The sequence below is a fragment of the Nonomuraea sp. B10E15 genome, from assembly GCF_039871615.1.
Classification (GTDB): domain Bacteria; phylum Actinomycetota; class Actinomycetes; order Streptosporangiales; family Streptosporangiaceae; genus Nonomuraea.
Map to the genome: position 1 here is coordinate 1 of NZ_JBDPMB010000038.1, position 53,370 is coordinate 53,370.

General features: G+C 69.8%; 63 protein-coding genes, 1 tRNA gene and 1 pseudogene (1 of these 65 only partly in view). 24 read left to right on the top strand and 41 right to left on the bottom strand.

Annotation, left to right across the window (positions count from 1 at the left end; all coding sequences use genetic code 11):
* The 5 genes and pseudogenes from ABGB14_RS47610 to ABGB14_RS47630 form a co-directional block, all read right to left on the bottom strand.
* Positions 1 to 643: pseudogene (locus ABGB14_RS47610) on the bottom strand (DNA-directed RNA polymerase subunit beta); the annotation flags it as partial.
* A gap of 435 nt (positions 644 to 1,078) precedes the next feature.
* Complete coding sequence (locus ABGB14_RS47615) at positions 1,079 to 1,576, bottom strand: hypothetical protein (RefSeq protein ID WP_347650501.1); 498 nt, start codon at positions 1,574 to 1,576, stop codon at positions 1,079 to 1,081.
* Positions 1,573 to 2,073, bottom strand: a complete 501-nt coding sequence (locus ABGB14_RS47620) for a hypothetical protein (RefSeq protein WP_347650502.1) — start codon at positions 2,071 to 2,073, stop codon at positions 1,573 to 1,575. Before ABGB14_RS47620 ends, ABGB14_RS47615 begins: the two co-directional genes overlap by 4 nt.
* A gap of 207 nt (positions 2,074 to 2,280) precedes the next feature.
* Positions 2,281 to 3,282 (bottom strand): ABC transporter ATP-binding protein, encoded by a 1,002-nt coding sequence (locus tag ABGB14_RS47625; protein WP_347650503.1) that lies wholly within the window; start codon positions 3,280 to 3,282, stop codon positions 2,281 to 2,283.
* 89 nt (positions 3,283 to 3,371) lie between these two features.
* Positions 3,372 to 3,962: a TetR family transcriptional regulator gene (locus ABGB14_RS47630; protein ID WP_347650504.1), complete on the bottom strand. Its 591-nt coding sequence runs from the start codon at positions 3,960 to 3,962 to the stop codon at positions 3,372 to 3,374.
* An 85-nt stretch (positions 3,963 to 4,047) separates the two neighbouring features.
* On the opposite strand from ABGB14_RS47630, the gene ABGB14_RS47635 reads away from it, so the two are divergent.
* Complete coding sequence (locus tag ABGB14_RS47635) at positions 4,048 to 4,512, top strand: nuclear transport factor 2 family protein (RefSeq protein WP_347650505.1); 465 nt, start codon at positions 4,048 to 4,050, stop codon at positions 4,510 to 4,512.
* Between the two features lie 9 nt (positions 4,513 to 4,521).
* Here ABGB14_RS47635 and rplL read toward each other — a convergent pair whose 3' ends face one another.
* The 8 genes from rplL to ABGB14_RS47675 all read right to left on the bottom strand — a co-directional run bounded on the left by rplL (position 4,522) and on the right by ABGB14_RS47675 (position 9,400).
* Positions 4,522 to 4,917, bottom strand: coding sequence for a 50S ribosomal protein L7/L12 (gene rplL / locus ABGB14_RS47640; protein ID WP_132518411.1), 396 nt, complete (start codon positions 4,915 to 4,917; stop codon positions 4,522 to 4,524).
* Between the two features lie 69 nt (positions 4,918 to 4,986).
* Complete coding sequence (rplJ, locus tag ABGB14_RS47645; protein ID WP_347650506.1) at positions 4,987 to 5,511, bottom strand: 50S ribosomal protein L10; 525 nt, start codon at positions 5,509 to 5,511, stop codon at positions 4,987 to 4,989.
* A 239-nt stretch (positions 5,512 to 5,750) separates the two neighbouring features.
* Positions 5,751 to 6,569, bottom strand: coding sequence for an LppX_LprAFG lipoprotein (locus ABGB14_RS47650; protein ID WP_347650507.1), 819 nt, complete (start codon positions 6,567 to 6,569; stop codon positions 5,751 to 5,753).
* Positions 6,570 to 6,820: 251 nt separating this feature from the next.
* A complete protein-coding gene (rplA, locus tag ABGB14_RS47655; protein ID WP_347650508.1) occupies positions 6,821 to 7,540 on the bottom strand; it encodes a 50S ribosomal protein L1 in 720 nt (239 codons plus the stop codon).
* A gap of 62 nt (positions 7,541 to 7,602) precedes the next feature.
* On the bottom strand, positions 7,603 to 8,034 hold the full coding sequence (gene rplK, locus ABGB14_RS47660; RefSeq protein ID WP_347650509.1) for a 50S ribosomal protein L11: 432 nt from the start codon (positions 8,032 to 8,034) through the stop codon (positions 7,603 to 7,605).
* Positions 8,035 to 8,154: 120 nt separating this feature from the next.
* Positions 8,155 to 8,922 (bottom strand): transcription termination/antitermination protein NusG, encoded by a 768-nt coding sequence (nusG, locus tag ABGB14_RS47665; protein WP_347650510.1) that lies wholly within the window; start codon positions 8,920 to 8,922, stop codon positions 8,155 to 8,157.
* A gap of 81 nt (positions 8,923 to 9,003) precedes the next feature.
* On the bottom strand, positions 9,004 to 9,249 hold the full coding sequence (secE, locus tag ABGB14_RS47670; protein WP_347650511.1) for a preprotein translocase subunit SecE: 246 nt from the start codon (positions 9,247 to 9,249) through the stop codon (positions 9,004 to 9,006).
* 78 nt (positions 9,250 to 9,327) lie between these two features.
* Positions 9,328 to 9,400 (bottom strand) — tRNA-Trp (locus ABGB14_RS47675).
* Positions 9,401 to 9,578: 178 nt separating this feature from the next.
* Between ABGB14_RS47675 and ABGB14_RS47680 the strand changes: the two genes are divergently transcribed.
* Positions 9,579 to 10,787, top strand: a complete 1,209-nt coding sequence (locus ABGB14_RS47680) for a pyridoxal phosphate-dependent aminotransferase (RefSeq protein ID WP_347650512.1) — start codon at positions 9,579 to 9,581, stop codon at positions 10,785 to 10,787.
* 56 nt (positions 10,788 to 10,843) lie between these two features.
* On the opposite strand, the gene ABGB14_RS47685 is transcribed toward ABGB14_RS47680, so the two are convergent.
* Together ABGB14_RS47685 and ABGB14_RS47690 are read right to left on the bottom strand one after the other, a co-directional pair.
* A complete protein-coding gene (locus ABGB14_RS47685; RefSeq protein ID WP_347650513.1) occupies positions 10,844 to 11,395 on the bottom strand; it encodes a hypothetical protein in 552 nt (183 codons plus the stop codon).
* Between the two features lie 45 nt (positions 11,396 to 11,440).
* Positions 11,441 to 12,166, bottom strand: a complete 726-nt coding sequence (locus tag ABGB14_RS47690) for a hypothetical protein (RefSeq protein ID WP_347650514.1) — start codon at positions 12,164 to 12,166, stop codon at positions 11,441 to 11,443.
* Positions 12,167 to 12,258: 92 nt separating this feature from the next.
* Here ABGB14_RS47690 and ABGB14_RS47695 point away from each other — a divergent pair, with 92 nt between their 5' ends.
* Positions 12,259 to 13,284 (top strand): adenosine deaminase, encoded by a 1,026-nt coding sequence (locus ABGB14_RS47695; protein WP_347650515.1) that lies wholly within the window; start codon positions 12,259 to 12,261, stop codon positions 13,282 to 13,284.
* Here the strand turns inward: ABGB14_RS47695 and ABGB14_RS47700 are convergent.
* Positions 13,273 to 14,145, bottom strand: a complete 873-nt coding sequence (locus tag ABGB14_RS47700) for a hypothetical protein (RefSeq protein WP_347650516.1) — start codon at positions 14,143 to 14,145, stop codon at positions 13,273 to 13,275. The two genes, ABGB14_RS47695 and ABGB14_RS47700, sit on opposite strands and share 12 nt — an antisense overlap.
* Positions 14,132 to 14,671: an RNA polymerase sigma factor gene (locus ABGB14_RS47705; RefSeq protein ID WP_347650517.1), complete on the bottom strand. Its 540-nt coding sequence runs from the start codon at positions 14,669 to 14,671 to the stop codon at positions 14,132 to 14,134. Before ABGB14_RS47705 ends, ABGB14_RS47700 begins: the two co-directional genes overlap by 14 nt.
* Positions 14,672 to 14,795: 124 nt before the next feature.
* Here ABGB14_RS47705 and ABGB14_RS47710 point away from each other — a divergent pair, with 124 nt between their 5' ends.
* Positions 14,796 to 15,539 (top strand): methyltransferase domain-containing protein, encoded by a 744-nt coding sequence (locus ABGB14_RS47710; RefSeq protein WP_347650518.1) that lies wholly within the window; start codon positions 14,796 to 14,798, stop codon positions 15,537 to 15,539.
* A gap of 37 nt (positions 15,540 to 15,576) precedes the next feature.
* On the opposite strand, the gene ABGB14_RS47715 is transcribed toward ABGB14_RS47710, so the two are convergent.
* The 5 genes from ABGB14_RS47715 to ABGB14_RS47735 all read right to left on the bottom strand — a co-directional run bounded on the left by ABGB14_RS47715 (position 15,577) and on the right by ABGB14_RS47735 (position 21,231).
* Entirely contained in the window at positions 15,577 to 16,464 is an 888-nt protein-coding gene (locus ABGB14_RS47715) for a carbohydrate ABC transporter permease (protein WP_347650519.1), read from the bottom strand.
* Positions 16,464 to 17,348 (bottom strand): sugar ABC transporter permease, encoded by an 885-nt coding sequence (locus ABGB14_RS47720; RefSeq protein WP_347650520.1) that lies wholly within the window; start codon positions 17,346 to 17,348, stop codon positions 16,464 to 16,466. Before ABGB14_RS47720 ends, ABGB14_RS47715 begins: the two co-directional genes overlap by 1 nt.
* A 2-nt stretch (positions 17,349 to 17,350) precedes the next feature.
* Positions 17,351 to 18,607, bottom strand: a complete 1,257-nt coding sequence (locus ABGB14_RS47725) for an extracellular solute-binding protein (RefSeq protein ID WP_347650521.1) — start codon at positions 18,605 to 18,607, stop codon at positions 17,351 to 17,353.
* Positions 18,608 to 18,810: 203 nt separating this feature from the next.
* Complete coding sequence (locus ABGB14_RS47730; protein WP_347650522.1) at positions 18,811 to 20,682, bottom strand: acyl-CoA dehydrogenase family protein; 1,872 nt, start codon at positions 20,680 to 20,682, stop codon at positions 18,811 to 18,813.
* Positions 20,683 to 20,739: 57 nt separating this feature from the next.
* The gene (locus ABGB14_RS47735) at positions 20,740 to 21,231 is read right to left on the bottom strand and encodes a hypothetical protein (RefSeq protein WP_347650523.1); all 492 of its coding nucleotides are present in this window, start codon (positions 21,229 to 21,231) and stop codon (positions 20,740 to 20,742) included.
* Between the two features lie 157 nt (positions 21,232 to 21,388).
* Here ABGB14_RS47735 and ABGB14_RS47740 point away from each other — a divergent pair, with 157 nt between their 5' ends.
* The 14 genes from ABGB14_RS47740 (at position 21,389) to ABGB14_RS47805 (ending at position 29,731) form a co-directional block, all read left to right on the top strand.
* Positions 21,389 to 22,516, top strand: a complete 1,128-nt coding sequence (locus ABGB14_RS47740) for a sensor histidine kinase (RefSeq protein WP_347650524.1) — start codon at positions 21,389 to 21,391, stop codon at positions 22,514 to 22,516.
* Complete coding sequence (locus ABGB14_RS47745; RefSeq protein WP_347650525.1) at positions 22,513 to 23,190, top strand: response regulator transcription factor; 678 nt, start codon at positions 22,513 to 22,515, stop codon at positions 23,188 to 23,190. The genes ABGB14_RS47740 and ABGB14_RS47745 overlap by 4 nt, the downstream gene beginning before the upstream one ends.
* A 27-nt stretch (positions 23,191 to 23,217) precedes the next feature.
* Positions 23,218 to 23,679 carry an Lrp/AsnC family transcriptional regulator gene (locus ABGB14_RS47750; RefSeq protein ID WP_347650526.1) on the top strand — a complete coding sequence of 154 codons (462 nt, stop codon included), beginning with the start codon at positions 23,218 to 23,220 and terminating at the stop codon, positions 23,677 to 23,679.
* 124 nt (positions 23,680 to 23,803) lie between these two features.
* Positions 23,804 to 24,370, top strand: coding sequence for a hypothetical protein (locus ABGB14_RS47755; protein ID WP_347650527.1), 567 nt, complete (start codon positions 23,804 to 23,806; stop codon positions 24,368 to 24,370).
* A gap of 5 nt (positions 24,371 to 24,375) precedes the next feature.
* On the top strand, positions 24,376 to 25,554 hold the full coding sequence (locus ABGB14_RS47760) for an SRPBCC family protein (protein ID WP_347650528.1): 1,179 nt from the start codon (positions 24,376 to 24,378) through the stop codon (positions 25,552 to 25,554).
* A 35-nt stretch (positions 25,555 to 25,589) separates the two neighbouring features.
* A complete protein-coding gene (gene gvpJ, locus ABGB14_RS47765) occupies positions 25,590 to 25,997 on the top strand; it encodes a gas vesicle protein GvpJ (RefSeq protein WP_347650529.1) in 408 nt (135 codons plus the stop codon).
* A gap of 1 nt (position 25,998) precedes the next feature.
* Entirely contained in the window at positions 25,999 to 26,811 is an 813-nt protein-coding gene (locus ABGB14_RS47770) for a GvpL/GvpF family gas vesicle protein (RefSeq protein ID WP_347650530.1), read from the top strand.
* On the top strand, positions 26,811 to 27,053 hold the full coding sequence (locus ABGB14_RS47775; protein WP_347616821.1) for a gas vesicle protein GvpG: 243 nt from the start codon (positions 26,811 to 26,813) through the stop codon (positions 27,051 to 27,053). Before ABGB14_RS47770 ends, ABGB14_RS47775 begins: the two co-directional genes overlap by 1 nt.
* A 4-nt stretch (positions 27,054 to 27,057) precedes the next feature.
* On the top strand, positions 27,058 to 27,471 hold the full coding sequence (gene gvpO / locus ABGB14_RS47780; RefSeq protein WP_347650531.1) for a gas vesicle protein GvpO: 414 nt from the start codon (positions 27,058 to 27,060) through the stop codon (positions 27,469 to 27,471).
* The gene (gene gvpJ, locus ABGB14_RS47785) at positions 27,471 to 27,881 is read left to right on the top strand and encodes a gas vesicle protein GvpJ (protein ID WP_347650566.1); all 411 of its coding nucleotides are present in this window, start codon (positions 27,471 to 27,473) and stop codon (positions 27,879 to 27,881) included. The genes gvpO and gvpJ (ABGB14_RS47785) overlap by 1 nt, the downstream gene beginning before the upstream one ends.
* Entirely contained in the window at positions 27,871 to 28,653 is a 783-nt protein-coding gene (locus tag ABGB14_RS47790; RefSeq protein WP_347650532.1) for a GvpL/GvpF family gas vesicle protein, read from the top strand. Before gvpJ (ABGB14_RS47785) ends, ABGB14_RS47790 begins: the two co-directional genes overlap by 11 nt.
* Complete coding sequence (locus ABGB14_RS47795) at positions 28,650 to 28,853, top strand: gas vesicle protein (RefSeq protein ID WP_347650533.1); 204 nt, start codon at positions 28,650 to 28,652, stop codon at positions 28,851 to 28,853. The genes ABGB14_RS47790 and ABGB14_RS47795 overlap by 4 nt, the downstream gene beginning before the upstream one ends.
* Positions 28,843 to 29,160, top strand: a complete 318-nt coding sequence (locus tag ABGB14_RS47800; RefSeq protein ID WP_347650534.1) for a gas vesicle protein K — start codon at positions 28,843 to 28,845, stop codon at positions 29,158 to 29,160. The genes ABGB14_RS47795 and ABGB14_RS47800 overlap by 11 nt, the downstream gene beginning before the upstream one ends.
* A 448-nt stretch (positions 29,161 to 29,608) precedes the next feature.
* The gene (locus tag ABGB14_RS47805; protein ID WP_347650535.1) at positions 29,609 to 29,731 is read left to right on the top strand and encodes a hypothetical protein; all 123 of its coding nucleotides are present in this window, start codon (positions 29,609 to 29,611) and stop codon (positions 29,729 to 29,731) included.
* 85 nt (positions 29,732 to 29,816) lie between these two features.
* On the opposite strand, the gene ABGB14_RS47810 is transcribed toward ABGB14_RS47805, so the two are convergent.
* From ABGB14_RS47810 to ABGB14_RS47820, 3 genes are all read right to left on the bottom strand, one after another.
* The gene (locus ABGB14_RS47810; protein ID WP_347650536.1) at positions 29,817 to 30,962 is read right to left on the bottom strand and encodes an acetyl-CoA C-acetyltransferase; all 1,146 of its coding nucleotides are present in this window, start codon (positions 30,960 to 30,962) and stop codon (positions 29,817 to 29,819) included.
* 68 nt (positions 30,963 to 31,030) lie between these two features.
* Positions 31,031 to 31,684, bottom strand: a complete 654-nt coding sequence (locus ABGB14_RS47815) for a hypothetical protein (RefSeq protein ID WP_347650537.1) — start codon at positions 31,682 to 31,684, stop codon at positions 31,031 to 31,033.
* Between the two features lie 24 nt (positions 31,685 to 31,708).
* On the bottom strand, positions 31,709 to 32,467 hold the full coding sequence (locus ABGB14_RS47820; protein ID WP_347650538.1) for a class F sortase: 759 nt from the start codon (positions 32,465 to 32,467) through the stop codon (positions 31,709 to 31,711).
* A gap of 78 nt (positions 32,468 to 32,545) precedes the next feature.
* Between ABGB14_RS47820 and ABGB14_RS47825 the strand changes: the two genes are divergently transcribed.
* A complete protein-coding gene (locus ABGB14_RS47825; RefSeq protein ID WP_347650539.1) occupies positions 32,546 to 32,818 on the top strand; it encodes a hypothetical protein in 273 nt (90 codons plus the stop codon).
* Between the two features lie 604 nt (positions 32,819 to 33,422).
* On the opposite strand, the gene ABGB14_RS47830 is transcribed toward ABGB14_RS47825, so the two are convergent.
* Positions 33,423 to 34,223 (bottom strand): class F sortase, encoded by an 801-nt coding sequence (locus ABGB14_RS47830; RefSeq protein WP_347650540.1) that lies wholly within the window; start codon positions 34,221 to 34,223, stop codon positions 33,423 to 33,425.
* Entirely contained in the window at positions 34,220 to 35,584 is a 1,365-nt protein-coding gene (locus tag ABGB14_RS47835) for a hypothetical protein (RefSeq protein WP_347650541.1), read from the bottom strand. Before ABGB14_RS47835 ends, ABGB14_RS47830 begins: the two co-directional genes overlap by 4 nt.
* Positions 35,585 to 35,762: 178 nt before the next feature.
* Between ABGB14_RS47835 and ABGB14_RS47840 the strand changes: the two genes are divergently transcribed.
* Together ABGB14_RS47840 and ABGB14_RS47845 are read left to right on the top strand one after the other, a co-directional pair.
* Positions 35,763 to 36,908: an acyl-CoA dehydrogenase family protein gene (locus tag ABGB14_RS47840; RefSeq protein WP_347650542.1), complete on the top strand. Its 1,146-nt coding sequence runs from the start codon at positions 35,763 to 35,765 to the stop codon at positions 36,906 to 36,908.
* Positions 36,909 to 36,953: 45 nt separating this feature from the next.
* On the top strand, positions 36,954 to 37,115 hold the full coding sequence (locus ABGB14_RS47845) for a hypothetical protein (protein ID WP_347650543.1): 162 nt from the start codon (positions 36,954 to 36,956) through the stop codon (positions 37,113 to 37,115).
* Positions 37,116 to 37,119: 4 nt separating this feature from the next.
* Here the strand turns inward: ABGB14_RS47845 and ABGB14_RS47850 are convergent, their stop codons facing one another.
* The 3 genes from ABGB14_RS47850 to ABGB14_RS47860 all read right to left on the bottom strand — a co-directional run bounded on the left by ABGB14_RS47850 (position 37,120) and on the right by ABGB14_RS47860 (position 40,954).
* Positions 37,120 to 37,887: an alpha/beta fold hydrolase gene (locus tag ABGB14_RS47850; protein WP_347650544.1), complete on the bottom strand. Its 768-nt coding sequence runs from the start codon at positions 37,885 to 37,887 to the stop codon at positions 37,120 to 37,122.
* A gap of 16 nt (positions 37,888 to 37,903) precedes the next feature.
* Positions 37,904 to 40,126 carry a SpoIIE family protein phosphatase gene (locus ABGB14_RS47855; protein ID WP_347650545.1) on the bottom strand — a complete coding sequence of 741 codons (2,223 nt, stop codon included), beginning with the start codon at positions 40,124 to 40,126 and terminating at the stop codon, positions 37,904 to 37,906.
* Positions 40,127 to 40,249: 123 nt separating this feature from the next.
* Entirely contained in the window at positions 40,250 to 40,954 is a 705-nt protein-coding gene (locus tag ABGB14_RS47860) for a metal-dependent transcriptional regulator (RefSeq protein WP_347650546.1), read from the bottom strand.
* A gap of 108 nt (positions 40,955 to 41,062) precedes the next feature.
* Here ABGB14_RS47860 and ABGB14_RS47865 point away from each other — a divergent pair, with 108 nt between their 5' ends.
* The gene (locus tag ABGB14_RS47865) at positions 41,063 to 41,674 is read left to right on the top strand and encodes a UdgX family uracil-DNA binding protein (RefSeq protein ID WP_347650547.1); all 612 of its coding nucleotides are present in this window, start codon (positions 41,063 to 41,065) and stop codon (positions 41,672 to 41,674) included.
* 78 nt (positions 41,675 to 41,752) lie between these two features.
* On the opposite strand, the gene ABGB14_RS47870 is transcribed toward ABGB14_RS47865, so the two are convergent.
* Genes ABGB14_RS47870 through pdxH form a run of 3 tightly spaced genes read right to left on the bottom strand, consistent with a single transcriptional unit; the run spans position 41,753 to position 43,726 of the window.
* Positions 41,753 to 42,373 carry an MFS transporter gene (locus ABGB14_RS47870; RefSeq protein ID WP_347650567.1) on the bottom strand — a complete coding sequence of 207 codons (621 nt, stop codon included), beginning with the start codon at positions 42,371 to 42,373 and terminating at the stop codon, positions 41,753 to 41,755.
* Positions 42,373 to 43,062, bottom strand: a complete 690-nt coding sequence (locus tag ABGB14_RS47875) for an MFS transporter (RefSeq protein ID WP_347650548.1) — start codon at positions 43,060 to 43,062, stop codon at positions 42,373 to 42,375. Before ABGB14_RS47875 ends, ABGB14_RS47870 begins: the two co-directional genes overlap by 1 nt.
* Positions 43,063 to 43,072: 10 nt before the next feature.
* Complete coding sequence (pdxH, locus tag ABGB14_RS47880; protein ID WP_347650549.1) at positions 43,073 to 43,726, bottom strand: pyridoxamine 5'-phosphate oxidase; 654 nt, start codon at positions 43,724 to 43,726, stop codon at positions 43,073 to 43,075.
* Positions 43,727 to 43,978: 252 nt separating this feature from the next.
* Between pdxH and ABGB14_RS47885 the strand changes: the two genes are divergently transcribed.
* A complete protein-coding gene (locus ABGB14_RS47885; RefSeq protein WP_347650550.1) occupies positions 43,979 to 45,085 on the top strand; it encodes a citrate synthase 2 in 1,107 nt (368 codons plus the stop codon).
* Between the two features lie 48 nt (positions 45,086 to 45,133).
* On the opposite strand, the gene ABGB14_RS47890 is transcribed toward ABGB14_RS47885, so the two are convergent.
* Positions 45,134 to 47,800, bottom strand: coding sequence for a hypothetical protein (locus ABGB14_RS47890; protein WP_347650551.1), 2,667 nt, complete (start codon positions 47,798 to 47,800; stop codon positions 45,134 to 45,136).
* Between the two features lie 86 nt (positions 47,801 to 47,886).
* Here ABGB14_RS47890 and serC point away from each other — a divergent pair, with 86 nt between their 5' ends.
* Positions 47,887 to 48,996 carry a phosphoserine transaminase gene (gene serC, locus ABGB14_RS47895; RefSeq protein ID WP_347650552.1) on the top strand — a complete coding sequence of 370 codons (1,110 nt, stop codon included), beginning with the start codon at positions 47,887 to 47,889 and terminating at the stop codon, positions 48,994 to 48,996.
* A 52-nt stretch (positions 48,997 to 49,048) separates the two neighbouring features.
* On the opposite strand, the gene ABGB14_RS47900 is transcribed toward serC, so the two are convergent.
* From ABGB14_RS47900 to ABGB14_RS47930, 7 genes are all read right to left on the bottom strand, one after another.
* Positions 49,049 to 49,672 carry a rhomboid family intramembrane serine protease gene (locus ABGB14_RS47900; RefSeq protein WP_347650553.1) on the bottom strand — a complete coding sequence of 208 codons (624 nt, stop codon included), beginning with the start codon at positions 49,670 to 49,672 and terminating at the stop codon, positions 49,049 to 49,051.
* 107 nt (positions 49,673 to 49,779) lie between these two features.
* Positions 49,780 to 50,544, bottom strand: a complete 765-nt coding sequence (locus ABGB14_RS47905) for a crotonase/enoyl-CoA hydratase family protein (protein ID WP_347650554.1) — start codon at positions 50,542 to 50,544, stop codon at positions 49,780 to 49,782.
* Between the two features lie 19 nt (positions 50,545 to 50,563).
* Entirely contained in the window at positions 50,564 to 51,337 is a 774-nt protein-coding gene (locus ABGB14_RS47910; protein ID WP_347650555.1) for an SDR family NAD(P)-dependent oxidoreductase, read from the bottom strand.
* A 47-nt stretch (positions 51,338 to 51,384) separates the two neighbouring features.
* Entirely contained in the window at positions 51,385 to 51,723 is a 339-nt protein-coding gene (locus tag ABGB14_RS47915) for an STAS domain-containing protein (RefSeq protein ID WP_347616849.1), read from the bottom strand.
* A 104-nt stretch (positions 51,724 to 51,827) separates the two neighbouring features.
* Positions 51,828 to 52,562, bottom strand: a complete 735-nt coding sequence (locus ABGB14_RS47920; RefSeq protein WP_347650556.1) for an ABC transporter ATP-binding protein — start codon at positions 52,560 to 52,562, stop codon at positions 51,828 to 51,830.
* Entirely contained in the window at positions 52,559 to 53,269 is a 711-nt protein-coding gene (gene cbiQ / locus ABGB14_RS47925) for a cobalt ECF transporter T component CbiQ (protein WP_347650557.1), read from the bottom strand. The genes ABGB14_RS47920 and cbiQ overlap by 4 nt, the downstream gene beginning before the upstream one ends.
* A 48-nt stretch (positions 53,270 to 53,317) precedes the next feature.
* Positions 53,318 to 53,370 carry the 3' end of an energy-coupling factor ABC transporter permease gene (locus ABGB14_RS47930; RefSeq protein ID WP_347650558.1) on the bottom strand. Its footprint extends 931 nt past the window's final position, so 53 of the gene's 984 nt are visible here — the last part of the coding sequence; the start codon falls outside the window, past its right edge; it ends in the stop codon at positions 53,318 to 53,320.

Sequence of the window (53,370 nt, forward strand, 5' to 3'; positions counted from 1 at the left end):
GCTTGCGCTTGCGGTCGATGCGCACACCGACGCTGTCGCGCTTGTCGATCTCGAACTCCAGCCAGGCACCCCGGGACGGGATGACCTTGCAGCCGTACAGATCCTTGTCGGACGTCTTGTCGACGTTACGTTCGAAATAGACGCCGGGCGAACGGACCAGCTGCGAGACCACGACACGCTCGGTGCCGTTGATGATGAACGTGCCCTTCGGCGTCATGAGCGGGAAGTCGCCCATGAACACCGTCTGGCTCTTGATCTCACCGGTGGTGTTATTGATGAACTCCGCCGTCACGAACATCGGGGCGGAGAAGGTCATGTCCTTGTCTTTGCACTCGTCTACGGAGTACTTCGGCGGCTCGAACCGGTGGTCGCGGAACGACAAGGACATGGTCCCCGAGAAGTCCTCGATCGGACTGATCTCTTCGAAGATCTCTTCGAGACCCGACTGGGTCGGGACGTCCCTGCGCCCGGCCTGGCGAGCCGCCTCTACCCGGGCCTTCCACTTCTCGTTGCCGAGCAGCCAGTCGAACGACTCGGTCTGCAGAGCGAGAAGGTCAGGAACTTCGAGAGGCTCCTGGATGCGCGAAAATGACACGCGACGGGGACCAGCGGGTACGGCGGAGGCGTTGCGCGAGGCTGCCAACAGATGTCCTTCCGAGGGCTCGCGGCGGACTGACTACACGCACGCCAGACAACCTCGCAACGTGAGCAAGCATCGCGGGTCGTCAAAGGGCAGCGCAAAGGGGCAGTGTAGCCGAACGGCACACGCCTGTCCACTTCACTCTCGCTGCATGCTCCACGTTGGTCGCAGCATCGCCCGTTCAGGCGGATACGTCAAGCCCACAAGCGCGACTTTTAGCCGACTAGGGGCCCGGACGCTGGGTTTTCTCCCCTGTGTGACCGATCGCCTACCGCCAGGCCCAAGACGATACCCGCGAACGGGGGCGGTTAACGCTCTGTCACACCGAGGGCCGAACCCATGCCGGCAACCGGTGTAGCTGTGACTGAGGTACCCCTGGCATTGACCGCACTAAACCTGTTTTTTGATAACAATTGAAGGAAGCGGCGCGCCGGGGGGTCAGGCGGTCCCGAGCAGGGTCGACAGATCGGCCACCAGCCATCGGGACTCTTGCCGAACCATCACCAACCTTGCCCGGTTCTGTGTGAACCCTTGCTGGGGCCCGTCCTTGCCGGAGCTCTCCTTGACCGTACCCGTGTTCACGACGAGCAGAACCTCCACCCGGTCGGGTTCTGCCCGCTCGACGCCGGCCCCCGCCACGGACACGGTCTGAATGATTTTCTGGGCCTTCGCCCTGGACGCCAGGCTCGTCGCCAGCTGCCCGTAGTACGTGGTCAGTCCCCCCGTGGTGTGCTCCTTCGCGCGCGCCAGGTCCTTGTCCACCGTCCGGTAGTCGTACGAGAGCAGGTCAGGCGCCACCCTCTTGGCGGCGGACAGCGCCTCCGCCGCGGCCTCGTCCGCGGCGCGCAGGGAGCGCAGATCGAACCACATAACCGGGACCAGCACCCCCGCCACGGCCACCAGGAGGCCGAGCAGCGCGATCGTGAAGATCCTCACGCGACCTGCACCACCTTAGACACCAGCCAGGCGCCGCCGGTCCTGGTGACGTCCATCGACCACCGGTAGTAGCGCTCCTGCGGCGGGTTGTCGGAGCCGTCCCAGCGGATCTCCACGTCGGCCACGACCAGCACCTTCGCGACGGCCCCCGTCAGCGAGACCAGCCCGGTCGCGCGCAGGACGCCGTGCTGGACGACCTTGTTCGCGACGGTGGTCGACCGGAGCTTGCCGGCGTCGGCCTCGTATTCGGCCCTGGCCGGTCCGGTGGAGGTGTCGAGGATGCGCTTCATGTCGTCGTCGACGGTGCGGTGCCCGAGCGAGATGAGGTTGATCGCGTGGGTGCTCGCCGCCTGGAGCGCGGCCTGCTTGTCGTCCGCCCTGGCCTGCTCGTCGCGCGTCTGCGCGGCGAGCCACACGCCCGTGCCCACGAGCGCCACCAGCACCCCGCCGAGTGCCGCCATGAGGATGCGAGCGGGCCGAACCGCGAGCCCTGCCACGACGCGCTCACCCCTTCCACGGCCGGTCGCCGGGATCATAACCTGGCATTCGCGCGTGGAGCCCCTCAACCAACCGAGGCGGCATTTCACCAGCTCATGACGAGCCAGCCGAAACCCCGTGAATGCCCCTGGCCGGGCCTGAGAGCCCCGCTGAGGCGTCGACGACGCACATCGCCTGTCGAGAGTGGTGGCCCCGCCGCCTGTGCGCTATCTGGCGCCGTGGAGGTGGGAGTTGACCAGGCGCGGATACTCCTCCAGCCAGTTGCGGCCGCGCTCGTCCACGAACGAGCCCTGCGGCGGGATCACGCCGTTGGCCGCCAGCCACGTGCCGGGCGGCCGCTGGCTGTTGCGGATCGAGTTGTCGCTCGGCATGAGCTGCGGCGGGATCGGCGGCAGCGCGCCGGGATCGTGCCCCAGTAGCGCCTCGGCCTCCAGCTCCGAGACGTCCTTCTCCTCGGACATGCCGATCGGCCCGTGCTTCCTGGCGTTGAGGAACTGGCGCACCACCGGCTCGTCGCTCGACAACAACATCTCGCGCGGCCCGAACATGACCAGCTCGCGCCTGAAGAGCAGCCCGATGTTGTCGGGGACCGTGCGGGCGGTGTTGATGTCGTGGGTGACGATCAGGAACGTCGCCTCGATCTCGGCGTTGAGGTCGACGATGAGCTGGTTGAGGTACGCGGTGCGCACGGGGTCGAGGCCGGAGTCGGGTTCGTCGAACAGGATGATCTCAGGGTCCAGCACCAGCGCCCTGGCCAGCCCCGCCCGCTTGCGCATGCCGCCGGAGATCTCCCCCGGCAGCTTCGACTCGGCGCCGAGCAGCCCGACGAGCTCCATCTTCTCCATAACGACCGCGCGGATCTGGCTCTCGGACTTCCTCGTGTGCTCGCGCAGCGGGAAGGCGATGTTGTCGTAGAGGCTGAGCGAGCCGAACAGGGCGCCGTCCTGGAACAGCACGCCGAACAACCTGCGCAGCTCGTAGAGCCTGCCCTCGTCGCAGTGGGCCAGGTCGTAGCCGTCGATCCAGATGTGGCCGCGGTCGGGCCTGAGCAGGCCGACGAGGGACTTGAGGAAGACCGACTTGCCGGTGCCCGAAGGGCCGAGCAGCACGGAGATCTCGCCGGGCGGGAGGGTGAGGGAGACGTCCTCCCAGATGACCTGCCGGCCGAACGACTTGGTCAACCCGTCGACCACGACTTCGACGCCCACTGGCCACCTCGGCATTCCGGGGGATGTGGCCCCACGGTAACGGCGATCCGCCTGATGTGAACCCGATCCGGCGACTTGTTACGGGCCGGTTATGAGACGTCGGGTCCAGTAAGCGCGCGCAGGCTGGGACGGAGCAGCCGGGCGATCTCCTCCGGCGGCACCCCGCGCAGCTCGTCGAGCTCGAGCAGCTGGTTGCCCACGGTCACGCCGACCATGACCGTCATGATCAGCGCGGCGCGCAACCGCGCGTCCTCGCCGGGGATGGACTCCGCGAGCCGGTCGATCTGCGCGCCCAGGACCTGCCGCGCCGACGCGGCGGCCTCGGGGTGCGTGAGCATCGACCGCATCATGGCCAGCGAGCCCTGCGGCATCTCGCCCAGCTTCACGCCGAGCGTGCCGAGCAACCGCTCGACGAGGCCCTCCGCACCCTCGCCTTGGCCCTCGCCCTCGCCCTCGTCCGTGCCGGAGGCCGCCGCCCCGCGCACCGACTGCTGGAAGAGCTCCTGCTTGCTGCCGAAATATTGCATCACGAGGGCGGGGTCGACCTCGGCCGACCTGGCGACGGCCCTGATCGTGGCGCGCTCGTAGCCGACTTCGGCGAACAGCGCCCTGGCCGCGTCGAGGATCCGCCTCTCGGTCCTGCGCCGCCTCTCGGCCCGGGGTAGCACTCTCTCGCCCATCGACCCGACTCTACTCGCGTTGACCGACCCTCCCCTTTCGCTCTACGCTCGTTGAGTCAACGTACGTTGAGCGAAAGGCTCGATCATGTCCATCGAAGAGATCGTCACGGGCTACCACACGGCGATGCTGCACAAGTCCCCGGACGAGCTGGCCGGCCTCTACGCGGAAACCGGGCTGCACGAGTTCCCGTTCGGCGGGCTGCCGCCGTTCAGGGGCCGCGAGGAGGTCCGTACGGGCTACCGCGACATGTGGGACCGGATGCCCTTCGCGGTGCGTGAGGTGCGCCGGCGTGCCCTGCGGCGTACCGACGACCCGGAGGTCGTGGTGGTGGAGCAGGACGCCGTCGTGGAGGTGGGCGGGGAGCTGGTCGCGGTTCCCGGCCTGCTGGTTCTCCGGATCAGGGACGGCGAGATCGTCCACACCAGGGACTACATGGACACCAGCGCCGTCACGCGGGTCCGGTCGGCGGGAGCGCCCCCGGAGACGCGAAAAGAGGCGGACGCACCCGGCACCAGGGTGCAGCCGCCTCTTTCCGTAGAGCGAGCGTGAAGGGGGAAGTTACTTCACGGTGACGGTGGCGCCGGCGCCCTCGAGGGCAGCCTTGGCCTTCTCCGCCTGCTCCTTGTTGACCTTGCCGTCGAACACGGGCTTGGGAGCGCCGTCGACCAGGTCCTTGGCCTCCTTGAGGCCCAGGGACGTGAGGGCGCGGATCTCCTTGATGACCTGGATCTTCTTGTCACCGGCGGCCTCGAGGACGACGTCGAACTCGTCCTGCTCCTCGGCGGCGGGGGCCTCGGCACCGGCGCCACCGGCGGCGGGGGCGGCGGCGACCGCGACGGGCGCGGCGGCCTTGACGTCGAAGACCTCTTCGAACTGCTTCACGAACTCGGACAGCTCGAGGAGGGTCATCTCCTTGAACGCGTCGAGCAGCTCGTCGGTGCTGAGCTTCGCCATGATGGTTTCCTTACGTTAGGACGTGCTGAGAACTAGGAACGGGACCGCGGAGTTGCGGCAACCCCCGTGTTACTCGCCGGCCTCTTCGCGCTTCGCGCGCAGGGCGTCGGCCAGCTGGGCCATGTTGGTCGGCAGCGCGGCGAACATCGCGGCAGCAGCGCTCTGCTTCGCCTTCATGGCGCCGGCCAGCTTCGCGAGGAGGACCTCGCGGGACTCGAGGTCGGCAAGCTTGGTGATCTCGGTGGCGTCAAGCGTCTTGCCGTCAAGGACGCCGCCCTTGATCACCAGAAGGGGATTGGCCTTGGCGAAGTCACGCAGACCCTTGGCCGCCTCGACAACGTCGCCGTTGACGAAGGCGATCGCGGTCGGACCGGTGAGCAGGCTCTCGAGGCCCGCGAGACCGGCCTCGTCGGCCGCGATCTTGGTCAGGGTGTTCTTCGCCACGGCGAACTTCGCATTCTCACCGAGAGAGGTGCGCAGCTCCTTGAGCTGCGCGACGGTGAGACCGCGGTACTCGGTCAGAACGGCGGCAGCGCTGCCCTCGAACTCGTTCTTGAGCTCGGCAACCGCTGTCGCCTTATCCGCCCTCGCCATGGGCCTCCTTCCAGATGTGCCACCGGCGAAGGCCCCTCGACATGAGAACAGCCCCGAGCGCAGGGCGCACGGGGCTCACGCACACGGATCACACCATGTGGGAAACTCGCATCACACCTGCGCGGGCCGTCCACATGATGTGGATCCTTCGGCCGCCAGGCTTTGAGGCACCTGACGACGACCGGCGGTCTTCGGCACCGACCAGACTACGTGCTGGCGGCCGAGTTTCCAAATCGTTCTCAGCTGGTCTTGCCCTTGGGCAGCTCACCCACCTGGTCCGCGGGCGGAGCGTCGATGGAGACCGGCTCGTTGAACCCCTTGAAGAACAGGGTGGCGTCGAGCGTGCCGCCCTCCTTCGAGCCGTTCAGGGTCAGCTTGCGCGGCAGGCCGTCGGCGGCCACCCAGATGTCGAACTTGACGTCCTTCAGCTCCGCCAGGCCCGTCCTGGCGTTCTCCTGCTTGTCGGCGGGAAGCTGCTGGACGGCCGCGTCGACCGGGAAGGTGCCGCTGTAGTGGGTGGTGTCCTCGCCGTTGACGCTCTCGTTGCCGACCGACTTCACGTCCTGCGAGGCCGTGATGAGCTTGGTCATGTTGCCCAGGTCGAACTGCTGGATCTGGGTGAGCACCTGGTTGACCTGGCTGGAGTCGGCCATCCCGCTGAGCGGGACCTTGATCCACGGCTTGGTGGCGCCCACGAGGTCGTTGAGTGCCTCGACCTTGACGTAGACGGTGTCGCCCTGGAGGACGGCGCGCGCGCCACCCGGCAGGCTCCTGCCTCCCATGTCGGCGGTGTCCAGGGTGAGGTCCACGGCGAGCTGGGGCTTGCTCTGGTAGAGCATGCGGCCCTGCACCTTGCCGGTCCCCTCCTGGGGATGCGTCACGTTGACGACGGCGTCGACGGTGTAGCTGGTCACCTCCGCGGTCTTCTGCGCGGCCTGCGAGAGGACCTCCGAGGCGGCCAGATTGACCTGGATGGGCTGGGCGTTCGATCCACAACCGGCGACCGCTGCCACGACGAGCGCGGCGCCGGCCGCGGAGAGACTTATGCGCTTCAGCATGTTTTGACCTTACGTTTAAGTTCCGCCGCCGTGGCGCCTTCCCCCGAGAACTAAGGGAAAACCCAGGGTTAACCCTCACAGACCCCACACATCTTCTCCACAAGTGGTGCCCCGCCGCCCGGCATCCCACGCCTCGACGGCACCGCCCCCGCGCACGGACCTCGGAGCTCCGGGAAGGCTCGTAACGGCGGCAACGACGAAAGAGCCCCGCCCTGAACAGGGGCGAGGCTCTTTGCGAGGAGTGCGGAAGGTCAGGCCTCCAGGTCGGCGGTGAGGCCGCGGGTGACGTTGGGGTCGACGGGAACGCCGGGGCCCATCGTCGTGGAGAAGGTCACCTTCTTCAGGTAGCGCCCCTTGGCCGCCGACGGCTTGAGACGCATCACCTCGTCAAGGGCGGCGGCGTAGTTCTCGACGAGCTGGCGCTCGTTGAACGACGTCTTGCCGATGACGAAGTGCAGGTTGGCCTGCCGGTCGGTGCGGAACTCGATCTTGCCGCCCTTGATCTCCGTGACGGCCTTGGCGACGTCGGGCGTCACGGTGCCGGTCTTGGGGTTGGGCATGAGACCACGCGGACCGAGCACGCGGCCCAGGCGGCCGACCTTGCCCATCAGGTCGGGCGTGGCCACGACGGCGTCGAACTCGTTGAGCCGGTTGCCCTTGGAGATCTCGTCGATCAGCTCGTCGGCGCCGACGATGTCGGCGCCCGCCTCGCGGGCTGCCTCGGCACGGTCACCGGTCGCGAAGACCAGGACCCGGGCGGTCTTACCGGTGCCGTGCGGGAGGTTGACCGTGCCGCGCACGATCTGGTCGGCCTTACGAGGGTCGACGCCCAGCCGCAGTGCGACCTCGACGGTGCCGTCGAACTTGGTGGGCGACGTCTCCTTGGCCAGCTTCGCGGCGTCGGCGGGCGAGTAGAGCTTGTCGCTGTCGACCTTGGCGGCCGCGTCTTTGTACGCCTTGCTGCGCTTCATGTCTTGTGACTCCTGAGTGGTCCGCGGGCCCGCTGGGCCCTCCCACGAACGGGAAAAGGGTGTCAGTCGGCGATCGTGATGCCCATCGACCGGGCGGTGCCGGCGATGATCTTCTCGGCCGCCTCGACGTCGTTGGCGTTGAGGTCGGGCATCTTGGTCTCGGCGATGCTGCGCAGTTGCTCGCGGCTCAGCTTGCCGACCTTGTCACGGTGCGGGACCGCGCTGCCCTTGTCGATGCCGAGAGCCTTCTTGATCAGCTCGGGCGCCGGCGGCGTCTTCGTGATGAAGGAGAAGCTGCGGTCTTCGAAAATGGTGATCTCAACGGGGATGATGTTGCCCCGCTGGGCCTCGGTGGCAGCGTTGTACTGCTTCACGAAGTCCATGATGTTGACGCCGTGGGGACCGAGGGCGGTGCCCACGGGCGGCGCCGGGGTGGCCTGACCGGCAGGCAGCTGCACCTTGACCAGTGCGGCGATTTTCTTCTTCGGAGGCATGTGTCCTTCTCCGGGTCCTGATTGCGATGCTTGCCGGACTGCGGATGCAGCCCTGACATGTCGGAAGGCCACCCCTCGCGACAGGGCGGCCAGCCGAACGTCTAAGTGTAGGTGATCGTCCTAGATCTTCGAGACCTGGTTGAACGAGAGCTCGACGGGAGTCTCACGGCCGAAGATCGACACGAGCACCTTGAGCTTCTGCGACTCGGGGCTGATCTCGCTCACCGAGGCGGGCAGCGTGGCGAAGGGGCCGTCCATGACCGTGACCGACTCGCCGATCTCGAACTCGACGGTCGGGCCCGTGGTCGTCTTGGCCGCGGCCTTCTTGCTCTCCTCGGTCGGCTCCGGCGCCAGCAGCTTGGCGACCTCGTCGAGGCTGAGCGGGCTGGGCTTGTTGGACAGGCCGACGAAGCCGGTCACCCCGGGCGTGTTACGGACGGCGGCCCAGGACTCGTCGGTCAGCTCCATGCGCACCAGCACGTAGCCGGGCAGCACGCGCTCCTTGACCGGCACCTTCTTGCCGCTCTTGAACTCCTGGACGGTGTGCGTCGGCACCTCGACCTGGTAGATGTAGTCCTCCATGTTGAGCGAGACGTTGCGGCTCTCGATGTTGGACTTCACGCGGTTCTCGTAGCCGGCGTAGGAGTGGATGACGTACCACTCGCCGGGCAGGCCGCGCAGGGAGCTCTTGAACTCCTCGACCGGATCGACCTCAGGAAGAAGAGCAGCATCGTCCTCGACGGCGGAAGCCTCGGCATCGGCTGCCTCGTCGCTCTCCGCGACCTCGGCCTCGGAGACGGCCGACTCGGCGGCCTCCTCGGCAGCCTCTTCCAGCTCGTCGCCCCACTCGCCGCGGGGCTCCTCGGCCGGAACTGAAGACTCGGACACGGTGACTCTTCCTCTTTCGTCTTGTCGTTTGCTCTCGTATCGAATGGCGACTCCGTCAGACGACACCGGCCGGGCTCTCGATCAGGCTCCGCCGAAGATCCGCAGAACCAGCCATCCCAGGGCGCTGTCGAGCCCGTAAACGATCGCAACCATGATCAGAACGAATATCAGAACGACCGTCGTATAGGTGATGAGATCCTTGCGTGTCGGCCAGATGACCTTGCGGAGCTCGTTGACGACCTGCCGATAGAAAAGGGCAGGTGAAGTGCGTGTCTTCTTTTCGCCACCCGGCTTGCCTGCGGTCTCGCCGCGCGTGTCGATCGCCACAGTCCTCACCTGAATCAGTCGTATCCAACGCAGTTTTGCGGCGCGCTTACACGCCCATTATTGCGCGGACCGCACTCGCAGGGCACGAGGGACTCGAACCCCCAACCGCCGGTTTTGGAGACCGGTGCGCTACCAATTGCGCCAGTGCCCTATGTCATCGACCAGACTACCCTGATCGACTCACTGCCTGGACCGAACCGCTCGCCGACATGCGGCGGAAGGACCACGCGAAAGCATACGGGGGAATGCCTGCCACGTCGAACCAAATCCTGATGGCCCAGGTCACGCGGGCGTGTGGCCTGCGAAGTGCCCCGTGGGAGCATGGACGCATGTCCACCCGATCCCGCATCTCAGCGAGAATTTCCGCGATCTCCGAGTCGGCCACGCTGGCCGTCGACGCCAAGGCCAAGGCCATGAAGGCGGCCGGACGCCCCGTCATCGGCTTCGGCGCGGGCGAGCCCGATTTCCCGACGCCCGGCTACATCGTCGAGGCGGCGATCGAGGCGGCCCGCGACCCGCGCTTCCACAAGTACACGCCGGCCGGCGGCCTGCCCGAGCTCAAGCAGGCCATCGCCGACAAGACCCGGCGCGACTCCGGCTACCAGGCCGAGGCGTCGCAGGTGCTGGTCACCAACGGCGGCAAGCAGGCCGTCTATCAGGCGTTCGCGACGCTGCTCGACCCCGGTGACGAGGTCCTCGTCGTGGCCCCCTACTGGACGACCTACCCCGAGGCGATCAAGCTGGCCGGGGGCACACAGGTCAGCGTCGTGACCGACGAGTCCACCGGCTACCTCGCGAGCGTCGAGCAGCTCGAGGCGGCGCGCACCGAGCGGACGAAGGCGCTGCTGTTCGTCTCGCCGTCCAACCCGACGGGCGCCGTCCACTCGCGCGAGGAGACGGTGGCGATCGGCCGCTGGGCCGCCGAGCACGGGCTGTGGGTCGTCACCGACGAGATCTACGAGCACCTCGTGTACGGCGGCGCCGAGTTCACCAGCATCGCCACGGCCGTCCCCGAACTGGGCGACCGGGTCGTGATCCTCAACGGCGTGGCCAAGACGTACGCGATGACCGGCTGGCGCGTGGGCTGGCTGATCGGCCCGTCCGACGTGGTCAAGGCGGCGACCAACCTGCAGTCGCACGCCACCTCCAACGTCTCCAACGTCGCCCAGATGGCCGCGCTGGCCGCGGTTTCGGGAGATCTGTCCGCAGTGGCGGAGATGCGCGCGGCGTTCGACCGGCGCCGCCAGACGATGGTTCGGATGCTCAACGAGATCCCGGGCGTGTTGTGCCCGGAACCAAAGGGGGCGTTCTACGCGTACCCCTCTGTAAAGGAGCTGCTCGGCAAGGAGTTGCGCGGCCACAGGCCCGCGTCGTCCGGCGAGCTGGCCGAGCTGATCCTGGAGGAGGCCGAGGTCGCGGTGGTGCCCGGCGAGGCGTTCGGAACCCCGGGATATTTCCGGCTGTCCTACGCGCTGGGCGACGACGACCTCGTCGAGGGCGTCAGCCGGCTGGGCAAGCTGCTGGCCGAGGCCCGCTGAGTCCACCGTTCACCGGACCACTCACCGGGTCACTCACCGCGCAACCCGCGCGCACGTCACTGGGCCACGCTCTGCGCGATCTCGGAGGCGAGCGGCCTGATCTCGTCGGCCAGGCCGGGTGTCGCGGCGATGTAGATGGCGGTGCCCGGCCGCTCCAGCCACATGAAGTTGCGCAGGCCGTTGCGCGTGGTCCAGTGCAGCGCCGGCCTGCCCCAGTACGCGCTCAGCGTCGACCTGGGCACCAGCGTCACGAACTGCTCGGCGGTGCGCACGCCGCACACCACGCCGACGTACAGGCGCTCGTCGTTCTGCAGCCAGGCCAGGCCCCTGACCTTGGTCCGGCGCCGGAGCGACTCGAGGCGGTTGAACGAGCCCGCCCGTGCCAGGCCGGCGGGCGAGGCGGGAATGTGCACCTCGGTCGATCCGCAGGCCAGGGCGATGGTCCGGCGCTGGGTGTCCGGTTCGGGGCGCGGCGACGCCGAGAGCGCCGACCGGCTGCCCGCGTCGGTGCCGGGGTCCGTCGGCGGCACCTGGCCGGCGAGGGCGTCGCAGGCGGCCAGCCCCGGCATGAGCCCACACACGAGGAGCACGGCTGCCGTACGCCGCATTGACCAACCCCCCATGACGTGAGTGCATATGCCGGGCAAAGGCTTTCAGTCTCCTACAGGAGCCCTGGCCGAGGTCGCAATAGTGAGCAGTTCACCGGCAAGAGAGTCGCTGACCCTGACCCACGCACCGGTGCCCGCCCGTTCCAGCCAGGCGATCATCCGGCCGCCCTTCGGGTGCTCGCCCACCACGGCGGGCCTGCCCCGCACGGTGATGGCGCGGGCGTTCAGCACGGCGACCCGCTCGCGGTAGCGCGCCCAGCCGGCCGCCACGGCGCCCTGCTCGACCCGGGCCTCGACGACGTCACCGCCCGCGCTCCACCTGGCCCAGCGGCCCTCGACGCCCGGCTCATGCCCGATCGCTCCGCCGCCGGAGCGCGCCAGCCCGGCGGGCAGGTAGGTGAGCCACAGGTCGCCGGAGATCACCGCGAGCGCGGGCGCCACGGCACGCCTGGCGGGAACGGCCGCCGCCGCCGCGGCCCGGTCCTCCGCCGCGGGCGTGGGCGTGCGGCCCTCCGCCGCGGTGATCCGGTCCTCCGCCGCGGGCGTACGGTTCTCGGTCGCGGGCGTACGGCTCGCCGCGCCGGGCACGGGCGTACGGTCCGCCGTTGGGGGCGGTGCGGGAACGGGCTGCGGTGTCTCCACGGCGGCCCGCGGGGGGCGTCCGAACCCTGAGGAGAAGAGACCGTAGATGATGAGGGCCGCCGCCGCGAACGCCAGCGCCGCCAGCGCCGTGCGCCATCCCTGCCTGCCGGCCCGCGCCTCGGGGATCATTTCTCGATGATCCCCCGTGAGGTCTCCCCCGTACCGCGTGTTCCCGCAGACTCCTGCCGCGATCTTTTCGGCCCTGGTGGCAAAATATGCGGATGCCAAGGCCCCTGCACGCGCTTCCCAAGGCCCATCTCCACCTGCACTTCACCGGCTCGATGCGCCACTCGACGCTGATCGAGCTGGCCAGGGAGCAGGGCCTGCACCTGCCCGACGCGCTGGAGCAGGACTGGCCGCCGAAGCTGCGGGCCACCGACGAGCGCGGGTGGTTCAGGTTCCAGCGGCTGTACGACATCGCGCGGTCCGTGCTCAACCGGCCGGAGCACGTCTACCGGCTGCTGGCCGAGACCGCCGAGGACGAGGTCGCGGCCGGGTCGCGGTGGCTGGAGATCCAGGTCGACCCGTCGGGTTACGCGCCGCGGTTCGGCGGGCTGACGGCCACGCTCGAGCTGATGCTCGACGCGGCGGACCGGGCGGCCGAGCACGCCGGGATCGGGATCGCCGTGATCGTGGCGGCCAACAGGATCCGGCATCCGCTCGACGCGAACACGCTGGCCAGGCTCGCCACGCAGTACGCCGGCAAGGTGGTCGGGTTCGGGCTGTCCAACGACGAGCGGCGGGGTGCGGCGCGCGACTTCGAGCGGGCGTTCAGGATCGCCAAACGCGGCGGGCTGCTGGCCGTGCCGCACGGCGGCGAGCTGATGGGGCCGCGCAGCGTGGCCCAGTGCGTCGACGACCTGGGGGCCGACCGCGTCGGCCACGGGGTGCGGGCGGCCGACGACGAGTGGCTGATGCAGCGGCTGGCCGACCGGCAGATCTGCTGCGAGATCTGCCCCTCGTCCAACGTGGGGCTCGGGGTGGCCGAGCGGGACGCGGACGTGCCGTTGCGCCGGCTGTTCGACGCGGGGGTGCCCATCGCCCTGGGAGCCGACGACCCGCTGCTGTTCGGCACGCGGCTGCTGCGCCAGTACGAGCTGGCCAGGGAGGTGCACGGCTTCAGCGACGCCGAGGTGGCCGAGCTGGCGCGGCAGTCCGTACGGTCGTCGACGGCTCCTGAGTCGGTGCGCAAGGAGTTGCTGCAGGGTGTGGACGAGTGGCTGACGAGCTCGCCCTCACCCGAGTGACGTGGCGACGGCGACCGCCTCGCCCACGTCGCCGGCGCCTTCGAGCCGGTAGTTGAGCGTTCCCTGCTGCCAGACGAGGGTGGGGGCCGCCTGCCGCAGGGGCACGTGGGTGCCGTCCTGGCGCCTGATGTAGCCGAGCGGGTGCTCCCCGGGCAGCCACCAGGCTTCGTACGCGCCCACCATGACGCGGTCGGGCCACGGCGGGCCGAGCTGCTTGTAGAAGTACGGCCCCACCGTGCCGCTGAACTGGTCGAGCCGCACACCGCCCGGCCAGTACATCGACACCACCCTGCCGTGGTCGGCGACCGTGACGCGCTGCGGCTTCCCGAGCCTGGCCGGAACCCTGACCGCGAAGTCCACCAGCTCGGGGAGATCGGCGAGGGACGCCGTCCGCTCGGCGGGCAGGGGCGTCCGGGTGGTGACCGGCTCGGGCGGGGTGTCGCCGAGCTCCACCTCGACTCCGGCGAAGCGCAGGATCGTCGCCACGGCGGCGCGTCCTTGGGGGGTGGCGGCGGTGACGGCGAGGACGGCCACGACGACGGCGGTCACGACCTTCCACCGCGCCCGTCTTCTCCCCGGGGGCCGCCGTCCACGTCCCGCCGCCTCCCGCCGGCCCGCCACCTCCGGTGTCCTGGAGCGCTCGCCGGCGGGCCGGTCCAGGGCGGGCGGCTCGGTGGCGCGCGGGTTCGGGGTGGGCGGCTCGGTGGCGCGCGGCTCGGTGACACGCGGTTCGGGGGTGGGTTCGAGGCGGGCGCGTACGGCGGCGGCGACGTCGGAGGCAGGCAGGCCGGGGACGTCGATGCGGTCGCCGAGCGCCAGCAGTTCGGCCTCGAGCTCGTCGTACGGCTCAGGCGAGTTCATCGCCCACCCCCTTCCTCAGCCGGGCCAGCCCGCGGTGGGTGCTGGACTTGACGGTGCCGACGGGCCAGCCGAGCACCTGCGCGGTCTCCGCCTCGGTCAGCTGTAGGAAATACCGGCAGACCACGGCCTGGCGTTCCCGTTCTGGGAGGTCGCGCACCGCCGCGAGGAGCCGCGTGCGCCGGTCGGCGGCGACGGCGGCGCCCTCGGGGTCGTCGGGCGCCGCCGTGCCGGCGGTCGCCCCGAGCCGGAGTGCCAGCTCTCCCCTGCGCCCTCGCGACCGGGTCAGGGTGTGCGTCTCGTTGGCGACGATGCGCAGCAGCCACGGGCGGAACGGCGCGTCCCTGCGGAAACTCGCCAGGTGCCGGTACGCCTTGACGAACGCCTCCTGCACGACGTCCTGGGCTTCGTCGCCCGCGCCCAGCATGACGGCGGTACGGTGGGCGAGCGCGCTGTAGCGGGTGACCAGCGCTTCGTAGGCGGCCAGGTCACCGGTGAGCGAGCGGGCGATCGCCTCGTCGTCGTCCATGGCGGCTCAGATTCCATCGCATCCTGGCGGCGCGCGGAAGGGTGTTTCGCTGTTCAGGTGAACGTGGCCGTTGATCGGGGCATTAGACTCGGGCAATCCATCAGCCCCTAGAAGGAACGGGATTATGTCTTCTGGGTATGACCGTGTAGTACAACCGGCGGCCGGTGACGAGGCCCTGGAGAACCACCTGGGTGGGGACGAGGCCAAGAACTATCGGCAGTACGAGTTCGACATGGTCGCCCCGCATGTCGGGCGTTCGATGCTGGAGATCGGCTCCGGGCTCGGCCACTTCGCCGAGCAGTTCCTGCCGCGGCTCGACCGGCTCGTCGTGAGCGACTTCGACCCCTACTGCGTCGAGCAGCTGGAGAAGCGTTTCGCGGACCGTGACGAGATCGATGTCCTGCAGTTCGGGCTGCCCACCGACATCCCGCTGGAGAACAAGGTCGACACCGTCGTCATGATGAACGTCCTCGAGCACATCGAGGACGACGCCGAGGCGCTGCGCTCGCTGGCCCGCGTGACGCTGCCCGGCGGGCGGATCATCATCTGGGTGCCCGGCTACATGCAGCTTTATGGTGACTTCGACCGCAAGGTGGGGCACGTCCAGCGTTACACGCCCAAGACGCTGGGCACCGCGGTCGCCAAGGCCGGGCTCGACGTCGAGGTGCTCAAGCCGATCAACTTCCTGGGCGGCATCGCCTGGTGGGCGGCCGTGCGCCGGGGCGGCGTCGGCTATCCCGACCCGCGCCTGGTCAAGGTCTACGACCGCACGGTGGTCCCGCTGACCCGCTTCATCGAGCGTTTCGTCCGCCCGCCGTTCGGCCAGACGGTGTTCTGCGTCGCGCGGGTGCCCAAGCCCAAGCAGTGACGGCGAGGCCGGCCGCGGGTGGCGGCCGGGCCGCGCGTCACTTGATGGACCCGGCGGTCAGCCCGCCGACCACCTTCCGTTCGATCAGCGCGAAGAGGATGATCACGGGGATGGTGGCGATCACGGAGCCGGCGAACAGGTTCTGCCAGTCGACCTGATACTGGCCGATGAACGAGTTGAGCGCCACGGTCAGCGGCTGGTTCTCCGGGGTCGTGGTGAGGGTCAGCGCGACCACGAACTCGTTCCACGCGGCGATGAACGTGAAGATCAGCGCTGTGATGACGCCCGGCAGGGCCAGCGGCAGCGTGATCCTGAACAGCGCGCCGAACCGCCCGTTGCCGTCGATGAAGGCCGCCTCCTCCAGCTCGCGCGGGATCGAGGCGAAGTACGCGTTCAGGATCCACACCGCGAACGCCAGGTTGAAGCCGCCGTTGACGAGGATCAGCGACCAGATCGAGTCGACCAGCCCGAACTGGAAGAACTCGCGGTAGATGCCGACCAGCATGGCGGTGGGCTGGAACATCTGGGTGATCAGCACGAGGATCAGGAACGCCGTGCGCCCCCTGAACCTGTGCCGCGCCGAATAGTAGGCCGCGGGCAGCGCCACCAGCAGCACGAGCACCGTCGAGCCAGCGGCCACCTTCAGCGTCACCCACAGATTGCCGGCCAGGCCGCTGGTCCAGAAGTTGGTGAGGTTGGACCACACCCACTCCTCGGGCCAGAACGACACCTCGCGCAGCGAGTCCTGGGAGCGCAGCGAGGTGAGCAGCATCACCACGTACGGGAACAGGAACAGGAACGAGATGACGTACGCGGCGGCCGCGACGATCACGGTCTTCAGCTTCGGCATGCGGCGCGGCGCTCCGCGATCGGGCCGGACGTGGGGGCGGGGCCTGGTCCGCGGCGCCATGGTGTTGACGGCCATCACGTGACCTCCTTGTTCCAGCGGGAAACCTTGAGGAAGATCACGGTCAGCACGATCACCATGCCGAAGTTGACCACGGACATGGCCGCCGACTCGCCGATGTCGGAGCTCTTGAGGATGAACATGAAGATGGTGGAGGTGGCCGTCGAATAGCCGGGCTGCCCGTGGGTCATGGCCCAGATGATCGGGAAACTGTTGAAGACGTTCATGACGTTGATCAGGGCCGCCACGGTGAGCGCGGGGCGCAGCAGCGGCAGCGTGATCGACCAGTACGTCCGCAGCCGGCCCGCGCCGTCCATCCTGGCCGCCTCGTAGACGTCGGACGGGATCGTCGCCAGGCCGGCCAGCAGCGCGTACGTGGTGAACGGCACCGACACGAACACCGCGACGAACACCAGCCACGGCATGGCGGTGGAGGCGTCGCCGAGCTGGTCGGCAGCCGCCCCGCCCATCGCGTCGATCAGCCCGAGCTTGACGCGGATCTGGTTGATCACGCCGACCTCGGGGTCGAGCATCCACTTGAAGATGATCGCCGTCATCAGCACCGACGCGGCCCAGGGCGCGATCAGCGCCCATCGGGCGAGCTTGCGCAGCGGGAAGTGCTGGTTGAACAGCTGGGCCAGGGCCAGCGAGATCAGCACGGTGAGCACGACGACCGCGACCACCCAGACCACGCTGCGGACCATGATGTCGGCGAAGTCCTTCTCGCCGACCAGCTTCTCGTAGTTCGCCAGGCCGTTGCCGCCCTGGACGATGCCGAACCGGCTGATCTTGAGGAACGACGACCTGATCATCTCGATCACGGGCCAGAGCACGACCAGCACGATCAGCAGCACGGCGGGCCCGACCCACGCGAGCGGCTCCAGGGCACGCAACCTTCTCATGATTAGCCGGCCGCTTCGGCCGTCTTCTGGAGCTCGCCGAGAACCTTGGCCGGGTCGTCCTTGACGGCACCGCCGATGGTCTGCTTGATCGCCGGGTTGACGACGGCCCACTTGGGGTCCTGGAACGGGTAGAAGCTGGCGTTCGGCAGCGCGTCGAGGAACGGCTTGAGCTTCTCGTCGCCCGACAGCTTCTCGATGCCGCCGTTGGTGACGGGCAGCAGCTTGTACGTCTCGGAGATCTTCTGGGCGGCGTTGCCGGTGTAGAAGAAGTCGAAGAACTTCTTGATCTCGGCGGCGTGGCCGTTCTTGTTGAACGCCATGATCCAGTCCATGACGCCGAGGGTGGTGTCGAGCGGGCCGGTCTTGCCGGGGATCGGCACGACGCCGTAGTTCTCCAGCCCGGCGGCGTCGAAGATCGGGATGGACATGGGGCCGCCGTTGACCATGCCGACCTTGCCGGCCCCGAAGTCCTCCCAGACCGTCTTGCGGTCCTTGGTGCCCGGGTTGGGAGTCGTCAGACCGGCCTCGACCAGGCCCTTCATGTAGGTGAAGGTCTCGACGTTCTGCGGCGAGTCGATCGTCCACTTGCCGGAGGCGTCGGTGTAGCCGCCGCCGTTGCCGAGCATCCACAGGAACGACTCGGCCTGGGCCTCCTCCTGGCCGAGCGGCAGGCCGAACGGCTGCGTGACGCCGGCCTCCTTGAGCTTGCCCGCGGCGGCCTTGAGCTCGTCCCACGTCTTCGGCGGCTCCTTGACGCCGGCCTTGTCGAAGAGGTCCTTGTTGTAGAACAGGGCGCGGGCGGAGGAGACGAACGGGATGCCGTACTGCGTCCCGTCGACCTTGCCGAACTCGGCGAACTTCTGCAGCATGTCGCCGGAGACGTTCGGCGAGAGCACCTCGTCCACCTTGTGGAGCAGGCCGTCCTTGACGAAGCCGGAATAGTCGCCGGTCTGCAGGATGTCGGGCACCTGACCGTTCTGGATCATGGTGGCGACCTGCTTGTCGATGTCGTTCCAGTTGATGACCTGGACGTCGACCTTGATGGTGGGGTTGGCGGCCTCGAACTCGTCGACGACGCCCTTCCAGAACGTCTCGCCCGAGTTCGGCTTACCGGGGCCGTCGCCGTAGTCGGCGGCGACCATCTTCAGCGTGACCTGACCGTCGCCCGACTCCTGGGCACCGCCGCCGGATCCGCAACTGGACAGGACCAGCACCGTGGCGAGGCCGAGAACGGCGCCGCCCGCAAGCTTCGTCTTCACTGGAGATACCGCCTTCTCGTCGGACGGGTGACGCTGGTCCGTACCAGCCAACGGACCCCGCCCAGGGGTTGGGGGGCGCGCGAGCCACAGCTCCACGCGTTTGCGTCACTGTAAGCCTGGGTTCAGCAACCGGTCTATACCGGCTCGTATCAGTTCGGCAACACTCAGACCCGAGAAAGCTCACATCCGGTCTAGACCGGATGTCAGAGGATTTTTCTCCGTACGTTCTCCCCGCCCTCCGGCGCGCCGATCCACGGCCCCTCGATGGACGGGTCGAGCACGCCCTCCTCCAGGAAGTCGTAGCGGCCGTCGAGCACGTATCCGGCCAGCCGCACGTCCTGGTGGTCGCTGTTGTCCCAGAGCCGCTCGAACAGCGCGGCGACGCGGTGCCGCGCCTGGTGGCAGAAGGTGTCGGCGAGCTCGTAGGGGCGCTGACCCAGGTCCTTGGAGTCCTCTTCCGCCTTGACGCAGGCGGCCGTCATGGCGTACAGCTCGGCCCCGATGTCCACGATCCGGCCGAGGAAGACCTGCTTGTGCTCCAGCCCGCCCTGCCAGCGGGACATGCCGTAGAAGGTGGACCGGGCCAGCTTCCTGCTGGTCCGCTCCACGAAGCGCAGGTGCGCGGAGAGCGGGCCGAAGCCGGCGTACGCGGTGGGCAGGTTGCCGGTGCCCGCCACCAGCGTCGGCAGCCACGTGGCGTAGAAGCGGCCGGCCCGGCGCAGGGCCTGTGCACGCTCCTGGCGGGAGGCGTCAGGGTTGATCAGCTCGCCGGCGGCCGACAGGTGGGCGTCCACCGCCTCCCGCGTGATCATCAGGTGCATGATCTCCGACGAGCCCTCGAAGATGCGGTTGATCCGGGAGTCGCGCAACATCTGCTCGGCGGGCACCCCGCGCTCGCCGCGGGCGGCCAGCGACTCGGCGGTCTCGTAGCCGCGCCCGCCCCTCATCTGGACCAGCTCGTCCAGCGCCTGGTACGACAGCTCGGAGGCGAACAGCTTGGCCAGCGCCGCCTCGATCCTGATGTCGTTGCGCTGGTCGTCGGCCATGCGGCTGGTGAGCTCGCAGACGGCTTCGAGCGCGTACGCGGTTGCCGCGATGAAGGCGATCTTCGTGGCCACCGCCTCGTGCCTGCCGACCTCGCGCCCCCACTGCACACGCTCGTTGCCCCACTCGCGGGCGATCTTGACGGCCCACTTGGTGTTGCCCGCGCACGTCGCGGGCAACGACAGCCGGCCGGTGTTCAGCGTGGTGAGGGCGATCTTGAGGCCCTGCCCCTCCTTGCCGATCAGATTCTTCGCCGGCACCCTGACCTGGGAGAACTCGGTGACACCGTTCTCGATGCCGCGCAGGCCCATGAACCCGTTGCGCCGCCGGACCGTGATGCCCGGCGAGTCGGCCTCGACCACGAACGCGCTGATCTTCTTGCCGGTCCTCGCCATGACCACGAGGAGGTCGGCGACGACGCCGTTCGTCGTCCACAGCTTGACGCCGTCGAGCACGTAGTCGTCGCCGTCACGCACAGCCGTGGTCGACAGGCGGGCCGGGTCGGAGCCGACGTCGGGCTCGGTCAGCAGGAACGCCGAGATCTCCCCCCTCGCGCACCTCGGCAGGAACTCGCGCTTCTGCTCCTCGGTGCCGAACAGCTTGAGCGGCTGCGGCACCCCGATCGACTGGTGCGCCGACAGCAGCGTGGCCAGCGCGGGGCAGTACGAGCCGACGAGCATGAGCGTGCGGCAGTAGTACAGGTACGGCAGCCCGAGCCCGCCGTACTCCTTGCCGATCGTCATCCCGAACGCGCCGAGTTGTGCCAGCCCTTTGACCACCTCGTCGGGCACCTGCGCGGTCCGCTCGATGAGCGCGGGGTCGACCTCCGCGTCCAGGAAGCGGCGCATGGCCCGGACGAACTCCTCGCCCCGCCGGGTCGCGTCGCCGGGCAGCGAGGGAACCGGATGCACCAGGTCCAGCCGGAAGTCTCCGAGGAAGAGCTGCTTGGCGAAGCTGGGCCGCGTCCACTCCGTCTCGCGCGCCTGCTCGCCGACCTCTCTGGACTCCGCGTACTTGGCGTGCTCGGTCATGGAACCTCCCGGCGTTGGGCCGTCCTGTGGTAGGAGTACTGCCCGGCCTGCCGGCGTCTATCGCGCCTTCTCGTACGACGAACGCGCCCATGGGCGGCGGAACACCGCCAGGGAGATCAGCAGCACGATCGCCAGAATCGCCGCCCCGCCGTCGGTGACCGCCGTCGGCAGGATGCCCGCCGGGCCGTACAGGTCCAGGCTGGCCTGATAGACCTCCGGCGGGATCATCCCGAACGGCCCCGCGGCCTGCCCCAGGTTCACCGCGAGCACGACCCAGAACACCCAGGTCCAGCCGCGCGGCGCCAGCAGGCCCAGCGCGTTGCCGGCGATGAACGCGACCCCCACGCCGCGCAGGAACGCCAGCAGGCCGGGAGCCGCGGCGGCCGCCTCGGCGGGGCTCAGCCCGGCCAGGCGCATGCTGTGCTCGATCATCTCCAGATTGATGATCAGGAAGTTCTGCAGCGCGGTGCCCGCGGTGAAGACGGCCGACGCCGCGGCGGTGAGGATCTGCAGGCGGCGCGTCCAGGGTGTGGGAACGTCTCTCGTCATGCCGTCAACGCTGGCGACGCGCGGCGGGGAAATCGTCCTGCCGGCGAAGGCGTCGCGCGTACTGCCGGGGAAGGCTTCGCGCCGGCGGCGGCGCTCGCGTACTGCGAGGGAAGTACGCCGGGCCGCCGGCGGCGCGCGGCTCGGCTAGCGTGACGGGATGACCAGGTGGACGACGGACGCGGCCGTCGCCGCTGCCGTGGCCGCCGGGCTCGTCGCGGGCAGCCTGGCCGTGGCCAGGACCGGCGAGCAGCGCGCGCTCGACGTGCTGGGCTGCGCGCTGCTGCTGGCCGCCGCGCTGCCCCTGGCCTGGCGGCGGGCGCGTCCGGTCACCGTGGCCGTGGCCTCGGCGGCGGCCTGCGTGGCCTACTACGCGCTGCTCTATCCGGGCATCTTCGCCGCCGCGCCCGTGCTGCTGGCCGTCTACACCGTGGTCGCGCTCGGCCGCCTGCCGGAGGGCGTGGTCGTGGCGGTGGCCTTCGACGCGGCTCTCTACCTCGCCGTCGCGGTGCCGCACGGCGCCTACGCGGTGTTCGACGGCGTGTGGTGGACCGCCGGGTTCCTGGCCGCGGTCGTCGTCATCGGGCAGATGGTGGCGACCCATCGGGCCTACCTGCGCGAGGTCGAGCTCCGCGCGGCCGAGGCGGAGCGGACCCGGGAGGAGGCGGCGCTGCGCAGGGCCGGCGAGGAACGGTTGTGGATCGCGCAGGAGCTGCACGACACGCTCACGCACACCATCTCCGTCATCAACGTCCAGGCAGGGGCCGCCGCGCACCTGCTCGCCCAGGGTGACCCGGCGCCGGCGGGCGACGCGCTGGCGGCGATCAGGGCGTCGAGCCAGGACGCCATGCGGGAGCTGCGCGCCACGCTGGGGGTGCTGCGCCGGGTCGACGACGGAGGCGATCCGGGGCTGGCCAGGCTGCCGGCGCTGGTCGAACGGGCGCGGCGGGCCGGGCTGCCGGTCACGTACGAGGTGCTGGGCGAGCCCAGGCCGCCGGCCGAGGGGGCCGACCTGGCCGCGTACCGCATCGTGCAGGAGGCCCTCACCAACGTGCTCAAGCACGCGGGCACGCCCGCCACCCGCGTGATCGCCGAATATGGCGGGGGTACGGTCACGCTCCGGGTGACGGACGACGGGGAGCCGGTGGACGGGAGGCCGGGGCACGGGATGGGGCTGATCGGCATGCGGGAACGCGCGGTGGCGGCGGGAGGCTCCCTGTCGGCGGGCCCCCTGCCGGGCGGCGGGTTCCGGGTCGAGACCGAGCTGCCGCTGGCGGGTCCGGCATGATCCGCGTGCTGCTCGCCGATGACCAGCCGCTGATCAGGGGCGGGTTCAAGGCGATGCTCGACGCCGAGCCCGACATCTCGGTGGTCGCCGAGGCCGGCGACGGGGCGCGGGCGGTCGAGCTGGCCCGTGCGGAGCTGCCCGACGTGGCGCTGATCGACATCAGGATGCCGCTGCTCGACGGCATCGCGGCGACCCGGCGGATCGCCGCCGACCCCGCGCTCGCGGCCGTTCACGTGGTGATGCTCACCAACTACGCGCTCGACGAGTACGTCTTCGCGGCTCTGCGCGCGGGAGCCGGCGGCTTCCTGGTCAAGGACATCGAGCCCGCCGAGCTCATCCAGGCCGTCAGGGTGGCCGCCAGGGGCGACGCGCTGCTCGCCCCGGCCGTGACGCGCGGGCTGATCGAGCAGTTCGTCGCCACGCCGCCGCGACCGGTCGCGCCGCCCGCGCTGGACGCGCTCACCGCCCGGGAGCGCGAGATCATGACGCTGGTCGCCGCCGGCCTGTCCAACGACGAGATCGCCGAACACCTGACGATCAGCCACCTCACCGCCAAGACCCACGTCAGCAGGGCCATGACGAAACTCGGCGCCCGCGACCGCGCCCAGCTCGTCGTGTACGCCTACGAGTCGGGCCTGGTCACCCCGGGGCGGCGGGCGGAGGGCGGGCGCTGAGGTTGCGGCGGTGGAACCATCAGGGTCATGGACGAACTCGACTCGGCGATCGTACGGCTGCTGCAGACTGACGCGCGGCAGTCCAACAGGGAGCTGGCGCGCCGGCTCGGCGTCGCGCCCTCGACGTGCCTGGAGAGGGTCAGGGCGCTCACCCGCCGCGGCGTCATCCGCGGCTACCACGCCGACATCGACCCGGCGGCGCTCAACCGCGGCGTCCAGGCCATGGTGTCGGTGCAGGTGCGGCCGTTGAGCAGGGCGGTGATCGAGGAGTTCAAGACGTCGGCGGCCGGCATGCCGGAGGTGCTCAGCGTGTTCGTGCTGGCGGGGGGCGATGACTTCCTGCTGCACGTGGCCGTGCAGGACCTGGACCACCTGCACGCGTTCCTGCTGGACAGGCTGAGCAAGCGCAAGGAGATCGTCGGGTTTCGCACGTCGGTGGTGTACCAGCAGGTGCAGAAGACCATTCCGACGCCGCTGCCTCCACCGTAAACCCGACCCAATTCCGGAAAATGCCCGTTTTATATGGATATGCGTTTCCTTATCCCCCTCTCGGGCACGGGGGGACCGTCCGGCCACGTACCGGTCACCCCGAGAGGACAAAGGAGCGCATGCCATGAGTGATAAGGCCAGAGTGGCGTTGGCTCTCGCCGCGGGCTACTACCTCGGCCGGCGTCACAAGCTGCGCACGGCCGCCATGCTCGCCGCGGCGAGCGTCGCCGGCAAATACCGCAAGGGCGACGGCGGGCTGCTGGCGCAGGGAGGCAAGATCCTTGGGTCCTCGCCGGAGATCGACGAGCTGACCAACCGCCTGCGCGGCCAGTTCATGGACGTCGGCAAGGCGGCCGTCATGGCCGCCGCCACCCGGCAGATCAACTCCCTCACCGAGAAGCTCCAGGAGCGGACCGAATCCCTCCAGAGCGGCGACCAGGCCGAGGAAGAGCCCCGGGACGAGCACGCCGAAGACGAGGAAGACGAGTACGAGGACGACGAAGAGGCCGCCGAACCCGCGGACGAGGCTTCCGAACCCGAGCAGGAGACCTCCGTGCCGGAGGAGGAGCCCGAGCCGCCCCGCGCCCGCAGGGCCCGTCCCCAGCAGGGCGCGCTGGCCAAGGGCACGCGGGCCCGTAAGCCGGGCACGGGTCGCAAGCGTCCCGCGCCCGTGACGAGATCGGCGGGGTGAGCGCGATGACCGAGGCGACGAAGGCCCAGCCGCTCCGCAAAGCCGCAGGCCAGGCAGGCAAGGCGGGCAAGGCCGTACGCGAGGGCTCTGGCAGGGCGGCGGAGACGGCCGGCAAGACGGCGAAGCAGGCAGGCGAGCAGGTGCCCGGTGGAGGCAACCCGATCAAGTCCGGGCTGCGCAAGCTCGGCCAGGCCGCGACCCACTACGCGCTGTCGTCCGTGACGAACAAGGTCGAGGGCGTGACCGGACGGCTGTCCGACTTCGCGGAGGGCGGCGGCGGCAATCTGCTCGGCGCGGTCACCGGCTCCGACAAGTCCGTCGGCGGTTCGGCCGTGGCCGGCGCGGCCAAGGGCGCCTTCAAAGGCCTGGTCGGCAAGCTGGGAGGCAAGGGCGGCAAGGGCGGGGGCGGCCAGAAGCTCAAGGTCACCAACATCGTCGAGACCATCGACGTCGGCGCCCCGATCCGGATCGTCTACAACCAGTGGACGCAGTTCCAGGACTTCCCGAGCTTCATGAAGAAGGTCGAGGCGGTCAACCAGGAGGCCGACGAGAAGCTCACCTGGAAGGCGCAGATCTTCTGGTCGCACCGCGAGTGGAAGTCCACGATCCGCGAACAGGTGCCGGACGAGCGCGTCATCTGGCGTTCGGAAGGCGCGAAGGGGTACGTCGACGGCGCGGTGAGCTTCCACGAGCTCACCCCCGACCTCACCAGGATCATGGTCACCCTCGAATACCACCCCAGGGGCTTCTTCGAGGGCACCGGCAACCTCTGGCGGGCCCAGGGCCGCCGCGTACGGCTGGAGCTCAAGCACTTCGCCCGGCATGTCATGAGCCAGGTCATGCTGCACCCGGACGAGATCGCCGAGGGCGGCTGGCGCGGCGAGATCCGCGACAGCGAGGTGGTCAAGGACCACGACACGGCCGTCCAGGAGGAGCAGGAGTCCGCCGGCGAGCAGGAGGAAGAGGAGGAGCCGGAGGAGGGCGAGCCCGAGGACGAGTACGAGGAGGAGGAAGAGGAGCCCGAGGAGCCCGAGAAGGGCGAAGCCGAGGACGAGTACGAGGAGGAAGAAGAAGAGGAAGAGGAACCCGAGGAAGAGCCCGAAGAGGAGCCCGAGGAAGAGGCGCGCCCCCGCGCCCGGCGGGCTCCGGTACGCCGCAGGACGGCGAGCCGCAGCGGCGGCTGAGCCGTCCCCCATCCGCGGATCATGAGGAGGGCACTATGACTGTGCAGCCGGCCTCAGGTGGTGTGGCGCAACGCCCCACCGCGACAGGCCTGGCCGACGTGATCGACAGCATCCTGGACAAAGGGCTGGTCATCGACGCCTACGTCAGGGTCTCGCTTGTCGGCATCGAGTTGTTGACCATCGACGCGCGAATCGTCGTCGCCAGCGTCGACACCTACCTGCGCTACGCCGAGGCGGTGAACCGGCTGGACCTGTCGGAGTCCGGCGGCCAGGGACTGCCCGAGCTCATGCAGAACATGAAGCAGGGCATGGTCGCCGACAAGGGCAAGGACGCGGTCCAGGGAGTGCTCGAATCCGCCGCCGACAAGCTGGGCGGCCTGGTCGGCGATTCGGCGGACGATCAGGAACGGCAGCCCTCCCGGCGGCGGAAGGGTGGTGACTGACATGTCGACCTCCGAGGCGACCGAACGGCACAAGAAAGACGGGGCGGAGCCTGAGACCCGCGTCGGCACGTACGTCTACGGCATCGTCCCGGCTGACGTCGAGGTGTCCGACGACGCCGGCGGTGGCGTCGGCGACCCGTCGGCGAAGGTGACGGTGGTCCGGCATGGCGACATCGCCGCGCTGGTCAGCGAGCTGCGGCTGGACCGGCCGCTGGGCACGCCCGACGATCTCATGGCCCACGAGGGACTGCTGGACGCCACCGCCGCCGAGGTGCCGGTGCTGCCCGTACGCTTCGGCGCGGTCGTGACGAACCCGGAGGCGGTCGTGGAGGAGCTGCTCGCGCCGCACCACGACGAGTTCCACGCGGCGCTCGACGAGCTGGAGGGCCGGGCCCAGTACGTCGTCAAGGGCCGCTACGTCGAGCGGGCCGTGCTCACCGAGATCATGGAGGAGCACCCTCAGCTGGCCGAGCTGCGTACGCAGATCAAGGACCAGCCCGAGGAGGCGACCAGGGACGCGCGCATCCAGATCGGCGAGATCGTCGACCAGGCCATCAACGCGAAGCGGGAGGCCGACACGCAGGAGGTGCTCGACGCGGTCACCCCGGTCGCCACGCTCACCTCGCTGCGCGACCCCAGCCACGAGCTGGACGCCGTGCACCTCGCGGTCCTCGTCGAGACGTCGCGCGAGGGCGAGCTGGAACAGGCGCTGGGCCAGATCGAGGAGCGCTGGTCGGGCAGGGTCGAGCTGCGCCTGCTCGGGCCGCTGGCCGCGTACGACTTCATCGTGGCGCAGGGCTCCGGTGGCGGCTGATGGGGCTGATCAGCTCGTTGTTCACCTGGCCGCTCGCGCCCGTACGCGGCGTGATCAGGCTGGGTGAGCTGATCCAGGAGCAGGTCGACCGGGAGCTGCACGATCCGGCGGTGGTGCGGCGGGAGCTGGAAGCGATCGAGGAGGCCAGGAACGAGGGCCGCATGTCGGAGGACGAGGCCGCCCAGGCCATGGAGGAGATCCTCGCCAGGCTGACCGGCCCGCCCGGGGAAGGAAGGAGGTGATCGTGTGCCCGCCCAGCGAAGGGTCCGCGCACGACGCCCTGCCGAGCAGGACGCCGAGCCCGAGGAGGCCGTGGAGGAGCAGCAGGCCGACGAGGAGCCGGACGGGGAGGCCGCGCACGACGAGGAGCCGCGGTCCCGCTCCCGCGCGAGGAGCCTGTCGGCGTCCAGCGCCGGCGCGGCTGGGCTGCGCCACATCGTCGAGCTTACCGGCCGGGAGTCCGAGGGGATCACGCTGGTCAAGCCGGAGGGAGACGGCTGGGTGGTGGGCGTCGAAGTCGTGGAGGACCGCCGCATCCCGTCCTCGGGCGACGTGCTGGCGCTCTACCAGGCCGAGCTGGACGCGGACGGCGAGCTCCAGTCGTACCGGAGGTTGCGCCGCTACCGGCGGGCCAGCGGCGGCCAGGGGGAGGGCGGATGATGATGGAGCCGGCCCGCCCGGCGGGCCGCGCCTACCCGTCCTCGACGGGCAGCGGGCGGGAGCCGGCCAACCTGGGCGACATCCTGGAGCGGGTGCTCGACAGAGGCGTGATCATCGCGGGCGACATCCGGGTCAACCTGCTCGACATCGAACTGCTGACGATCAAGCTGCGGCTGGTCGTCGCCTCGGTCGACACCGCCAAGGAGATGGGCATCGACTGGTGGGAGCACGACCCGTGGCTGACCGGGAAGGACCGCGGCCTGGAGGAGGAGAACCGCCGGCTGCGCCGGAGGCTCGCCGCCCTGGAGGATGGCCGCTCCGCCCCGCCCGCCATCGAGGGCCACGTCGAGGAGGAGGAAGACGTCGAGCCGCGGCGGCGTGGCGCCGGAAGGAGAAGAGATGACGGGTGACGCAGGCACGTACCTGTACGTGGTCGCGCGCGACTCCGGCGCCCCCTCCCCCGAAGGCCTGGCGGGGGTGGCGGGCACGCCGGTGCGGGCGATCAACCGTTCCGGGCTGGTCGCGTACGTGAGCACCGTGCCGCTGGCCGACTTCGGGGAGGAGCCGCTGCAGCGGTCCATGGAGGACCTGGACTGGCTCGACGCGACCGCCAGGGCGCACCACCACGTGGTCGAGGCGGTGGCGGTGACGGTGCCCGCCGTACCCGTGCGGCTGGTCACCGTCTACAGCGGCGACGAGCAGGTCGCCGGCCTGCTGGAGGACCGGCACGACGACTTCTGCCACGCGCTCGACCGCATCACCGGCCGCCACGAGTGGGGGGTGAAGGTGTACGCCGACCCCTCGGAGCAGGCCGAGCCCGCCGCCGCGCAGGAGGGTGGTGGCGCCGCGTCCGGGCCGGGAGCGGCGTACCTGCGCAAGCGCCAGGCGGGGCTGCGCAACAGGGAGGAGGCGTGGCGGCGGGCGAGTGCCCGGGCCGAGCGGGTCCACGACCGGCTGGCCTCCGTCGCGGTCGCCGGCCGCCGCCACCGGGCCCAGGACCCGCAGCTCTCCGGGCGCAAGGAATGGATGATCCTCAACGGCGCCTACCTCGTCGACGAGGAGCGGCACGCGGAGTTCGTACGGACGGTGGACGAGTTGCGCGGCGAGGGCGGGGAGCTGGAGCTGACCGGCCCGTGGGCGCCGTACTCGTTCGCCGCGCTGGACGAAGGGGGTGAACCATGACGTATCCGGAGCCTCGTGGCGCCATGCTCGCCGAGGAGGGCCGGCTGCCCGCCCAGCGGGTGGCGCTGGTCGACCTGCTCGACCGGCTGCTCGCCGGCGGCGTCGTGGTGAGCGGCGACCTCGTCCTGTCGATCGCCGACATCGACCTCGTACGCATCTCCATCCACGCACTGATCACCTCGATCCGCGATGACGAGTGACCCCGCCGAGCCCGCCCGCCAGGCCAGGAAGCCGCGGCTGCGGATCGACACCGACGCGGAGGCGGTGGAGCGCGACCTGTCCCGGCTCGTGCTCACGCTGGTCGAGCTGCTGCGCCAGCTCGTCGAGCGGCAGTCCGTACGGAGGATGGAGCAGGGCGACCTGTCCGACGAGCAGATCGAACAGCTCGGCATGACCCTGATGCGGCTGGAGGAGGCCATGGAGGAGCTCTGCGAGCGGTTCGACCTGGAGCCGTCGGACCTCAATCTCGACCTGGGCCCTCTCGGCAGCCTCCTCCCGAAGGACTAGGGCACCGGACGGAGTGACCGCGGCGAGATGGTGGCGCAGCCTTTCGACGTCCACGAGCGCAGTCGTTGTCGCTTCACGGCGCACCGTCGCCACGCGCCCGCGTTCAGCCGCATCCAAGAGCGTTTTGAGGTGGGCCCGAGCCTCTGTGTAGCTGTCGAAATGAACAGCGCTCACGCGCGACACCTCCCATGAGCAGGTCTTCATGATGCCCCATGCCACAAGTACGTCAAGTACGTCACGTACTCACCGCGCTGTTCGGCGGGCGGATTAATCGGTTGCGCGGCTCCTCACTGACCCGTAGCGTCTTCGGCATGCGCCTTTACCTGTGATTCGCCGGGCCTCAGCGCCCGTGCTCAGCCAGCAAGACCGCCAGTCCGTCCAGACGCGGCAGCTGAGCTTGCCGACCGGCCTCCGAGCCGCGTCGAGAGTTACGTAAAGGAGCTTCCTCATGCGAGTTCGCGCAGGCAACAAGAAGAAGAACCGGCCGCAGCTGCCCACGCCGCGGCAGATGCCGAAGATGCCGCAGCGCCCGATCGCGCCGCCGAGGCGCGTGCCGTCCAAGGGCCGCTGACCGAAGGACAACTACCAGGGATGGTAGTGAAGAGCGAGCGCCGCCTCCCCCGTACGCCTGGAGGCGGCGCTCGCGCCCTTTTCGCTCAGAGGCGTTCGATGATGGTGACGTTGGCCTGGCCGCCGCCCTCGCACATCGTCTGCAGCCCGTAGCGGCCGCCCGTGCGCTCCAGCTCGTGCAGGAGCTTGGTCATGAGGATCGCCCCCGTGCCGCCCAGCGGGTGGCCGAGCGCGATGGCGCCGCCGTTGGGGTTGACCCTGGCCGGGTCGGCGTCGAGTTCGTGCACCCACGCCAGCGGCACCGGTGCGAACGCCTCGTTGATCTCGACGACGTCGATGTCGCCGATGGACATGCCGGCCTTCTTCAGCGCCCGCTGCGTGGCGGGGATCGGCGCGGTCAGCATGTAGACCGGGTCGTCGCCCATGAGCGCGAGCTGGTGGATGCGGGCGCGCGGGGTCAGGCCGTGCTCCCTGACCGCCTGCTCGGAGGCGATCAGCACCGCGCCCGAGCCGTCGGAGATCTGCGAGGAGGTGGCGGCGGTGATCTGCCCGCCCTCCTTCAGCGTCTTCAGCCCGGCCATCTTCTCCAGGGTGGTGTCGGGCCGCGGGCCCTCGTCGTCCTCCACGCCGTTCACGGGGGCGATCTGGTCCTTGAAGTGGCCGTTCGCGATGGCCTTGGCGGCACGCTGGTGCGACTCGAACGCGTACTGCTCCAGGACCTCGCGCGTGTAGCCCCACTTCTCGCACATCAGCTCCGCGCCGCGGAACTGCGAGATCTCCTGCTTGCCGTAGCGCTCGACCCACATCTCGCCGAACGGGAACGGCATGCCCTTCTCGAGCGCGGCCGTGATCGAGGCGCCCATGGGCACGATGCTCATCGACTCGACACCGGCCGCCACGACCAGGTCCTGGGTGCCCGACAGGACACCCTGGGCGGCGAAGTGGATCGACTGCTGCGAGGAGCCGCACTGCCGGTCGATGGTGACGCCGGCGGTGGTCTCCGGCAGGCCCGCCGACAACCAGGCGTTGCGCGCGATGTCCATGCTCTGGGGGCCGAACTGCATGACGCACCCCATGATGACGTCCTCGACCGCCGCGGGATCGACGCCGGTGCGCTCGATCAGCGCCTTCAGGGTGTGCGCGGCCAGGTCAGTGGGATGGACGGTGGACAGGCCGCCCTTCTTCTTGCCGACCGGGGTGCGGACCGCCCCGACGATGTACGCCTCTGCCACAGTGCCTCCTGGAAACCGAGCAATATTCGGTTACTAGGTGCACACTACAACAGAACGACGTTCTGGGGTCATTCCGCCGGCGGTACGAGGTCCTCCGCCGCGTCGATCCTGAACCGCCACCGGTCGACGGCCAGGCCGTTCAGCGCCTCGGACAGCTCAAGGGCGAGCGCGCCCAGCTTCTCCGGCTCCCCGCCGCGCAACTCGATCGCCGTCAGCTCGGTCGCGAACGGCAACAGCTCCGCCGCAGCGGGCGGGCCGCCCTTCTGCGGCACGAGCACGGCCTTGATGTCGCCCGCCGTGAACGCGAACTCCTCGTCCTCCGGCTCCAGGAACGGGGCCAGCTCCTCGGGCGTCGGGCGTACCGGGAGGATGACGGCGGGACCGCCCTCCGCCGCGTCAGCCGGATCGCTCACCTCGCCCCGGCACACCGCCAGCCCCTTCAACCGGAAGGCCAGCCCCTCGGCGAGGTAGCGGTCGAAGAAATCGATCGGCAGCGGGCCCTCGGCCGCCACCCGCACCGCCCACGCCTTCTCCAGAACGCCGCCCGTCAGCTCGGCCGCCGCCTCGACCGGCGCGCACACCCGCACATCGGTCGCCACGATGTCGTCGCCGTCCTTCCGCGCGCCGGGATCGGCCAGCTGCACGATGCGCAGCAGCTTCGCCGGATCCAGCTTCGCGGGCAGCACCGCCGTGGGGCCTGTACGCAGTCGTCGCTTCGCCATCCAGCCCATGCCCAGCCTCCGCGCTCAGCTTCGATAGGAGCTCGTCATCGTCGCGTAGACGATGACGTTGTCGGTGTAGTGCCCGGTGCGACGATCATAGGTGCCGCCGCACGTGATCAGGTGCAGTTGGGCGTTCTCCTGGCTGCCGTAGACGCGCTGGGTCGGGAACGTCTTCTTGCTGGCCTGCTCCACGCCGCCGACCGTGAACACCGCCGTGGTCTTGTCCTGGCGCTTGACCTCGATGGTGTCGCCGTGCTTGAGCTCCGGCAGCCGGTTGAACACCGCGGGGCTCGTCTTGGTGTCCTTGTGTCCCAGCAGGACCGCCGGTCCCGCCTCACCCGGCGTCGACATGTTCCGGTACCACCCGACCAGGTTGGCGTTGTTCGACGGCGGAACCTGGATGGTGCCGTTCCTGGCCAGGCCCACCGACCTGATCGGCGCGTTGACCCCCAGCCGCTTGATCACCAGCCGCATCGGGGTGGACGGCAACATGGGCGGGGCCGCCTTGATCTGCGGCAGCGGCGGCGGCACGTCGGGCCCACCCTGGAACATCGCCTGCTCGGGCTGCCCCGACGGCTTGGGCTGCGCCTCCAGAGCCAGGGTGTCGCGGTTGCTGGCCAGGCCGTACTCGTCGGGGGACCTGAACACGATCAGCAGCCCGGCCACGACGGTCACCACACCGGCGATGGCCGCCACGATCAGCACGGTCCTGAGCGCCGCGCCCCCTTTGTCCTCAGGCGGCGGCACGGGAGCGCCGCCACCGTACGGGTAGTAGCCGGACATCCCCGTCAGCCCCGAGCGGCGTTACGGCGACGCATGAGAAGCCCACCCCCGGCTGCGGCGACGATCAGGGCGCCACCGGTGAGGATGAACAGCCGGCCGTCAGGGCCCATCGTCCCACCCGCGCCCGTGTCGGCACCGGCCTTGGGAGTCTGGGACTTCCTGGTGGGCTCGGACTCCGACGACGGCGTGACGGTCACCGTGTGGGTGCTGGTCCTCGTGGGCCTGGGGCTGGAAGGGGTCGGGGTCGGCGACTTCGTGGGGGTGGTCGTGGGGCTGTTGGTCGGGGTTCCGGTGGCGGTGCCGACGACCAGGTTCACGGAAGGACCGCCGCTCTTCGGCGTGCACGCGTAGGCATCGTCGTTGACCTTGACCGAGAAACCACCGCCCTTGAGAGCCACCGTTCCGGAGGCGGTGGGCGTGACAACCATGGTCATCGTCGGGATGGGCACGGGAGAGTTGGCGCTGATCGTCGTCGCCGGCGCGGCGGAGGCACTGGCGACCACCTGAGATGACGGGATCGGCGATCCGCTGGGGCTTATGGTTCCCTGCGCCACAACACTGCTGGTCGGAGTGGCCTCTACCGTTGCCGACAGGTAGCCCGAGGTCGGCTGGCGGATGTCCCAGGTTACGGTCACCGGCGCACTGGGCCTGGCCGTCGTGGGCGTCTTCAACTCCATGGTGAACGTGACTTCCGAGTTGCCGCAGGTGTAAACCACGGGAGCCGGTGCCGCCACCGCAGCCATCACGGGTATCGCTCCGAAGATCCCTGCGCCTAGAACGGCCATAGCGGATGTCTTGAGGGCGAGGCGGCGCCGCGCCTTGGACGTCAGCACTTCCAGCTCCATTTCAGCGCAGTATCAACAGTCGTGCCAGAATTCCAGCCGTTGGTCACGGTTAGGTTGAGATCTTATGATCTGTCCCTGTCAACTTTCCCGTAAACCCGGAAATCGGCCGGTCAGCCCTTCTTCTTGGACAACGTTGCGTACACGATGATGTTGTCCGTGTAGTGGTGGGTCGTCTTGTTGTAGACCCCGCCACACGTGATGAGCCGGATCTGGGAGTTGGTGGTGTTCCCGTACACCCGCTTGGTCGGGAACGAGTTCTTGCTGGCCTGCTCGATCCCGCTGACCGTGAAGCGGGTGACCTTGCCGTCCGAGCGGTACACGTAGATCTGGTCGCCCTTGGACAGTTCGCGGAGGCGGTCGAAGACGGCGGGGCCCCGGCGGGTGCTCACGTGGCCGTTGATGATCGAAGGGCCGAGCTCGCCGGGCAGGGGCGAGTGGCGGTACCAACCGGTCAGGCCCGCCTTGCTCAGCGGCGGGGTGCCGAGTTTGCCCTGCTTGTCCAGGGTGACGGACCGGATCGAGGCGTTGACCTTGATCTTGGGGATCTTGATGCGGGTCGGCCGTACCTTGGTGGTGGTCTTCTTCTTGGCCTTCGGGATGGCGGGCACCACCGGTGCGGCAGCCAGCGGAGGCGGCGCGTCCAGGCGGGCCGGCGTCAGGGGCACGTCCTTACCCCCGGGCCCGACGGTGGCCGGCAGCACGAACGCGCCCGCGTTCCCCACCGGCGTCTTCGTCGGGACCTCCGTCGGTGTCTCCTGCGCGGCCACCGGCGCCGCGAGCGGCCCCGACCCGTCGTCCACGGGTGGCGCCAGCGAGAGCAGCGTCACCATGACGATGCCCACCCCGCCGAGGGAGCCGGCGATCAGCAGGCCGGGCAGCGCGCGCTGCATCGGCGTCGTCCCCTCGGTCATCGGCGCGCACCTCCCGCGTGCGCGGCCCTGCGCCTGCGCAGCAGCACACCGCCACCGACGCTTCCCACCATCAGCACGGCTCCGCTGGTCATGAGCCCGAGGGGCGGCCCTTCGCCGGTCGCCGGCGCCTCGCCGCTGTCCACACCACCCTTGGGCGTCTTGGGCACCTGCGCCCGGTAGTACCGGGTCGCGGTCGGGCTGGTACTGCTCTTCGGCGTGGACGAGCTCGAACTGGAACCCGTGGGAACCACGGCCACGTGATCACCGCCGATGGAGTCGCCCTCCGGAGGCGTGCTGTCCTCGTCGGTCGGCTCGTCACTGGGGTCGTCATCCGGGTCGTCCGGGTCGTCCGTCGGGTCCTCGTCAGGATCCTCCGTGGGAGGGTCCGTCGGGTCCTGCGTCGGGCCGGGCACGGTGACGTCGATGGCACCGGGGTCACCCTGAAGCTTGCATGTGGCCTGGTCGTGGTCCGGCGGCTCGGTGATGTCGCTGACCGTCACCCTGAACGCGTCAACGTAGGCGACCTTCGCCTCGGTGTTGACGATCTCCAGGGTATGCGGTCCATAGGCGAGCTGCGGCGACTCCCAAAGGACCTCCTTCGACGCGGTGCCCGTCATCGGCGTCCCGCTGCGGTCCTTGCCCGGCTCGACCAGCGGGTCGGTGACGACGTTGCCGTCGAGAATCACCCTGATCTTGCCTAGGTCGCGCTCGCGCCTGGCGATGTAGGCAACCTTCGTGCCGGTGAAGTCGAGCTTGGCTTTGGCCTCTTGCGTTCTGGTCCTGTGCAGGTCGTAGAGGTGGTCGTCGAACTCCTCCGCGGTGGTGATCCGCCTCCAGCCACCCTCGTACGTGATGTCCGGCGCGTTGTTGTTGACCATCACCTCGCCCTCGGCGGGCGTGAACCTGACGGTCAGGGCGCCGGGCTTGAAGCGGACCGTTCCGGAACGCCCGATGGATCCCTGGTCGGACAGCCCTTCGGGCAGTTCGAGGAACTCGCCCGGCACCAGCTCGCCCTGCTCCTGGCCGCCCCTCGGCCGTAACTGGCCGACCCAGGCGCCGCTGATGTCCACGACGCCTTCGAGGTCGAGGGAGGAGCCTGCGGGGAAGAACCCTGGCGAGCCGAACCTCGGATTGCCCTTGTACGAGATGCCCCAGCGGACGTTCATCAGCCCGCCGGTCTCGATCTGCGGCGTGATCGTGGCCTCGATGTCGACTCCGGCGCCGGCGATCCCGCCCTCGCACCGGTAGGTGGCCACCAGCGAGGTCTCTGCCTGGCCGGGGATGGAGGAAGTCACGACGAACGCGGTGGAAGCGGCCGCGCCGACCGATGCGGCGATCAACGCCTTGCGCCATCGACTCACGGGAGACTCCGATCAGCCACAAATACGCCGACGGTAGATCTTAGAGTCGAAAACACCCGCTCTACATACCGAACCCCCCATCTCCGACCACTTGTAATGAACCCGTGTCCACGGCTCCCGCCGTACTGACAAAAGGGGTATACCTCGCAGTAACAGAACCCTATTCCGGAGGCGACAGATGCAGCGAGACCTCTTCGACGAGGAGCACCTCCTCTTCCGCGAGACCGTGCGCGCGTTCATGTCCCGCGAGGTCGTGCCGCACCACGCTCGATGGGAGAAGGACGGCGTGGTCCCCCGCGAGGTCTGGAAGAAGGCCGGCGAGCTCGGCATGTTCGGCTTCTCGGTGCCCGAGGAGCACGGCGGCTCCGGGATCCGGGACTTCCGCTACAACGCGGTGATCGTCGAGGAGCTCATGCGGAACAACGCCACCGGGCTCGGCTTCTCGCTGCACAACGACGTCGTGGCGCCGTACCTGGTGGATCTGACCGACGACGAGCAGCGGCGGCGGTGGCTGCCCGGCTTCGTGAGCGGCGAGCTGATCACCGCCATCGCGATGAGCGAGCCGGGCGCGGGCAGCGACCTGCAGGGCATCAGGACCACGGCCATCCGCGAGGGCGACCACTACGTCGTCAACGGCCAGAAGACGTTCATCACCAACGGCATCAACGCCGACCTGGTGGTCGTGGTGGCCAAGACCGACCCCGAGGCCGGAGCCCGGGGCACCACCCTGGTCGTCGTGGAGCGGGGGATGGAGGGGTTCGAGCGCGGACGCAACCTGGACAAGATCGGTATGAAGGCCCAGGACACGGCCGAGCTCTTCTTCGACAACGTACGCGTGCCCGTCGCCAACCGCCTCGGGCCGAACGACGGCGAGGGCTTCGTCCAGCTCATGGACAACCTGCCGCAGGAGCGCCTGTCGATCGCCGTGGCGGCGGTGGCCTCGGCGGAGGGCGTGCTGGAGCAGACCATCGAATACTGCAGGACCCGGCAGGCGTTCGGGCGGAACATCGGGTCGTTCCAGAACACCAGGTTCGTCCTCGCGGAGCTGGCCACCGAGACGGAGATCGCCCGCCACTACGTCGACCGGTGCATCCGCGCGCTCAACGCCGGGCAGCTCACCGCGGTCGACGCGGCCAAGGCCAAGTGGTGGACCACCGAGGTGCAGACCAAGGTCATCGACCGGTGCCTCCAGCTTCACGGCGGGTACGGATACATGACGGAATATCCCGTCGCCAAGGCCTGGATGGACAGCCGGGTCCAGACCATCTACGGCGGCACCACCGAGATCATGAAGGAGATCATCGGCAGGTCCTTCGGATTCTGACCTGTCACCGCGCGGGAAGCCCGCCAACGCCGCATACTGGACGGCATGGACGGCGGCCTGATCCTCCTGGTTTTCCTCGCACTGCTGGCCGCGTGGGGCCTCAACCGCGTGCGCCGGGCGTTCCGCATGGGGCCGGTCGGCTACGCCGGTGTCATGATCGTCTTCATCATCGCCATGCTGCTCGTCTGGGGCCAGACCAAGGTGTAGTTCGCTACGCCTCCAGGATGACGCGGGCCACGAGGTCGGGGTCGTCGCTCATCGGCACGTGGCCGCACCCCTTCAGCAGCTTGACCCGCTGCCCCGACCAGCGGGCCGCCCGCACCGCCTGGCGGCGCAGCAGGAGCCGGTCGTGCTCGCCCCACGCGATCGAGATGGGCGACTTCGGCGGCGCGGGCGGCATCAGCCCGGAGAACGACGCGAGCGTCTCGTCGAAGCCGCCGGCCCTGCCCAGCGCCTGCGTGGCCGCGATCAGCGCCGTCGGCGACAGCCGGGACGGGTGGGCGACCAGCACCCCGGCCGACACGGCCCGCAACACCGGGTTCTCCGCCGCCCTGACGACCTGCCCCTGCGGCATCGCCCTGGCCGAGGCCCGCAGGGCGCGCAGCACCGACTGGCAGTAGACCAGCTCGGAACGCGACCAGAAACCCGCCGGCGACAACGCGGTGGCCGTGCGTACGACGCCGCGCGAGGCCAGCTCGAGCGCGATGTAGCCGCCGAGCGAGTTGCCCGCCACGTGCGGCTCGCGCACGCCGAGCAGCGAACAGAACGACTCGACCGCGTCGGCCAGCGACTCGGCGGTGTAGGGGATGCCCTCGGGCAGTCCCGGCGAGGCGCCGAAGCCGGGCAGGTCGAGCGCGATCACCGTGCGGGCGGCGGCCAGCCTGTCGATCACCGGCGTCCACGCCTGCCAGTGGTGACCGATGCCGTGGACGAGGATCAGCGGCGCGCCGGCGCCCCGGCGTTCGAAGGCCAGCTCCATTCACCCAGTGAATCACTCACCTGCTGCGCGTGGGAATCTCGAACCAGACGGCTTTGCCTTCCCTGGTAGGTCGCGACCCCCAGCGTCTGGCCAGCTGATCGACCAGGTAAAGGCCGCGCCCGCCCTCGTCGTTCTCGCCCGCGCTGCGGATGCGGGGCAGGCGGAGGTCCTGGTCGAACACCTCGACCCAGACCGACTCCTCGCCCCTGCGCAGCCGCAGCGTGAACTCCTTGTCGCCGACCACCTCGTCATCGAGGCCCGGCACGTCCCACGACTCCTCGAACGGCAGCGGCGGGCCCTCCACGACCAGCTCCCTGCGCGGCACGCTGGAGGTGGCGGCGTGCAGCACGACGTTGGTCACGACCTCGGAGACGAGCAGGCAGGCCAGCTCAGCGCGTTCTTCGGGGACGTTCCAGCCCGCGAACGCCTCCGACGCCATGCGCCGCGCATCGCCCACCATGATGGGCTGGGCGGGGAACGTGCGCTCCTCGACGTCGAGATCGACGTCGCTGGAGCGGACCACGAGGATCGCCATGTCGTCGTCGATCTCGCCCGGCACCGCGACCGTGGCGACGTCGGCGATGCGCTCGGCCTCGGCTCCGGACACCTTGGTCAGCGCCTCGCAGAGCACCCCGAGCGTTTCCTCCTCGCTCGGCGGATGCCCGTCGCGGCTGGGGCGGCGGTCGACGAGGCCGTCGGTGTAGAGGAGCAGCGCCGCGCCCGGCGGGAGCGTGCGGGTCTCCTCCTTGTAGACCAGGTCGGCGTGCAGGCCCTTGGCGCGCACCCCGAGCGGCTGGCCGACCTCCTCGATGTCGAGCTCCACGCACTGGCCGTCGACGAGCAGCAGCGGCGGCGCGTGGCCGGCGTTGGCGAAGGACAGCTGGCGCGACCAGGCGTCGTAGACGAGGTACTGGCAGGTCACGATGGGCGGGATGCTGATGTCGGCGCCGCTGTCGTCCTGCTCCGGCGTGGCGATGATGCGCGTCCACTCGTCGAGCCTGGCCAGGATGTCGGCGGGCGACTTGTCGTCCTGCGCGAACGCCCGCAGGGCGGCCCTGAGCTGCCCCATGACGGCCGCCGCCTTGGCTCCCCTGCCCTCGACGTCGCCGATCACGATGCCGACGCGGCCGGCCGACAGCGGGATCACGTCGTACCAGTCGCCGCCCACCTGGGTCTGGATGCCCTGCCCGTGGGAGGCCAGCGGGGCGGCAGGGTAGTAGCGCACCGCGATCTGCAGGCCGTCGAGCTGCGGCAGCGCCCTGGGCAGCAGGTGTTTCTGGAACGACTCCGCGGTGTGACGCTCCTCCTCGAACAGCAGCGCGTTGTCGATCGCGAGCGCGACCCTGGTGGCGATGGCGCCCACGAAGTCACGGTCGAAGGCGTCGTAGTGAGGGCTGCGCCGGTCGGTCAGGTTGGACAGGCCGAGGTACATCAGCCCCAGCGTCTCGCCGCGCACCGTCAGGGGGGCGACGATGGCCGAGGTCATGCCGATCTCGCCGCACAACCGCGCGCTGCTCTCGGTGGGGGCGGGGAAACTGCTGTTGGAGAAGTCCTCGACCAGGATGGTCTCCTGGCGGCGCAGCGCGGTGTCGGCGTAGTGGCCGGAGGGGTAGCGGATCTCCGCGCCCACCGGCTTCCATGTGCCCAACGGAGGCGCCCACCCCTGCACGTGCTGCGAGACCCGGCGGACGAGCCGGTCGCCCTCCGTCAACTCGATGAAGCAGTGGTCGGCGAACTGCGGGACCAGCATCTCGGCCACGCGCTTGAGCGTCTCTTCGACGTAGAGGGAGCCGGCCAGCCGCTCGCCGATGCGCTCCAGCAGCCCGAACCGGTCCTTCTCGCGCTCGTTGCTGCGCAGCGCCTCGCGGGCGAGGATGACGATGCCCGACACCGAGCCCGACTCGTGGCGCAGCGGCACGGCCTGGGCGCGGACGTAGACGATGGCGCCGTCGCCGCGCCTGACGTCGAACGTGCCCTCCCACACACCGCCCTTGAGCACGTGCTTGGCCAGCTCGATGGCGAGCGGGTGGTCCTTCTCCATGATCCCGAGCGACAGGACCGAGGTGTCGCGCGCCGACGTCGCGACCGTGTGGCCGAAGAGCTTCTCGGCGAACGGGTTCCAGTAGAGCAGGTTGCTGAAACGGTCGGTGACGACCACCGCCATCTCGGCGTGGTCGAGCACGGACCCGGCGCCAAGGTGATCAGCCGCTTCCTGTGACAGATCCCCCCATCGCTTCATCCGGCGACCACCTCTCGGGGTGGCGTGTCTGCAAAGCGGACCACGGGCGCTCCTGCAACAGTCTTGGCCAGGGGAGAGTGGAGGGCCTCCCAGATGGGATTCAACCAAGCAGCCGCGCGCGCGTCAGCGCTTGGAGACAAAAACGTGCGCGGCGACATCACGCGGAAGCTCCGCGGGAGTGTCGTCACTGTCACCGTCACCTGTCACCCGCACACCATCGTCGCTCGCCGCGAGCGTCACCTCGCGTCCGGGTTGTATCCCAACTTGCTTGAGTTTAAGCATCACAGCGGGATCGCTTTGCACTTGTTCGCTAATTCGGCGGATGACGACGGGCGTCTCCCTGGCCCCCGCGACATCGCACATCGTGGTGAGCGCGGTGTCGCCGGACTCGGCCGCCTCCCTGGCGCCCAGCTCGCCGAGCCCGGGGATGGGGTTGCCGTGCGGGCAGACCGTGGGGTTGTCGAGCAGCGTCACCAGGCGCGACTCCACCGACTCCGACATGACGTGCTCCCAGCGGCACGCCTCGATGTGCACCTCTTCCCACGGGAGCCCGATCACCTGGGTGAGCAGGCACTCGGCGAGGCGGTGCTTGCGCATCACCCGGGTGGCCAGCGTGCGCCCCAGCTCGGTCATGGACAGGTGCCGGTCGCCCTCGACGCGAACGAGGCCGTCACGCTCCATGCGCGCGACGGTCTGGCTCACGGTGGGGCCGCTCTGCTGGAGGCGCTCCGCGATGCGGGCACGGAGCGGGACGATGCCCTCCTCCTCGAGCTCGTAAATCGTGCGGAGATACATCTCCGTGGTGTCGATAAGGCCGTGTGCGGTCAAGGCAGTCCTCCCAACTGAATGCTACGCCGGTCGTGGCGGGGACTGGGCCCGTCCGCAGCGGGCACAGGAGTCACGAGAAGCCTATTGGGAGAACGACCGACGATGGTTATGGACGGCAACACCGGAGCGGCCCGGTTCCTTCCCGAGCACCTCGACCTCGACGCCCTGCGCGGGGCCGCTGCCCGCTGCGAGGGCTGCGACCTCCACCGAGCCGCCACCCAGACCGTGTTCGGCGAAGGGCCGAGGCGGGCGGCGTTCATGCTGGTCGGCGAGCAGCCGGGCGACCAGGAGGACCGGCAGGGGCACCCGTTCGTGGGCCCGGCGGGCCGCGTCCTGGACAGAGGGCTGCAGGAAGCCGGGATCGAGCGGGAATCCGTCTACCTCACCAACGCCGTCAAACACTTCTCCTTCACCCCGAGGGGCAAGCGGCGGATCCACCAGAAGCCGACGGCCGCCGAGATCGACGCGTGCCGGCCGTGGCTCGACGCCGAGCTGGCCGTGGTACGCCCCAGGGTCGTCGTGGTGCTCGGCGCGACGGCGGCCAGGGCGCTGCTGGGGCGGGAGTTCCGGGTGACCAGGCACCGGGGCGAGCCGGTGCCGCTCGGCGACGCGCTCGCGGTGGCCACCGTCCATCCGTCGGCGGTGCTGCGCGCGCCCGACAGGGACGACGCGTACGAGGGATTCCTGGCGGACCTGCGGGCCGCGGCCGCCGCCGCCTGACCCGCGTCCTGAGCCGCCTGGCGGCCCCCGGTTCGCCTGACCCGCGTCCTGGCCACCTGACCGGTCCCCGTGATCCGCCTAGCCGGTTTCCGGCGCCGTCTGGTCGGTGCCCGGCGCCGCCTTGCCGGTGTCCTGGGCGGTCTGCTGGGCGGTCTGCTGGGCGCGGAAGTTCCTGAAGCCCGCCACCGACAGCCCGACGACCAGCACGGTCACCATGCAGGCGATGCCGCCGCCCACCCAGGCGCCGCTCAGCCCGAACGCCGTCGCGGTGGCCCCTGCCCGCAGGTCGCCCAAACGCGGCCCGCCGGCCACCACCACCATGAAGGCGCCCTGCAGCCGCCCCCGCATCTCGTCGGGCGCGTACAGCTGCAGGATGGACTGCCGCCACACCGACGAGATCACGTCGGCCACCCCTCCGACGGCCATGAACGTGACCACGAGCCAGAGCTCGTGCACGAGGCCTGCGGCCGCGACGGCCAGCCCCCACACGGCGATGACGACGACGAGGGCCACCCCCTGCCGCGAGACCCGGCCCACCCAGCCGGAGAACAGCGCGCCCGCGACGGACCCGATGGCCATGGCCGAGGTCATCCAGCCCAGCGCGATCATGGAGCCGCCGAACCGGTCGGCGGTCAACTCGGGGAAGAGGGCCCGCGGCATGGCGAACACCATCGCGATGATGTCGACGACGAACGACATCAGCAGCACCGGGCTCCTGGCGATGAAGCTGAGGCCCTCCAGGACGGCCCTGGCACCCGGACGGGTCCTTCGCCCAGCGGAGGCAGTGAGGGCAGCCTGAGCGCCGCGTAGAGGCTCCCCGAGAACAGCAGGGCGTCGACCGCGTACGCCGCGGCGTAACCTCCCGACGCCAGCACCACCGCGCCGACCATCGGGCCCACCACGGCGCCGATGCTGAACACCAGCGAGTTGAGCGCGTTGGCGGCCGGCACCAGCTCGCGGTCGAGGATCCGGGGGATGATCGCGCCCCTGGTCGGTCCGGTGATCGCGAACCCGGTGGCGTTGAGCGCGACGGCGGCGAAGACGAGCCAGATGTCGCGCAGGTCGAGCAGCGCCTGCACGAGGATGAGCAGGGTCGCCGCCCAGGCGATGACCGAGCCGACGATGAGCAGCTTGCGCCGGTCGACGGCGTCGGCCACCGCCCCGCCCCACAGGCCGAAGACGATCAGCGGCACGAGGTTGGCCATGCCGAGCAGCCCCACGTAAAACGAGGAGTGGGTCAGCTCCCACACCTGCTGGCCGACGGCCACGACGGTGGCGCCTACGCCGACGTGCGAGACGGCCTGGCCGAACCAGATCCGCCGGTAGGCCGGCACGCCCAGCGGCCGGGTGTCCACCACATGACGTTTGACCAGCTCCCCGAATGCCACTTAGGGCACTTTAAGGGGCCAGTCTCTCCAGAACCCATCCGGGTGGCGTGCGACGGTAGCGGAGCCGGTCGTGCATCCGGTCGAGCTGCCCCTGCCAGAACTCCACCTCCACCGGGACCACCCGGAAACCTCCCCAGAAGTCGGGCACCGGCGGATCCTCCGGCCAGCGTGCCGCCAGCTCCTCGTAGCGGGCGTCCAGTTCCTCCCTGGAGCGTACGACCGCGGACTGCCGCGAGGCCCAGGCGCCGATGCGCGAGCCGTACGGGCGGGACCGGAAATATGCGGCCGACTCCTCGTGCGGGATGCGGGTCACGGTGCCCTCGACCCGCACCTGGCGGCGTATGGGATGCCAGGGGAAGAGCAGGGACGCGCGGGCGTTCTCGTCCAGGTCGCGGCCCTTGCGGGACTCGTAGTTGGTGTAGAAGACGAATCCGCGTTCGTCGTAGCCCTTCAGCAGGACCGTCCTGGCGCTCGGCCGGCCGCCCGCGGAGGCGGTGGCCAGGACCATCGCGTTGGGCTCGGGCAGCCCGGCGTCGAGCGCGTCCTGGAACCAGACCGTGAACTGCGCGGTCGGGTCGGGCGCGACATCGGACTCGAGCAGCGGCTCGCCTTCGTACGTGCGGCGTAGCCCAGCCAGCACGGGCGGGCGCGGGGTGGCATCCACAGGACGATATTCTTGCGCGCTCCTCCTGAGGATCCCACCCGACCCTCCCACCAGCGGCTTTGGCCTTACGGCGGGTCCCGAGACCGACCGTGAGCTGGGAGGGGGTTAAATTGACCCGCCGGTATCTCGACATCAACAGAGCGGTGGAGCTCGGGGCGGGAGAGCGAGGCCACGAAGCCGACGAGCCCCGAAGCGGCCACGACCGTAAGCAGAGCATTGCCGTGACATGGCAAGAAAGGGAGGCGGCCAAGCATGTCCGACTTCAAACCCGGCCTCGAAGGCGTCGTGGCTTTCGAGACCGAGATCGCGGAACCGGACAAAGAAGGGGGCGCCCTTCGTTACCGGGGCGTCGACATCGAGGACCTGGTGGGCCGTGTCCCGTTCGGACACGTTTGGGGCCTGCTGGTCGACAACCAGTTCCAGCCGGGCCTGCCGCCGGCGGAGCCCTATCCCATTCCCGTCCACTCGGGTGACATCCGCGTCGACGTGCAGAGCGCGCTGGCCATGCTGGCTCCCGCATACGGCTTCAAGCCTCTGCTCGACGTCAGCGACCAGGAGGCACGCGACCAGCTCGCCCGCGCCTCCGTGATGGCGCTCTCCTTCGTCGCGCAGTCCGCGCGCGGCCTGGGCCTGCCGATGGTGCCGCAGAGCCGGGTGGACGAGGCCAAGACCATCGTCGAGCGTTTCATGATCCGCTGGCGCGGTGAGCCTGACCCCAAGCACGTCAAGGCCATCGACGCTTACTGGACCTCGGCGGCCGAGCACGGCATGAACGCTTCCACGTTCACCGCCCGCGTCATCGCCTCCACCGGCGCCGACGTAGCCGCCGCGCTCTCCGGCGCGGTCGGCGCCATGTCGGGCCCGCTGCACGGCGGCGCCCCGGCCCGCGTGCTGCACATGATCGAGGGCGTCGAGCAGCTCGGCGACGCCAAGAAGTACGTCCAGAGCGAGCTCGACAAGGGCAACCGGCTCATGGGCTTCGGCCACCGCGTCTACCGCGCCGAGGACCCGCGCGCCCGCGTGCTGCGCCGCACCGCCCAGGAGCTGGACGCCCCCCGCTACGAGGTCGCCGTGGCGCTGGAGCAGGCCGCGCTCGACGAGCTGCACGCACGCAAGCCCGACCGGGTGCTCGCCACCAACGTGGAATATTGGGCGGCCGTGGTGCTGGACTTCGCCGAGGTGCCCTCCCACATGTTCACCTCGATGTTCACCTGCGCCCGCACGGCCGGCTGGGCCGCGCACATCCTGGAGCAGAAGAAGACGGGCAGGCTCGTCCGCCCGAGCGCAACCTACACGGGGCCCTCGTCGCGCCCACTCAGCGACGTGCCGGGCGCCGACGAGGTGGTCGGCAACTACTGACCACGGTCCGTACGGCTGCCGCGCGGACTGCGGCAGCCGTACGCCAGGTCACTTGTCCGGCAGGTCCACGCACAGGGGGTCCTTCGTGGGCGGTTCGTTCGTGTCCAGCCGGCCGCAGCGCTTCACGGGGCGGCTGTAGCCCCATTCCGACTTCTCCACCTTCATGATCGCGATGGCCTTGTCGATGGGCGTGTGCCGCTCCGTGAGGTCGAATCCCACCACCCCACCCGATCCGGCCCATGAGGCGTTGCCCGACGTCCTGGCCAGCCGGTAGAGGATGTCGCCCCGGCTCGGCAGCGCCAGATCCCCCTCCCCTCCGGCCATGCCGGCCGCCTGGTAGGCGGCGTTGGCGGCGCGGTAGACCACGTCGGCGGCGTCGTACGTGAGGATGAGGTTGTCGTCGGAGGCCGTCGGGTGCCCCTTGTCCTGCAGCTTGCTGACGAACGCGGTGGCCGACGAGCGCGGCCACAACGCCCTGTGCGCCAGCGCCAGGTAGTAGACCTCGGCCTGCTTCGTGTTGGCGATCTCGTCGCCGTGGTCGGACACCACCTTGACGACGTCGTCGCCCGCGATCACCTTCACCTCCCCGCAGGCGTTGCCCTCGACGGCCGTCAGGAAGGCGCGGAACTCGGACGCCCGCCCGGCGTAGACGAGGACGTCGGGGTCGAGCGCGCACGCCTTCCCCGCCGCCGAGGAGATGCCGCCCTGCTGGACCGTGTACGAGATCCGCTCCACGTCGGCGCCCTCGTCCGTCAGGGCCTTCTCGAAGTCGTCCGCCAGGTTCAGGGTGTACACGTCGCCCTGCGAGCGGTCCTCGACGATGACCGCGGCCGGTTCGGCCACGCCCTTCAGGAGGGTCCGCCGGGCGAACCGGGCGCCGAACGCCGCCTGGCGGACGTTGGTCGGCCCCACCTGGAAGTAGTAGGGGGAGGGCTCGCCCGGCTGGTCGGGCAGCCCGGGGTTGCCGATGTAGCCGAACCGGTCCGCCGTCGCCGTGCTCGACACCATCGGGATCTTCGCCAGGTGCAGCTCCCTGATCGCCTCGCTGATGCCGGCCACGCTGCGCGGCAGGCCGACCACCCCCATCACGTGCCGGTCCCGCGCGGCCATGTCGATGATGAGCTGGGCCGTCCTGCGCCCGTGGTCGAAGTTGTCGCCCGCGTTCGCGATCAGCACGCGTAACCGGGGGGTGCTGGTGACCGTACGCTGGTATTCCTCGACCGCGGCGAGCTCGGAGACCGCGGCGGCGAGCCGGGTGTCGTCCTGCGCCGTCTTCTTGATCGAGAACTCTCCGAACAGGACCACGCTGATGTACCGGCCGGAGTCGATCGCGTAGCGGTTGTTCTCGTCGATCTTCTTGATCAGCGTTTTCACGTCGCCGTCGAACAGGGTCTCGGGCGTGTCCCTCGTCGCGTTGACGATGCCGACGCATTCCTCCTCGATCCGCTCGACCCACGGCAGGCCGCCGCAGTGCCCGGCCCTGTCGCGCTGGATCGCGTAAACGAGTGAGAGCGGAACGACCACCAGCAGCGCCATCACCGTCCAGTAGGCCATGGCCCGCCTGCGGCGCGGCGGCGACGGATCGTCCTGCGGCTCCGCGGGCACGGCCGTCGCCTCGACGGTCAGCCGCAGCTCGGGAACGCCCAGCCTGGCCGCGTTACGCCACTGCGCGACCGCCTTCTCCAGGTCGCGCAGCGGCTTCGGCGCCGCCTGCGCCGGGGGCACGCCGCCGGGCACGGCCGCCAGCACGAGCATCGGCACGAACAGGCCGGTCTTCTTGGTGATCTCCTCCATCAGCCGCAGGAACCGCGCGTTGGTGCCCCCGGGATCGGTGATCTGGAGGACCAGGAGGCAGTACTGGCCTCTCCCCCAGCTCGGCCACGGAATGATCCACTTCTTGTACGCCTCGTGCAGGTCCTGCATCAGGGCGTGGACCAGCAACTCCTCGATGTCGTCGTCCGGCGCGGCCGCCAGGCGCAGCGCGTATTGGGGCAGCCGCTCGAACCGCCGCCTCTTCAGGCTCGGCTCGCTGCTGAACCACCCGGTGAAGAGCGAGCCTCTGATCGACAACATGCCCTGTGCCGCGGTGCCGCCCAGGGCCACCAGGAGGCCGAGCAGCCAGGGGATGACCCCGACCAGGTCGGCGGCGCCACCGGCCCACCAGACGGCCAGGGTGCCCACCGGCACCCAGGTCGTGGCGGCGCGCGCCAGGAAGTCGGCCGACGTCTTGACGTCGTCGCCGCCACCACCGGCCATGCCGCGCCGCCAGTCCTTCAGCCGCTTCTTGTAGGCCTGGTAGTCGCTGTGCGACTGCGGGTCGGGGACGCGGCCGTCCGGCCTGTCCCGCGCCCACAACACGAACTGCGCGAGCGGGAAGCGCGGCGGCGGCAGCAGCGACCCGCCCACCGGCTTGCCCAGGCGGCCACGGTCGGTCCGGGCCTTGCCGGTGTGGTCCTCGTCGCCCGCCAGCGAGCTCACCAGGTCGAGCACCGACTCGTGCGCGCCGTCCGCGACGCGGGCGTAGGGGACGGCGGTCTCGAACGGCTTGGCGAGCCGGTCGACCGCCGCGAGCGCCTGCTCGCCGACCACCAGCACGGTCGGCAGGGGCGGATCGGCGCGCAGGAGCGCACGCCGGCGGATCAACCTCTCGATGACACTGCGCAGATCGGCCATCTGGGCGCTCCTCCAGCCGGTGCCGCCGTCGTGCTCAGCCAACGAACGATCAATGAAGGGGGTTCATCATGTCTCAGATGCCGGGCCCCGGTCCAGGGCATTCTCCGGCGCTCGGTAGGCTCCAGTACGTGGCTGACATCGTGATTCCCGCTGACATCAAGCCCGCCGACGGCCGCTTCGGCTGCGGGCCTTCGAAGGTTCGCACCGAGCAGCTGGCCGCGCTCGCGGCCTCCGGCGCGAGCCTCATGGGCACCTCCCACCGCCAGAAGCCGGTCAAGGGCCTCGTCGGCCGCGTGCGCTCCGGGCTCGCCGACCTGTTCTCGCTGCCCGAGGGCTACCAGGTCGTGCTCGGCAACGGCGGCACCACCGCGTTCTGGGACATCGCCGCCTTCGGGCTGATCCGCGACCGGTCACAACACCTGTCGTTCGGCGAGTTCTCCTCCAAGTTCGCCGCCGTCACGAAGAAGGCGCCCTGGCTGGGCGAGCCGAGCGTCATCACCTCCGAGGTCGGCGCCCACCCCGCCGCGGTCGCCGAGGACGGCGTCGACGCCTACGCGCTCACCCACAACGAGACCTCGACCGGCGTCGCGATGCCGATCGAGCGCGTGGGCTCCGGCGACGCGCTGGTGCTGGTCGACGCCACCTCGGGTGCCGGCGGCCTGCCCGTCGACCTCGCCGAGACCGACGTCTACTACTTCGCGCCGCAGAAGAGCTTCGCCTCCGACGGCGGCCTGTGGATCGCGATCATGTCGCCGCGCGCCCTGGCCAGGGTCGAGGAGATCGCCGCCTCCGGCCGCTACGTGCCGGAGTTCTTCAGCCTGCCGGTCGCGATCGACAACTCCGCGAAGGACCAGACCTACAACACCCCGGCCGTGGCCACGCTGTTCCTGCTGGCCGAGCAGCTCGACTGGATGAACGGCAACGGCGGACTGGCCTGGACCACCGCCCGCACGGCCGACTCCAGCTCGCGTCTCTACACGTGGGCGGAGAAGTCGTCCTACGCCACGCCGTTCGCCGCCCCCGAGTTCCGCTCACAGGTGGTCGGCACGATCGACTTCTCCGACGACGTCGACGCCGCCGCCGTGGCCAAGGTGCTGCGCGCCAACGGCATCGTCGACACCGAGCCCTACCGCAAGCTCGGCCGCAACCAGCTGCGCATCGCGATGTTCCCGGCCATCGACCCGGCCGACATCGAGGCGCTGACGGTCTGCGTCGACCACGTCGTCGAGCGCCTCTAGCCGGCGCCGCGACCGCCCTCCTGCCTGCTCGTCCGGCAGGAGGGCGGTCGCGTCAGTAAGGGCTCGCGGCGATCTCGCGCTTGCGGCGCAGCACCCAGGCGGCCACCACGCCGCCGATCAGCCCGAACAGGTGGCCCTGCCAGGAGATGCCCGGCTGGTTGGGCAGCAGGCCGGCCAGGATGCCCCAGTAGGCGACGCCCACGCCGATCGCGATGGCGAGGTCGAGCAGCCTGCGGTCGAACACGCCGCGGGCCAGGATGAATCCGAAATAGCCGAACACCAGGCCGCTGGCCCCGATCGTGACCACGCCGGGGCTGGTCACCCAGGTGCCCAGGCCGCCGATCAGGATGATCAGCAGGCTGGCCCAGAGGAACTTGCGAACGTCGCGCAGCCCGGCCAGGAAGCCAAGGATCAGCAGGGGCAGTGAGTTGGCCATGAGGTGGCCGAAGCCGCCGTGCAGGAACGGCGCGAGCAGGATGCCGACCAGGCCGTCAGGGTCCCAGCCGACGATGCCGTACTGGTCGAGCGAGCCGTTGAGGACGACGTCGACGCCCTCGAGGATCCACATCGCGGCGAGCAGGGCGACCATGATGATCAGCATGCTCAGCGCCCCGGACAGGAGAGCGCCGGCGCCGCGTCTGGCCGAATCGAACCGTGAACCCGAATAGTCGCTCATGCGCCTCTCCCGGAGTCGTTGCCCTCTTCCTTTACCGTAACCAGGAAGAGCTACGCGCGCGTTGAAGAGGCCCCTCCCGCCCCCGGGGGGGAGCGGGAGGGGCGCGGCTATTCGCCCTTCCACCGGGGCGCGCGCTTCTCCGCGAAGGCGGCGGCGCCCTCCATGGCGTCCTTCGAGCCGAACACCGGGTTGATGATCGCGCCCTGCTTCTTGAACATCTCCTCGCGCGACCAGTCCTGCGACTCGATGATCACCTGCTTGGTCGCGGCGAGTGCCAGCGGGGCGTTGCCGGCGATCTTGCCGGCGAGCTCGAGCGCGCCCTCCAGCGCCGCGCCGGGCTCGGTGACGCGGTTGACCAGGCCGAGCTCGTACAGGCGGGAGGCCGGGTAGTGGTCGCCGGTCAGGGCGATCTCCATGGCCACGTGGTAGGGGATCCTGCGGGGCAGGCGCATGATGCCGCCCGCGCCGGCGACCAGCCCGCGCCTGGGCTCGGGCAGCCCGAACGTGGCCGCCGACGACGCCACGATGACGTCGCACGCCAGCGCCATCTCGAACCCGCCCGCGAGCGCGTAGCCCTCGACCGCGGCCACCAGCGGCTTCTTCGGCGGCGACTCGGTCAGCCCGCCGAACCCGCGCCCCTCAACCACGGGAAAGTCACCGGACAGGAACCCCTTCAGGTCCATCCCGGCGCAGAAGGTGCCACCGGCACCGGTCAGCACGTACGCCGAAATTTCAGGACGGGTGTCCAGCTCGTCCAGGGCCGCCGCGATCCCCCGCGCCACCGCCCCGTTGACGGCGTTGCGCGCCTTCGGCCGGTTGATCGTGAGGATCGCGACGTTCCCGGACTCCTCGACGAGCACTTCGTCAGACATGACAACCCTTCCGACGGGGTTACTTGGGCTGGAAGCGGATGCCGCCGTCGAAGCGGATGACCTCGGCGTTCATGTAGTCGTTCTCGATCAGCGACCGCACGAGGTGCGCGAACTCGCCGGCCTGGCCCATGCGCTTGGGGAACACCACCGGCGCCACCAGCTTGGCCTTGAACGCCTCGGCGTTGTCGTTGAAGCCGTAGATGGGCGTGTCGATGATGCCGGGGCAGATCGTGTTGACGCGTACGCCGATCGCCGCCAGGTCGCGCGCGGCGGGCACCGTCATGCCCACGATGCCGCCCTTGGAGGCGGAGTACGCCAGCTGCCCGGTCTGTCCCTCAAGCGCCGCCACGGAGGCCGTGTTGATCACTACGCCGCGCTGCCCGTCGGCGTCGGCCGGCTCGGTCTTGGCGACGGCGGCGGCGCCGATGCGCATGAGGTTGAACGTGCCGATCAGGTTGACCTCGATGACCTTGCGGTAGGAGGCCGGGTTGTGCGGGTTGCCTTCGCGGTTGACCGTGCGCTCCGCCCAGCCGATGCCTGCGCTGTTGACGATGACGCGCAGCGGCTTGCCGGTCGCCACGGCGGCGTCCACGGCCGCCTGCACCTGGGCGTCGTCCGACACGTCTGTCCTGGCGAAGACGCCGCCGATCTCGTCGGCGACGGCCTTGCCGCGCTCCTCGTTGAGGTCGGCGACGACCACGGTCGCGCCGGCCCGGGCCAGCTCGCGGGCGGTGGCCTCGCCGAGGCCGCTGGCGCCGCCGGAGATGATTGCTGCAGATCCGTTCACGTCCATATCCCGGACCCTAACGCGCCGACCGAATGAAGTTCTACTCGGGGCCGCTAAATAGCTCCCACAGCCGTGTCGACGTCGGCGTACACCTTGATCCGCCGGTCGAGGCCGGTCGTGCGGAGGATGCGCGCCACCGGTGCCTGCGGCGCCGCGAGGGACACGCCACCGCCCTCCCCCGTCGCCAGCCGCCATGCCTCGATCAGCACCGACAGACCGCTCGAATCCATGAACGACAGCTGCTGCAGGTCGAGCACGAGCCTGGCGCCGTCCTGTTTGATGGCGTCACGCACCTCATCGCGCAGAAACGGCGCGGTGAACAAGTCGAGCTCACCCTCAACGGCCACCACCACGGCGTCACCAAGGGCGTGTCGTGCAAGCCGCAGCTTCATTTGGCCCCTCCTCGATGAGCCACTGTACTTCGACATCCCCGGAGACCGGGCATGCACAAACTACGAAGAGCCGGATGCAGGCGGGCTTCGCCCGTCAAACCAGCTCACATGACAGGGACGGCGAAGCCGTACGGGAGCTCCAGGCGGTGCCTGGCCAGCAGTTCGGCGTCGGAGAGCAGCGCACGCGTGGGGCCGTCGGCGGCGATCACCCCGTCGGAGAGAATGAGCGCGCGCTCGCACAACTCCAGCGCGTACGGCAGGTCGTGCGTGACCATGAGCACCGTCACGTCCAGGGAGCGCAGGATCTCCGCCAGCTCCCTGCGGGCGGCCGGGTCGAGGTTGGACGAGGGCTCGTCGAGCACGAGGATCTCCGGCTCCATGGCGAGCACCGTCGCGACCGCCACCCTGCGCCGTTGCCCGAACGACAGGTGGTGCGGCGGCCGGTCGGCGGCGTCCAGCATGCCGACCCGCGCGAGCGCGTCCTCGACCACGCGGTCGAGGTCCTCGCCCCGCAGGCCCGCGTTCGCCGGGCCGAAGGCCACGTCGTCCCTGACCGTGGGCATGAAGAGCTGGTCGTCCGGGTCCTGGAAGACCAGGCCGACGCGCTGCCTGACCTCGGCGAGGGTGTCCTTGCGTACGGGGGTGCCCGCCACGGTGACGCTGCCGTGACCGGCGGTGAGAATGCCGTTGAGGTGCATGACGAGCGTGGTCTTGCCGGCGCCGTTCGGGCCGAGCAGGGCCACCCGCTCGCCGCGGGCGATCGACAGGTCGACGCCGAACAACGCCTGCGTGCCGTCGGGGTAGGCATAGGCGAGCTGCCTGACTTCCAGAGAGTTCACAAGGACAGTCCCAACACTGCGAGGGCCGCGGCGGGCAGGGCGAGCGCCGTACCCCACTGGCCTACAGATGCCGAAATATCACGAATCATCGGCATCCGCCCCGAGTATCCCCGGCTGAGCATCGCGAGATGCACTCGCTCCCCCCGTTCGTACGACCGGATGAACAGCGCCCCGGCAGATCGGGCGACCACCGGGATCTGCCGGAAATTACGCGCCTCGAACCCGCGAGACTCCCGCGCCACCCGCATCCGCCGCATCTCATCCATGATCACGTCGAGGTATCTCAGCATGAACATGGCGATCTGCACCAGCAGGCTCGGCAACCTGAGCCGCTGCGCCCCGATCAGCACCTCCCGCGGCTCGGTGGTGGTCGCCAGCAGGACCGAGGCGGCCACGCCGAGCGTCGCCTTGGCCAGGATGTTCCAGGCCGCCCAGAGCCCGGGCACGCTCAGCGAGAGCCCCAGCACGGTGATCCGCTCGCCCAGCCCGATGACCGGAATGAGGAGGGCGAACAGCACGAAGGGCACCTCGATCACCATCCGCCGCGCCAGGTGCGCCACCGGCACCCGCGCGGCCAGCGCGACACCGCCGAGCAGCGCCGCGTAGACGGCGAAGGCCCAGAACCGCTCGCGCGGCGTGGCCACCACGACGAGGGCGAAGGCGAGGACCGCCAGCAGCTTGCACTGCGGCGGCAGCCGGTGCACCACCGAGCCACCTGGCCGATAGAGCTGGTGATGATGCCCGGCCCCCATGCGTCACGCCCTGATCTGGTTACGGCTCCGCGCGGCGTAGGCCACCGCCCCGGTGA

Excerpts from the sequence above, each read along its gene's own strand:
- ABGB14_RS47845 (WP_347650543.1), top strand. The coding sequence starts at position 36,954 with ATGGACGGCGGCCTGATCCTCCTGGTTTTCCTCGCACTGCTGGCCGCG.
- ABGB14_RS47865 (WP_347650547.1), top strand. The coding sequence starts at position 41,063 with ATGGACGGCAACACCGGAGCGGCCCGGTTCCTTCCCGAGCACCTCGAC.
- gvpJ (WP_347650566.1), top strand. The coding sequence starts at position 27,471 with ATGATGGAGCCGGCCCGCCCGGCGGGCCGCGCCTACCCGTCCTCGACG.
- ABGB14_RS47885 (WP_347650550.1), top strand. The coding sequence starts at position 43,979 with ATGTCCGACTTCAAACCCGGCCTCGAAGGCGTCGTGGCTTTCGAGACC.
- ABGB14_RS47870 (WP_347650567.1), bottom strand. The coding sequence starts at position 42,373 with ATGTCGTTCGTCGTCGACATCATCGCGATGGTGTTCGCCATGCCGCGG.
- ABGB14_RS47750 (WP_347650526.1), top strand. The coding sequence starts at position 23,218 with ATGGACGAACTCGACTCGGCGATCGTACGGCTGCTGCAGACTGACGCG.
- ABGB14_RS47905 (WP_347650554.1), bottom strand. The coding sequence starts at position 50,544 with ATGTCTGACGAAGTGCTCGTCGAGGAGTCCGGGAACGTCGCGATCCTC.
- ABGB14_RS47740 (WP_347650524.1), top strand. The coding sequence starts at position 21,389 with ATGACCAGGTGGACGACGGACGCGGCCGTCGCCGCTGCCGTGGCCGCC.
- ABGB14_RS47820 (WP_347650538.1), bottom strand. The coding sequence starts at position 32,467 with ATGTCCGGCTACTACCCGTACGGTGGCGGCGCTCCCGTGCCGCCGCCT.
- ABGB14_RS47910 (WP_347650555.1), bottom strand. The coding sequence starts at position 51,337 with ATGGACGTGAACGGATCTGCAGCAATCATCTCCGGCGGCGCCAGCGGC.
- ABGB14_RS47805 (WP_347650535.1), top strand. The coding sequence starts at position 29,609 with ATGCGAGTTCGCGCAGGCAACAAGAAGAAGAACCGGCCGCAGCTGCCC.
- ABGB14_RS47770 (WP_347650530.1), top strand. The coding sequence starts at position 25,999 with ATGTCGACCTCCGAGGCGACCGAACGGCACAAGAAAGACGGGGCGGAG.
- ABGB14_RS47650 (WP_347650507.1), bottom strand. The coding sequence starts at position 6,569 with ATGCTGAAGCGCATAAGTCTCTCCGCGGCCGGCGCCGCGCTCGTCGTG.
- ABGB14_RS47830 (WP_347650540.1), bottom strand. The coding sequence starts at position 34,223 with ATGACCGAGGGGACGACGCCGATGCAGCGCGCGCTGCCCGGCCTGCTG.
- rplJ (WP_347650506.1), bottom strand. The coding sequence starts at position 5,511 with ATGGCGAGGGCGGATAAGGCGACAGCGGTTGCCGAGCTCAAGAACGAG.
- ABGB14_RS47635 (WP_347650505.1), top strand. The coding sequence starts at position 4,048 with ATGTCCATCGAAGAGATCGTCACGGGCTACCACACGGCGATGCTGCAC.
- ABGB14_RS47730 (WP_347650522.1), bottom strand. The coding sequence starts at position 20,682 with ATGACCGAGCACGCCAAGTACGCGGAGTCCAGAGAGGTCGGCGAGCAG.
- rplA (WP_347650508.1), bottom strand. The coding sequence starts at position 7,540 with ATGAAGCGCAGCAAGGCGTACAAAGACGCGGCCGCCAAGGTCGACAGC.
- ABGB14_RS47775 (WP_347616821.1), top strand. The coding sequence starts at position 26,811 with ATGGGGCTGATCAGCTCGTTGTTCACCTGGCCGCTCGCGCCCGTACGC.
- ABGB14_RS47915 (WP_347616849.1), bottom strand. The coding sequence starts at position 51,723 with ATGAAGCTGCGGCTTGCACGACACGCCCTTGGTGACGCCGTGGTGGTG.
- ABGB14_RS47850 (WP_347650544.1), bottom strand. The coding sequence starts at position 37,887 with ATGGAGCTGGCCTTCGAACGCCGGGGCGCCGGCGCGCCGCTGATCCTC.
- ABGB14_RS47690 (WP_347650514.1), bottom strand. The coding sequence starts at position 12,166 with ATGATCCCCGAGGCGCGGGCCGGCAGGCAGGGATGGCGCACGGCGCTG.
- ABGB14_RS47800 (WP_347650534.1), top strand. The coding sequence starts at position 28,843 with ATGACGAGTGACCCCGCCGAGCCCGCCCGCCAGGCCAGGAAGCCGCGG.
- ABGB14_RS47720 (WP_347650520.1), bottom strand. The coding sequence starts at position 17,348 with ATGAGAAGGTTGCGTGCCCTGGAGCCGCTCGCGTGGGTCGGGCCCGCC.
- ABGB14_RS47710 (WP_347650518.1), top strand. The coding sequence starts at position 14,796 with ATGTCTTCTGGGTATGACCGTGTAGTACAACCGGCGGCCGGTGACGAG.
- ABGB14_RS47735 (WP_347650523.1), bottom strand. The coding sequence starts at position 21,231 with ATGACGAGAGACGTTCCCACACCCTGGACGCGCCGCCTGCAGATCCTC.
- ABGB14_RS47900 (WP_347650553.1), bottom strand. The coding sequence starts at position 49,672 with ATGAGCGACTATTCGGGTTCACGGTTCGATTCGGCCAGACGCGGCGCC.
- ABGB14_RS47630 (WP_347650504.1), bottom strand. The coding sequence starts at position 3,962 with ATGGGCGAGAGAGTGCTACCCCGGGCCGAGAGGCGGCGCAGGACCGAG.
- ABGB14_RS47695 (WP_347650515.1), top strand. The coding sequence starts at position 12,259 with ATGCCAAGGCCCCTGCACGCGCTTCCCAAGGCCCATCTCCACCTGCAC.
- gvpJ (WP_347650529.1), top strand. The coding sequence starts at position 25,590 with ATGACTGTGCAGCCGGCCTCAGGTGGTGTGGCGCAACGCCCCACCGCG.
- rplL (WP_132518411.1), bottom strand. The coding sequence starts at position 4,917 with ATGGCGAAGCTCAGCACCGACGAGCTGCTCGACGCGTTCAAGGAGATG.
- ABGB14_RS47795 (WP_347650533.1), top strand. The coding sequence starts at position 28,650 with ATGACGTATCCGGAGCCTCGTGGCGCCATGCTCGCCGAGGAGGGCCGG.
- ABGB14_RS47790 (WP_347650532.1), top strand. The coding sequence starts at position 27,871 with ATGACGGGTGACGCAGGCACGTACCTGTACGTGGTCGCGCGCGACTCC.
- ABGB14_RS47705 (WP_347650517.1), bottom strand. The coding sequence starts at position 14,671 with ATGGACGACGACGAGGCGATCGCCCGCTCGCTCACCGGTGACCTGGCC.
- ABGB14_RS47685 (WP_347650513.1), bottom strand. The coding sequence starts at position 11,395 with ATGCGGCGTACGGCAGCCGTGCTCCTCGTGTGTGGGCTCATGCCGGGG.
- ABGB14_RS47700 (WP_347650516.1), bottom strand. The coding sequence starts at position 14,145 with ATGAACTCGCCTGAGCCGTACGACGAGCTCGAGGCCGAACTGCTGGCG.
- ABGB14_RS47755 (WP_347650527.1), top strand. The coding sequence starts at position 23,804 with ATGAGTGATAAGGCCAGAGTGGCGTTGGCTCTCGCCGCGGGCTACTAC.
- ABGB14_RS47855 (WP_347650545.1), bottom strand. The coding sequence starts at position 40,126 with ATGAAGCGATGGGGGGATCTGTCACAGGAAGCGGCTGATCACCTTGGC.
- ABGB14_RS47815 (WP_347650537.1), bottom strand. The coding sequence starts at position 31,684 with ATGGCGAAGCGACGACTGCGTACAGGCCCCACGGCGGTGCTGCCCGCG.
- rplK (WP_347650509.1), bottom strand. The coding sequence starts at position 8,034 with ATGCCTCCGAAGAAGAAAATCGCCGCACTGGTCAAGGTGCAGCTGCCT.
- ABGB14_RS47840 (WP_347650542.1), top strand. The coding sequence starts at position 35,763 with ATGCAGCGAGACCTCTTCGACGAGGAGCACCTCCTCTTCCGCGAGACC.
- ABGB14_RS47680 (WP_347650512.1), top strand. The coding sequence starts at position 9,579 with ATGTCCACCCGATCCCGCATCTCAGCGAGAATTTCCGCGATCTCCGAG.
- ABGB14_RS47715 (WP_347650519.1), bottom strand. The coding sequence starts at position 16,464 with ATGGCCGTCAACACCATGGCGCCGCGGACCAGGCCCCGCCCCCACGTC.
- ABGB14_RS47745 (WP_347650525.1), top strand. The coding sequence starts at position 22,513 with ATGATCCGCGTGCTGCTCGCCGATGACCAGCCGCTGATCAGGGGCGGG.
- ABGB14_RS47760 (WP_347650528.1), top strand. The coding sequence starts at position 24,376 with ATGACCGAGGCGACGAAGGCCCAGCCGCTCCGCAAAGCCGCAGGCCAG.